At 60.9% G+C, this 54,469-nt stretch carries 55 protein-coding genes and 1 pseudogene (2 of these 56 cut by a window edge); 33 read left to right on the top strand and 23 right to left on the bottom strand.

Annotated features, from left to right (window positions below; genetic code table 11):
* The 5 genes in view from xerC to C8K58_RS06795 are tightly spaced (at most 13 nt apart) and all read right to left on the bottom strand, a layout consistent with a single transcriptional unit that may run on beyond the window.
* Positions 1–408 carry the 5' end (the start) of a tyrosine recombinase XerC gene (gene xerC / locus C8K58_RS06815; RefSeq protein ID WP_027608317.1) on the bottom strand. 492 nt of this gene lie to the left of the window's left edge, so the window shows 408 of its 900 coding nt (coding positions 1–408); it begins with the start codon at positions 406–408; its stop codon lies off the left edge, out of view.
* A gap of 2 nt (positions 409–410) precedes the next feature.
* Positions 411–1,130, bottom strand: a complete 720-nt coding sequence (locus C8K58_RS06810) for a DUF484 family protein (RefSeq protein WP_027608318.1) — start codon at positions 1,128–1,130, stop codon at positions 411–413.
* 13 nt (positions 1,131–1,143) lie between these two features.
* On the bottom strand, positions 1,144–1,974 hold the full coding sequence (gene dapF / locus C8K58_RS06805; RefSeq protein ID WP_027608319.1) for a diaminopimelate epimerase: 831 nt from the start codon (positions 1,972–1,974) through the stop codon (positions 1,144–1,146).
* A gap of 3 nt (positions 1,975–1,977) precedes the next feature.
* Entirely contained in the window at positions 1,978–3,225 is a 1,248-nt protein-coding gene (gene lysA, locus C8K58_RS06800; protein WP_092355839.1) for a diaminopimelate decarboxylase, read from the bottom strand.
* A 9-nt stretch (positions 3,226–3,234) separates the two neighbouring features.
* Positions 3,235–3,405 (bottom strand): lipoprotein, encoded by a 171-nt coding sequence (locus C8K58_RS06795; protein ID WP_010207449.1) that lies wholly within the window; start codon positions 3,403–3,405, stop codon positions 3,235–3,237.
* A 238-nt stretch (positions 3,406–3,643) separates the two neighbouring features.
* Here C8K58_RS06795 and cyaY point away from each other — a divergent pair, with 238 nt between their 5' ends.
* The 3 genes from cyaY (at position 3,644) to rnk (ending at position 4,739) form a co-directional block, all read left to right on the top strand.
* Positions 3,644–3,976: an iron donor protein CyaY gene (cyaY, locus tag C8K58_RS06790; RefSeq protein WP_027608321.1), complete on the top strand. Its 333-nt coding sequence runs from the start codon at positions 3,644–3,646 to the stop codon at positions 3,974–3,976.
* Between the two features lie 2 nt (positions 3,977–3,978).
* The gene (locus C8K58_RS06785; RefSeq protein ID WP_090409849.1) at positions 3,979–4,197 is read left to right on the top strand and encodes a DUF1289 domain-containing protein; all 219 of its coding nucleotides are present in this window, start codon (positions 3,979–3,981) and stop codon (positions 4,195–4,197) included.
* 131 nt (positions 4,198–4,328) lie between these two features.
* Positions 4,329–4,739 carry a nucleoside diphosphate kinase regulator gene (gene rnk, locus C8K58_RS06780; protein WP_043293860.1) on the top strand — a complete coding sequence of 137 codons (411 nt, stop codon included), beginning with the start codon at positions 4,329–4,331 and terminating at the stop codon, positions 4,737–4,739.
* Here rnk and C8K58_RS06775 read toward each other — a convergent pair.
* From C8K58_RS06775 to C8K58_RS06765, 3 genes are all read right to left on the bottom strand, one after another.
* On the bottom strand, positions 4,736–7,576 hold the full coding sequence (locus C8K58_RS06775) for a class I adenylate cyclase (RefSeq protein ID WP_108573445.1): 2,841 nt from the start codon (positions 7,574–7,576) through the stop codon (positions 4,736–4,738). The genes rnk and C8K58_RS06775 overlap by 4 nt on opposite strands.
* 168 nt (positions 7,577–7,744) lie before the next feature.
* Complete coding sequence (locus tag C8K58_RS06770) at positions 7,745–7,999, bottom strand: TIGR02647 family protein (protein ID WP_027608325.1); 255 nt, start codon at positions 7,997–7,999, stop codon at positions 7,745–7,747.
* Positions 8,000–8,094: 95 nt separating this feature from the next.
* Complete coding sequence (locus C8K58_RS06765; RefSeq protein ID WP_027608326.1) at positions 8,095–8,379, bottom strand: hypothetical protein; 285 nt, start codon at positions 8,377–8,379, stop codon at positions 8,095–8,097.
* A 125-nt stretch (positions 8,380–8,504) separates the two neighbouring features.
* On the opposite strand from C8K58_RS06765, the gene C8K58_RS06760 reads away from it, so the two are divergent.
* Complete coding sequence (locus C8K58_RS06760; protein WP_027608327.1) at positions 8,505–9,164, top strand: glutathione S-transferase family protein; 660 nt, start codon at positions 8,505–8,507, stop codon at positions 9,162–9,164.
* A gap of 36 nt (positions 9,165–9,200) precedes the next feature.
* Here the strand turns inward: C8K58_RS06760 and argH are convergent, their stop codons facing one another.
* Complete coding sequence (gene argH, locus C8K58_RS06755; protein WP_065926679.1) at positions 9,201–10,595, bottom strand: argininosuccinate lyase; 1,395 nt, start codon at positions 10,593–10,595, stop codon at positions 9,201–9,203.
* A 389-nt stretch (positions 10,596–10,984) separates the two neighbouring features.
* Between argH and C8K58_RS33035 the strand changes: the two are divergent.
* The 8 genes and pseudogenes from C8K58_RS33035 to C8K58_RS06725 form a co-directional block, all read left to right on the top strand.
* Positions 10,985–11,101, top strand: a pseudogene (locus C8K58_RS33035) (sensor histidine kinase); the annotation flags it as partial.
* Positions 11,098–11,844 carry a LytTR family DNA-binding domain-containing protein gene (locus tag C8K58_RS06750; RefSeq protein WP_108573443.1) on the top strand — a complete coding sequence of 249 codons (747 nt, stop codon included), beginning with the start codon at positions 11,098–11,100 and terminating at the stop codon, positions 11,842–11,844. The pseudogene C8K58_RS33035 and the gene C8K58_RS06750, both read left to right, overlap by 4 nt.
* A gap of 137 nt (positions 11,845–11,981) precedes the next feature.
* Positions 11,982–12,923, top strand: coding sequence for a hydroxymethylbilane synthase (hemC, locus tag C8K58_RS06745; RefSeq protein ID WP_027608330.1), 942 nt, complete (start codon positions 11,982–11,984; stop codon positions 12,921–12,923).
* Positions 12,920–13,678: a uroporphyrinogen-III synthase gene (locus tag C8K58_RS32660; protein ID WP_115485500.1), complete on the top strand. Its 759-nt coding sequence runs from the start codon at positions 12,920–12,922 to the stop codon at positions 13,676–13,678. Before hemC ends, C8K58_RS32660 begins: the two co-directional genes overlap by 4 nt.
* Before the next feature lie 18 nt (positions 13,679–13,696).
* On the top strand, positions 13,697–14,821 hold the full coding sequence (locus C8K58_RS32655) for a uroporphyrinogen-III C-methyltransferase (protein WP_027608332.1): 1,125 nt from the start codon (positions 13,697–13,699) through the stop codon (positions 14,819–14,821).
* Positions 14,822–14,826: 5 nt separating this feature from the next.
* Positions 14,827–16,068 carry a heme biosynthesis protein HemY gene (locus C8K58_RS06735; protein WP_027608333.1) on the top strand — a complete coding sequence of 414 codons (1,242 nt, stop codon included), beginning with the start codon at positions 14,827–14,829 and terminating at the stop codon, positions 16,066–16,068.
* 236 nt (positions 16,069–16,304) lie between these two features.
* Positions 16,305–16,826, top strand: a complete 522-nt coding sequence (locus C8K58_RS06730) for a disulfide bond formation protein B (protein ID WP_027608334.1) — start codon at positions 16,305–16,307, stop codon at positions 16,824–16,826.
* 209 nt (positions 16,827–17,035) lie between these two features.
* Entirely contained in the window at positions 17,036–17,494 is a 459-nt protein-coding gene (locus C8K58_RS06725; protein WP_027608335.1) for an Rsd/AlgQ family anti-sigma factor, read from the top strand.
* Between the two features lie 52 nt (positions 17,495–17,546).
* On the opposite strand, the gene C8K58_RS06720 is transcribed toward C8K58_RS06725, so the two are convergent.
* Positions 17,547–18,224, bottom strand: a complete 678-nt coding sequence (locus tag C8K58_RS06720; RefSeq protein WP_027608336.1) for an FKBP-type peptidyl-prolyl cis-trans isomerase — start codon at positions 18,222–18,224, stop codon at positions 17,547–17,549.
* Between the two features lie 192 nt (positions 18,225–18,416).
* Between C8K58_RS06720 and C8K58_RS06715 the strand changes: the two genes are divergently transcribed.
* A complete protein-coding gene (locus C8K58_RS06715) occupies positions 18,417–19,496 on the top strand; it encodes an AlgP family protein (protein ID WP_108573441.1) in 1,080 nt (359 codons plus the stop codon).
* Here C8K58_RS06715 and C8K58_RS06710 read toward each other — a convergent pair.
* Complete coding sequence (locus C8K58_RS06710; RefSeq protein WP_027608337.1) at positions 19,493–19,957, bottom strand: TIGR02444 family protein; 465 nt, start codon at positions 19,955–19,957, stop codon at positions 19,493–19,495. The genes C8K58_RS06715 and C8K58_RS06710 overlap by 4 nt on opposite strands.
* A 50-nt stretch (positions 19,958–20,007) precedes the next feature.
* Here C8K58_RS06710 and C8K58_RS06705 point away from each other — a divergent pair, with 50 nt between their 5' ends.
* The 3 genes from C8K58_RS06705 (at position 20,008) to C8K58_RS06695 (ending at position 23,214) form a co-directional block, all read left to right on the top strand.
* On the top strand, positions 20,008–21,918 hold the full coding sequence (locus tag C8K58_RS06705; RefSeq protein ID WP_027608338.1) for an ATP-binding cassette domain-containing protein: 1,911 nt from the start codon (positions 20,008–20,010) through the stop codon (positions 21,916–21,918).
* Positions 21,918–22,490, top strand: a complete 573-nt coding sequence (locus C8K58_RS06700; RefSeq protein ID WP_027608339.1) for a mechanosensitive ion channel family protein — start codon at positions 21,918–21,920, stop codon at positions 22,488–22,490. The genes C8K58_RS06705 and C8K58_RS06700 overlap by 1 nt, the downstream gene beginning before the upstream one ends.
* Before the next feature lie 91 nt (positions 22,491–22,581).
* Positions 22,582–23,214 (top strand): LysE family transporter, encoded by a 633-nt coding sequence (locus C8K58_RS06695; RefSeq protein WP_027608340.1) that lies wholly within the window; start codon positions 22,582–22,584, stop codon positions 23,212–23,214.
* Between the two features lie 136 nt (positions 23,215–23,350).
* Here C8K58_RS06695 and C8K58_RS06690 read toward each other — a convergent pair whose 3' ends face one another.
* The 4 genes from C8K58_RS06690 to C8K58_RS06675 are packed head-to-tail and all read right to left on the bottom strand — an operon-like array spanning position 23,351 to position 26,494.
* Positions 23,351–24,091, bottom strand: coding sequence for a hypothetical protein (locus tag C8K58_RS06690; protein WP_027608341.1), 741 nt, complete (start codon positions 24,089–24,091; stop codon positions 23,351–23,353).
* 3 nt (positions 24,092–24,094) lie between these two features.
* Positions 24,095–24,682 (bottom strand): penicillin-binding protein activator LpoB, encoded by a 588-nt coding sequence (gene lpoB / locus C8K58_RS06685; RefSeq protein ID WP_027608342.1) that lies wholly within the window; start codon positions 24,680–24,682, stop codon positions 24,095–24,097.
* 35 nt (positions 24,683–24,717) lie between these two features.
* Positions 24,718–25,089 carry a YcfL family protein gene (locus C8K58_RS06680; RefSeq protein ID WP_027608343.1) on the bottom strand — a complete coding sequence of 124 codons (372 nt, stop codon included), beginning with the start codon at positions 25,087–25,089 and terminating at the stop codon, positions 24,718–24,720.
* Between the two features lie 10 nt (positions 25,090–25,099).
* Positions 25,100–26,494: a COG3014 family protein gene (locus tag C8K58_RS06675; protein ID WP_027608344.1), complete on the bottom strand. Its 1,395-nt coding sequence runs from the start codon at positions 26,492–26,494 to the stop codon at positions 25,100–25,102.
* 268 nt (positions 26,495–26,762) lie between these two features.
* Between C8K58_RS06675 and C8K58_RS06670 the strand changes: the two genes are divergently transcribed.
* Both C8K58_RS06670 and C8K58_RS06665 read left to right on the top strand, forming a co-directional pair.
* Positions 26,763–28,658 carry a cytochrome c/FTR1 family iron permease gene (locus C8K58_RS06670; protein WP_027608345.1) on the top strand — a complete coding sequence of 632 codons (1,896 nt, stop codon included), beginning with the start codon at positions 26,763–26,765 and terminating at the stop codon, positions 28,656–28,658.
* 1 nt (position 28,659) lies between these two features.
* Positions 28,660–29,115, top strand: a complete 456-nt coding sequence (locus C8K58_RS06665) for a YaiI/YqxD family protein (protein ID WP_027608346.1) — start codon at positions 28,660–28,662, stop codon at positions 29,113–29,115.
* Between the two features lie 29 nt (positions 29,116–29,144).
* Here the strand turns inward: C8K58_RS06665 and elbB are convergent, their stop codons facing one another.
* On the bottom strand, positions 29,145–29,810 hold the full coding sequence (gene elbB / locus C8K58_RS06660) for an isoprenoid biosynthesis glyoxalase ElbB (protein ID WP_027608347.1): 666 nt from the start codon (positions 29,808–29,810) through the stop codon (positions 29,145–29,147).
* Between the two features lie 116 nt (positions 29,811–29,926).
* Between elbB and C8K58_RS06655 the strand changes: the two genes are divergently transcribed.
* Positions 29,927–31,162, top strand: a complete 1,236-nt coding sequence (locus C8K58_RS06655; protein ID WP_108573439.1) for a sterol desaturase family protein — start codon at positions 29,927–29,929, stop codon at positions 31,160–31,162.
* Here C8K58_RS06655 and C8K58_RS06650 read toward each other — a convergent pair.
* On the bottom strand, positions 31,143–31,781 hold the full coding sequence (locus C8K58_RS06650) for a DedA family protein (protein WP_092355821.1): 639 nt from the start codon (positions 31,779–31,781) through the stop codon (positions 31,143–31,145). The genes C8K58_RS06655 and C8K58_RS06650 overlap by 20 nt on opposite strands.
* Before the next feature lie 208 nt (positions 31,782–31,989).
* On the opposite strand from C8K58_RS06650, the gene hemB reads away from it, so the two are divergent.
* Positions 31,990–33,003: a porphobilinogen synthase gene (gene hemB / locus C8K58_RS06645; RefSeq protein ID WP_108573437.1), complete on the top strand. Its 1,014-nt coding sequence runs from the start codon at positions 31,990–31,992 to the stop codon at positions 33,001–33,003.
* Between the two features lie 18 nt (positions 33,004–33,021).
* Positions 33,022–35,247, top strand: coding sequence for a polyphosphate kinase 1 (ppk1, locus tag C8K58_RS06640; protein WP_108573435.1), 2,226 nt, complete (start codon positions 33,022–33,024; stop codon positions 35,245–35,247).
* 138 nt (positions 35,248–35,385) lie between these two features.
* On the opposite strand, the gene ppx is transcribed toward ppk1, so the two are convergent.
* Complete coding sequence (gene ppx / locus C8K58_RS06635) at positions 35,386–36,888, bottom strand: exopolyphosphatase (protein ID WP_027608352.1); 1,503 nt, start codon at positions 36,886–36,888, stop codon at positions 35,386–35,388.
* A gap of 495 nt (positions 36,889–37,383) precedes the next feature.
* Here ppx and C8K58_RS06630 point away from each other — a divergent pair, with 495 nt between their 5' ends.
* The 5 genes from C8K58_RS06630 to C8K58_RS06610 all read left to right on the top strand — a co-directional run bounded on the left by C8K58_RS06630 (position 37,384) and on the right by C8K58_RS06610 (position 42,659).
* The gene (locus C8K58_RS06630) at positions 37,384–38,043 is read left to right on the top strand and encodes a DUF1120 domain-containing protein (RefSeq protein WP_081744497.1); all 660 of its coding nucleotides are present in this window, start codon (positions 37,384–37,386) and stop codon (positions 38,041–38,043) included.
* 83 nt (positions 38,044–38,126) lie between these two features.
* On the top strand, positions 38,127–38,774 hold the full coding sequence (locus tag C8K58_RS06625; RefSeq protein ID WP_158277070.1) for a DUF1120 domain-containing protein: 648 nt from the start codon (positions 38,127–38,129) through the stop codon (positions 38,772–38,774).
* Positions 38,775–38,866: 92 nt separating this feature from the next.
* Positions 38,867–39,580 carry a fimbria/pilus chaperone family protein gene (locus C8K58_RS06620; RefSeq protein ID WP_074847951.1) on the top strand — a complete coding sequence of 238 codons (714 nt, stop codon included), beginning with the start codon at positions 38,867–38,869 and terminating at the stop codon, positions 39,578–39,580.
* Positions 39,581–39,715: 135 nt separating this feature from the next.
* Entirely contained in the window at positions 39,716–42,094 is a 2,379-nt protein-coding gene (locus C8K58_RS06615) for a fimbria/pilus outer membrane usher protein (protein WP_108573431.1), read from the top strand.
* A 58-nt stretch (positions 42,095–42,152) separates the two neighbouring features.
* Positions 42,153–42,659, top strand: coding sequence for a hypothetical protein (locus C8K58_RS06610; protein WP_092355806.1), 507 nt, complete (start codon positions 42,153–42,155; stop codon positions 42,657–42,659).
* Here the strand turns inward: C8K58_RS06610 and C8K58_RS06605 are convergent.
* From C8K58_RS06605 to C8K58_RS06590, 4 genes are read right to left on the bottom strand one after another with little or no spacing between them, the layout of a single operon-like run.
* On the bottom strand, positions 42,640–43,377 hold the full coding sequence (locus C8K58_RS06605) for an amino acid ABC transporter ATP-binding protein (protein ID WP_027608358.1): 738 nt from the start codon (positions 43,375–43,377) through the stop codon (positions 42,640–42,642). The genes C8K58_RS06610 and C8K58_RS06605 overlap by 20 nt on opposite strands.
* Positions 43,364–44,014 carry an amino acid ABC transporter permease gene (locus C8K58_RS06600; RefSeq protein WP_027608359.1) on the bottom strand — a complete coding sequence of 217 codons (651 nt, stop codon included), beginning with the start codon at positions 44,012–44,014 and terminating at the stop codon, positions 43,364–43,366. The genes C8K58_RS06605 and C8K58_RS06600 overlap by 14 nt, the downstream gene beginning before the upstream one ends.
* Entirely contained in the window at positions 44,011–44,679 is a 669-nt protein-coding gene (locus C8K58_RS06595; protein ID WP_017736949.1) for an amino acid ABC transporter permease, read from the bottom strand. The genes C8K58_RS06600 and C8K58_RS06595 overlap by 4 nt, the downstream gene beginning before the upstream one ends.
* Positions 44,680–44,693: 14 nt before the next feature.
* Positions 44,694–45,479: a transporter substrate-binding domain-containing protein gene (locus tag C8K58_RS06590; protein WP_092355803.1), complete on the bottom strand. Its 786-nt coding sequence runs from the start codon at positions 45,477–45,479 to the stop codon at positions 44,694–44,696.
* A 255-nt stretch (positions 45,480–45,734) separates the two neighbouring features.
* On the opposite strand from C8K58_RS06590, the gene C8K58_RS06585 reads away from it, so the two are divergent.
* The 5 genes from C8K58_RS06585 to C8K58_RS06565 all read left to right on the top strand — a co-directional run bounded on the left by C8K58_RS06585 (position 45,735) and on the right by C8K58_RS06565 (position 50,968).
* The gene (locus C8K58_RS06585) at positions 45,735–46,430 is read left to right on the top strand and encodes a FadR/GntR family transcriptional regulator (RefSeq protein WP_108573429.1); all 696 of its coding nucleotides are present in this window, start codon (positions 45,735–45,737) and stop codon (positions 46,428–46,430) included.
* A gap of 121 nt (positions 46,431–46,551) precedes the next feature.
* Positions 46,552–46,881, top strand: a complete 330-nt coding sequence (trxA, locus tag C8K58_RS06580) for a thioredoxin TrxA (RefSeq protein WP_015886460.1) — start codon at positions 46,552–46,554, stop codon at positions 46,879–46,881.
* Positions 46,882–47,116: 235 nt separating this feature from the next.
* On the top strand, positions 47,117–48,376 hold the full coding sequence (gene rho / locus C8K58_RS06575) for a transcription termination factor Rho (RefSeq protein WP_003176825.1): 1,260 nt from the start codon (positions 47,117–47,119) through the stop codon (positions 48,374–48,376).
* A 157-nt stretch (positions 48,377–48,533) separates the two neighbouring features.
* Positions 48,534–50,000, top strand: a complete 1,467-nt coding sequence (ubiD, locus tag C8K58_RS06570; protein WP_027608362.1) for a 4-hydroxy-3-polyprenylbenzoate decarboxylase — start codon at positions 48,534–48,536, stop codon at positions 49,998–50,000.
* On the top strand, positions 50,000–50,968 hold the full coding sequence (locus C8K58_RS06565) for a CDP-6-deoxy-delta-3,4-glucoseen reductase (protein WP_027608363.1): 969 nt from the start codon (positions 50,000–50,002) through the stop codon (positions 50,966–50,968). Before ubiD ends, C8K58_RS06565 begins: the two co-directional genes overlap by 1 nt.
* A gap of 34 nt (positions 50,969–51,002) precedes the next feature.
* Here C8K58_RS06565 and C8K58_RS06560 read toward each other — a convergent pair whose 3' ends face one another.
* On the bottom strand, positions 51,003–51,485 hold the full coding sequence (locus C8K58_RS06560; RefSeq protein ID WP_027608364.1) for a hypothetical protein: 483 nt from the start codon (positions 51,483–51,485) through the stop codon (positions 51,003–51,005).
* A gap of 330 nt (positions 51,486–51,815) precedes the next feature.
* On the opposite strand from C8K58_RS06560, the gene C8K58_RS06555 reads away from it, so the two are divergent.
* Both C8K58_RS06555 and C8K58_RS06550 read left to right on the top strand, forming a co-directional pair.
* Entirely contained in the window at positions 51,816–54,203 is a 2,388-nt protein-coding gene (locus C8K58_RS06555) for a TonB-dependent siderophore receptor (RefSeq protein ID WP_108573427.1), read from the top strand.
* A 27-nt stretch (positions 54,204–54,230) separates the two neighbouring features.
* On the top strand, positions 54,231–54,469 hold the beginning of the coding sequence (locus tag C8K58_RS06550; protein ID WP_027608366.1) for a gamma-glutamylcyclotransferase. 415 nt of this gene lie beyond the right edge of the window; only the first 239 of its 654 coding nucleotides appear in the window; it begins with the start codon at positions 54,231–54,233; the stop codon falls past the right edge of the window.

The following is a 54,469-nucleotide window of genomic DNA, read 5'->3' as shown; positions in this document are numbered from 1 at the left end:
GATCGCCTGGTCGCGATGGGCGAGGAAATCGTCCTCCACGGCGCCATCGAGCAATTGCAGGGCACGGTCGGTGTCCAGGGTCTTGGGCAGGCGTCGCTCGCCTTTCGGCGGGGCCAGGCCGTTGGCCGGGTCGTGGTCGCAGAGGCCTTCGCGATTGAGGTAGTGATACAGGCCACGCACCGCCGACAGCAGTCGCGACAGGCTGCGCGAGGACTGGCCCGCCTGGTGCAGCCGTGCGATCAGGCTGCGCAGGCCCTGGATATCCAAGGCCTTCCAGCTGGTGACCTGCTGCTTTTCGCAATACGCCAGGACCTTGTTCAAGTCCCGTCGGTAAGCCTCCAGGGTATGGGGTGACACCTGGCGCTCGTTACGCAGGTGAGCGCAGTAAGCGTCCAGTTGCCGTTCCATGGCTAGCGCACCGCGCGCAGGGCGGTGGTGTGGCGCGGTAGGACGCGGCCCAGTACTTCGGCGATATAGGTGAGGAACAAAGTGCCCACCGAGCTCTTGTAGTGCGCGGGATCGCGGCTGGCGATGGCCAGTACGCCGTGCAGGCCTTGATGGCTGAGGGCGACGACGGCGGTAGAGCCGATCTGCTTGCGCTGTTCGGCGCCGAACAGGAAGTCCAGCTCGTGCTCGCGCAGGGTGCCGCTGATGGTCTTGCCTTCGGAAAGCAGGCCGCCGATCGCGGTTTGCGCGTCGCCGCCGCTGACCCAGCGACCCACCGGCATCGGGTTGTCGCTGAACAGGATCAGGCTGACAAACGGCACCTGGAAGTCCTGGCGCAGGCTGTCTTCCACGGCGATGACCGTTTCTTCCAGGCTGGTGGCGTCCATCAGGGTAAGAATCAGGCGGCGGGTTTTCTCGAACAGACGGTCGTTGTCGCGGGCGACGTCCATCAGGTGCGAGAGCTTGTGGCGCATTTCGATATTGCGCTCGCGCAGGATCTTCATCTGTCGCTCCACCAACGACACGGTGTCGCCGCGCTGGTGGGGGATGCGCAGGGCCGGGAGCAGTTCTTCGTGTTCGACGAAGAAGTCCGGATTAGCCTCAAGGTACGCCGCGACGGCAGCGGCCTCCAGACTTTCGCTCGGGGTTGTTGCTTGTGCGGGTACTTGAGGCTTATCGGTCATTGGCTTGGCTCACTCATAGACGGACCTGTCCTTCGTATACGCGCGAGGCCGGCCCGGTCATCATCACCGGGTGGCCAGGGCCTGCCCACTCGATGGACAGGCGTCCACCGGGCAGGTCGATCAACAGGGGCGAATCCATCCACCCCTGGCTGATCGCGGCCACGGCAGCGGCGCAAGCACCGGTACCGCAGGCCTGGGTTTCGCCGGCACCGCGCTCCCACACGCGCAATTGCGCACGGGAACGGTCGATCACCTGCAAAAAGCCCACATTGACCCGCGCCGGAAAACGCGGGTGGTGTTCGATCTTCGGCCCCAGTTCATGCACGGGGGCATTGTTGATGTCGTTGACCCGTAGCACCGCATGGGGGTTGCCCATGGACACGGCAGCGATGTCGACGGTCTGGCCGTCAACGTCCAGCGGGTAGCTGGCGGCCTGCTCGGTCGCCTGGAACGGGATATCCGCCGGCACCAGGCGTGGCGCGCCCATGTTGACGCTGATCTGGCCGTCGCTGCGGATATCCAGCTCGATCACGCCGCTCTTGGTCTCGACGCGAATCTGCCGCTTGGCGGTCAGGCGCTTGTCCAGCACAAAGCGTGCAAAGCAGCGCGCACCGTTGCCGCACTGTTCCACTTCGGAGCCGTCGGAGTTGAAGATCCGATAACGGAAATCCACCTCCGGGTTGCTTGGCGCCTCGACGATCAGCAATTGGTCGAAGCCGATCCCGGTATGCCGGTCGCCCCACTGTTTAGCGTGCTTGGGCAGGATGTGTGCGTGCTGGCTGACCAGGTCGAGGACCATGAAATCATTGCCCAGCCCGTGCATCTTGGTAAAACGCAGCAGCATGGCTTACTCCGGCAGCAGGCTTTCGCCAGCATACAACTCGGCTACCGTCTCGCGGCGACGCACTTCAAACGCTTGATCACCGTCCACCAGCACCTCGGCGGTACGTCCGCGGGTGTTGTAGTTGGAACTCATGACAAACCCGTAGGCACCGGCCGAATGCACGGCCAGCAGGTCGCCTTCTTCCAGGGCCAGTTGACGATCCTTGGCCAGGAAGTCGCCGGTCTCGCAGATCGGGCCGACGATGTCATAGGCGCGTGCTTCGCTGTTGCGAGGCGTCACGGCGGTGACATTCATCCAGGCCTGGTACAGCGCCGGGCGGATCAGGTCGTTCATCGCCGCGTCGACGATGGCGAAATCCTTGTGCTCGGTGTGCTTGAGGTACTCGACCTGGGTCAGCAGCACGCCGGCATTGGCGACGATATAACGGCCCGGCTCGAACATCAGCGTCAGGTCGCGGCCTTCGATGCGCTCGCGCACGGCCTGGATATAGTCGGCGATCGCCGGTGGCTCTTCATCGCGATAACGCACGCCCACGCCACCACCGAGGTCGATGTGGTGCAGGTAGATGCCGCATTCGCCCAGGCGGTCGATCAATGCCAGCAGGCGGTCGAGGGCATCCAGGAACGGCGGCAGTGTGGTCAGTTGCGAGCCGATATGGCAGTCGACACCCAGCACTTCCAGGTTCGGCAGCTGGGCGGCGCGGATGTACACGTCTTCGGCGTCGGCAATGGCGATGCCGAACTTGTTCTCTTTGAGACCGGTGGAAATGTATGGGTGGGTGCCGGCATCGACGTCCGGGTTGACGCGCAGTGAGATCGGCGCACGAACGCCCATCTCGGCCGCGACGACTTGCAGGCGTTCCAGCTCGTCGGTGGACTCTACGTTGAAGCAATGTACGCCGACTTCCAGGGCCCGGCGCATGTCCTCGCGGCTCTTGCCGACGCCGGAGAACACGATCTTGTCGGCCTGGCCGCCGGCGGCCAGGACCCGTTCCAGCTCGCCACGGGAGACGATGTCGAAACCGGCGCCCAGGCGCGCCAGGACATTCAGTACACCCAGGTTGGAGTTGGCCTTGACTGCGTAGCACACCAGGTGCGGTACGCCATCGAGAGGGTCGGTGAACGAGCGGTATTGGGCTTCGATATGCGCACGGGAGTACACGTAGGTCGGGGTCCCAAAGCGCTGGGCAATCGCGGACAACGCCACGCCTTCCGCGAACAGCTCGCCGTCCCGGTAGTTAAAAGCGTCCATGGAGCTCCCTTATTCGTAGGTGTCGTGCTTATGCGCTTTGGAGGGCTTTTGCGACGATTGCGCCTGTTCATTCGGGTCTTTGCTGTCATCGGGCAGGTACAGCGGGCCTTTTTGACCACAGGCACTAACGAGGCAAGCGACCGCGACGAGCGCAGCAAGGGAAGAGATCAGGCGCTTCATGGCGAAATCCTTGAATATGCATTAATTGCGCCCGAGTATACCGACCACCCGCCAGCTTGCCTATGCGCTGAAATACCCGTCCGGCGGGGGTTTGCCGAGATGGCAGGGAAGCGGACTACGCTGGTTGAGGATATTTCACGCCGTCAATCGCGTTGAAATCGGTATCCTTTGCAATCGGCGGGGCTCGCCCGTATCGTGCGGCGCTTGAGCAAAACCAGACACTTTTGAGGTTGCCACAATGAGTTTGACCGAAGCCCGTTTTCACGACCTGGTGGATGCGACCCAGCAGGCGCTGGAAGATATTTTCGACGACAGCGGCCTGGACGTGGATCTGGAAAACTCGGCCGGGGTGTTGACCGTCAAGTTCGAGAGCGGCCAGCAACTGATCTTCAGCCGTCAGGAACCGCTGCGTCAGCTGTGGCTGGCGGCGCGCTCCGGTGGCGTCCACTTCGACTACGACGAAGAAAGCGGCAAATGGCAGTGCGACAAGAGTGAAGAGTTGCTGGGCGAGATGCTCGCGCGCCTGGTCCACGAATATACCGGCGCCGAGCTGGATTTCGACGAGATCTGACCGTGACCCAGCCTGCACCCGCACGCCCACCCAAGCCGCTGTTCAGTAATGTCAGCCCGGCGGTGCCGTCACCTTGTATCAGTTTGTGTCGCCTGGACGAGCAAAAAGTCTGCCTCGGCTGCTTCCGCCATGTGGAAGACATCCGCGAATGGCGCTCCGCCGATGATCAGCGGCGCCGAGTGATCGTGGCCCAGGCCGAGCAACGCAAGGCCGCGCCTTGAGCCCGTCTTGTTTATTTACGGTGCTGTGGTAGTGTCCGGATACGCCTCAACTCATCGAGGCCCGTGAGAACCCCGCCTTTTCCTGGCGGGGTTTTGCTTTTTTGTGCAGAAAAAAGGAGTCTGCCTGAATCATGACCGCACCTTCCATCATCCTCACCCGTCTTGATGTGCAGCGTCTTGAGCAATTGATCGACCGTATGGACGAGACGCAGCCGGGCGTTATTGCACTGCAAGCCGAACTCGACCGCGCCGAAGAAGTGGTTGGCCACGATGAAGTGCCTGCAACGGTCGTGACCATGAACTCCAGCGTGCATTGCCGTGAGCAAGGCAGCGGCAAGGACTACCACCTGACCCTGGTCTACCCGAAAGATGCGAATGCCGATGAAGGCAAGATTTCGGTCCTGGCCCCGGTGGGCAGTGCCTTGCTTGGCCTGCAGGTAGGCCAGCACATCGATTGGCCGGCACCGGGCGGCAAGACCCTCAAGCTTGAGCTGCTCAGTGTTGATGGTCAGCCCGAGGATGGCGGCGCCTTCCCTCTCTAGACCTGGCTCAGCGCCTCATTCAGCGCGAGCTCCAGCTCGGCCTTGTAGCGCAGGTACAAATTGCTTGGGCTTTGCACATCACCGAGCAGCCCCGACAGGTCGAGGTCGGTGATGTAGCAGCGGTAGCGCTCGGTTTCCCGGCGTTGCCCGACGATTTCCTGGGCGACCACCGCAAACAGTTGGTCGCCAAACTCCAGCTCGGAAAACTCCCGCTGATTGCAATACAGGGTAATGCCCACCTTGCCCGGTGCCGCCTTGCCGATAATCGCCTGCACGTCATAAAACGGTTTGTTCGCGGGGTTCTGTGGGGCCGGCCGCGGCTCGACACTGCGCGCGCGCGTGGTGCCCGACGGCAGCAGTTGGTAGTACAAGATTTGCACCTCACCCAACGGTTGTTGCGTGTCCAGGGGCGATAGCGCTTCCCGGCGGTAGATGATCGACTGCAAAAAGCGCTGCAGCGGCGCCAATAGGCTCTGTTCATCATGAAACGGCAAGCGTTGCTGCCAGAGCGCGTTGAATTCATCCAGCACATACAGCTCGGCGAAGCCTTCGTTGACCCGGTAGAACACCTGCACGCAATCGGCCATGCCCATGGGCAGCAACAGCGCCAGGTCGTGGTCTTCCAGGGCCATGGCATCCAGGTGCAGCGGGCTGTAGCTGGCCAATTCTTCGCTGAGGTAGGCGACCAGCGCATCCTGGGTCGCCAGTGATACGTGGATGGCTTGGCCGGGCATCAACTCCATCACGTGATAGTGCTGCTGTACCTGGAGCAAGTAGCGGTGATTGCCCTGACCCAGCAGCAGGTTCTGTGCGGTGTCGAAGATTTCTTCCACTCGCTGGGCAATGAACTGCGCGCGGTTGTGACAGAAGCAGCGCACCCGCAGCCGAGGCAGATGATCCGACGGCAATTGGTTGAGGTAGTCGCGCAGGCAGTCGAGCAGCGCATGGGGGCCGTCGTAGCGGCTGACCATCACCTCGTTCCAGCTGTTGAGCGTGACCTGGTCCAGGGTCAGTACGAGGTTGTCGCGCACACCGGCATAGCTCAGGGAGTCGGTGCGCTCGGTGGTCATCAGGATATTCAGGTCGCGATGATGCTTGAGCGGGTCGACGCCGACGTTGATCAGCAGCAACACTTCCTCGGGTACCGCCGAGCGCAGCAGGCGCGCTTCATCAACGCTGGCCAGGGGCAGGGCGATAGCCTGCTGCAGGCTGCCCAGCAGGTTGAACAGCTCGAATTCGGTCATGTCGCTGGTGCCGGGGTGCAGCGCCAGGCGCGTGCTGCTGTCGATGACGCCGTTGCGGTGGCACCAGGTGAGCATCTCCAACAGGTCGCGACTGCGCTTGATCGGCGCGAAGTGCTCCCATTCCAGGGCCGTGAGGTTACCGTTGTACAGGCCCCAGTGGTGCTGGCCGGGCTCCTTGCGGTTGGGCGATTGCACCAGGGTCAGGGTGTCTTCGGCCAGGTCCGGGGCGATGCCGGGGTTGATGAATTCAACCTTGCCGGCCTTGCGTTCAAAGGCGGCATACAGGCGCCGTCCCAGCACATTGAGGTCGCGCTTGTTGATCAGGCTGACCGTCTGTTCGGTCCGGGCGAACTGGGTCAGGAAGCGATAGCTGTAGTTCAGCTCGCTGACCAGGGCACGGCGCTCGGAGGCCACCTGACGCACTTTCCACTGGCTGCGGCTGTCCAGCAGCGCCAGTTGGCGTTGGTCCCAGCCCCACTCGTGGGCCAGGCGCTCCAGCAACAGCCGCTGCCAACTGGTGCTGCGCTGACCGGCGCTGAGCTTGCGATTGACCTTCAGGTACAGGGCGCGACGCACCAGCTCCAGGCGCTCCGGTTCGTTGCGGGCCTTGAGGTATTCCTCGATACGGCGGTACACCACGATGTACGGATCCAGCTCATCCAGGTCCATCTGGTTGGCGAACACCGCGCGCTTGAAGCGCAGGCTCAGGCAGTGCACGTTCGGGTGCTCGCTGGCGTAGACCTCGGTCAATAGCAGCTTGAGCACCGACTTGTAGGGCGACTCGATGCCCTTGAACAGTTGCCACAGCCCGGCACCGATGAATTCACCGGGAGGGATGCGCGCCAGGTGGCCCAGGTCGAGGGTTTCATCGGCGCGGATAAAACGCTTGGAGATCAGCGTGTGGGTGAATTCCGCATAGCGGGCCTCTTCATACACCGGCACCAGCCACCAGATCGGCGTACGCCCGGCCAGCCAGATGGCTGTGCGGTAAAACTCGTCCAGCAACAGGTAATGCTGGGTCGTGCCGCAGTCGTCGGAGCTGAGTTGGGTGTCGCGCTCGCCGAGTACAAAGCGCGTCGGCTCAATCAGGAAGAAGTGCGCTTCTGCGCCCATGCCCAGGGCCCAGGCTTCCAGCAGTTGGCATTTTTTACGCAGCTCCGCGAGCTCGTTTTCGCCCAGGTCGGGTGCATGGCACACCCACACATCCATGTCACTCTGGTCGGCCTGGGCGAGGGTGCCGAGGCTGCCCATCAGGAACAGGCCGTGGATCGGTTTGGGTTGATTGACCGGACGCGGCTTGTAAGAGAACGAGCGGGTCAGACGCTGGGCTTCCGTGAGTGCCTGGGCGTCGGGCTCGAAATTCGACAGCCCGGCTGGCGTACTGCCCGATACATAACCCGGCAACAGCGGATGATTGACGTGAAAAAACAGCGGCAGCAGGGTCAGCACGCTTTGCTGGCGCGGCGTCAGCCCTTCGACGGCACGAGCCATGCGACCTTCATTCAGGGCCATGAAGCGCGCACGCAATTGGGCCAGCACCTTGCGGTCGATGCCTTCGTCCAGGTCAGGGCGGATTTCATGGGTGCGGGTCATGTCGAACTCGGTGGCTCGCAGGGCCCGACGCGGGCGGCCATGTAGGAGTTTACAGCCAGTCGCGTAGGAGGTTTAGAGGGAAATGGTTTTTGGCGTCAAAAATCGGGCCATTCCACAGCAGCGCCCTCGGAATCCGCGAGAGGCGGACTCCATGGGCGGGATACGGTATCAGGCAGCTTCTTTGGTGTTGGCGGTGCTCAGAATGGTCAGCAGGGTTTGGGCCTGCTCTGCGGCGTCCCGGCCAAGGCTGGTCAGGTAGCCTCCGTCCGGTTGGTCGATAAGCCCTTTCGCATGGAGACGCTTGGCAGCGGCGATGGCAGAGGGAGCGGCGGTCTGATGGACTTTCAGACCTTCCTTGGTGCTGTCCAAGGGGAAGAGTACAAGGATTTCCAGTTCGGCAACCAACTCAGGGGTATACGACATAAGGACTCCAGACTTTCTAAAATTTATTAGAGGCTAGCAGGCCATAAGGTGAACGCACTTTGCCGAACTGTCCAGCGTGTTGCGGTGTGCCGGGATTATTCCTTTTCGGGCGGCAGCTCAGGCAGTGCCCGCAGCGCTGTTTCATACCATTCGGTATTGAAGGCGCGGTCCTCATCCAGCATCGCGTCGATCTCGAAAGCCAACACGTGAGCCATGAGATTCAGGATCTCTTCACGTTCATAGCCCACCAGGGTCAGTTTATTGAACGTGGCCTTGGCGGCAGGCGGGTTGTCGCTTTCGATCTGGTTTTCGATCGCTTCGATCAAGGTGTTTTCGGTGAACGCTTCTTCGTCGCTGTCGATATCGGTCGGCTCGCTCATGGCAGGCTCCTCAAGGAAAGGGCGCCAGTCTACCCCCATTCAGGCAGGTGATGCTGCTGGTCAGGACCGGCCCTGGGATCTATAACTCCTGCAGCCAACCCCGCACACGGCCTGGAGGCTTTGCGATGCTCAAGCTTTACGGATTCTCGGTCAGCAACTACTACAACATGGTGAAACTGGCACTGCTGGAGAAAGGCCTGGCTTTTGAGGAGGTGCCCTTTTATGCCGGGCAAACCCCTGAGGCCCTGGCGGTCAGCCCGCGTGGCAAGGTGCCGGTGCTGGGCGTGAAGCAGGGGTTTATCAACGAAACCAGTGTGATCCTCGAATACATCGAGCACTCCCAGGAAGGCCCGTCGCTGTTGCCGGCCGACCCGTTCCAGCGTGCCCAGGTGCTGGCGTTGTGCAGGGAAATCGAGCTGTATATCGAATTACCCGCCCGTGCGTGTTTTGCCGAGGCGTTTTTCGGTATGCCGGTGCCGGAGGCGATCAAGGCGAAATCCAGGGCTGAGTTGCTGCTGGGGATCGGCTCTTTAGGCCGTCACGGCAGGTTCGCGCCTTATGTGGCGGGGGAGGGCTTTACGATTGCGGATCTGTATTTCATGTACAGCGTGAACCTCGCCTGTGCGGTGGGCGAGAAGCTGTTTGGCCTGGACCTGTTGGCTGAATTGCCGGCGGCCAGAGCGTTGCTGGAGCGACTGCATGCCATGCCTAATGCGCAGAAGGTGGCGGCGGACAGGGAGGCCGCGATGCCGGCGTTCATGGCGATGGTTGCGGCCAAAAAATGAACAAATGTGGGAGGGGGTTGCCCCCTCCCACCTTTTTCAGCGGCTGGCGAGCAGGGCCTGGCCGCGAGCGACCGCAGCCTTCACCTGCGCCGGCGCGGTACCGCCCACGTGGTTACGGGCATTCACCGAACCTTCCAGGGTCAGCACGGCAAACACGTCCTGTTCGATCTGGTCACTGAACTGGCGCAGCTCTTCCAGGCTCATTTCCGCCAGGTCCTTGCCGGTGTCGACGCCGTATTTCACCGCATGGCCAACGATCTCGTGACAGTCGCGGAACGGCAGGCCACGGCGCACCAGGTAGTCCGCCAGGTCAGTCGCCGTGGAGAAACCGCGCAGGGCCGCTTCACGCATGATCGCGTGCTTGGGCTTGATCGCCGGGATCATGTCGGCAAACGCGCGCAGCGAGTCACGCAGGGTGTCGGCGGCGTCGAACAACGGTTCCTTGTCTTCCTGGTTGTCCTTGTTGTAGGCCAAAGGCTGGCCTTTCATCAGGGTCAGCAGGCCCATCAGTGCGCCGAATACACGGCCGCTCTTGCCACGCACCAGTTCGGGCACGTCGGGGTTTTTCTTTTGCGGCATGATCGAGCTGCCGGTGCAGAAACGGTCCGGCAGGTCGATGAACTGGAATTGCGCACTGGTCCACAGCACCAGCTCTTCGGAGAAACGCGACAGGTGCATCATCGCGATGCTGGCGGCGGCGCAGAATTCGATGGCGAAGTCGCGGTCGGACACGCCGTCCAGGGAATTGCCGCCGACGGCGTCGAAACCCAGCAGTTGTGCGGTGTACTCGCGGTCGATCGGGTAGGTGGTGCCGGCCAGGGCTGCGCTGCCGAGCGGCATGCGGTTGGCGCGCTTGCGGCAATCCACCAGGCGCTCGTAGTCGCGGCTGAGCATCTCGAACCAGGCCAGCAGGTGGTGGCCGAAGGTGACGGGTTGTGCGGTTTGCAGGTGGGTGAAGCCGGGCATGATGGTGTCCGCCTCACGCTCGGCCTGCTCCAGCAAGCCTTTCTGCAAGCGGGTGATTTCGGCCAGGATCAGGTCGATTTCATCGCGCAGCCACAGGCGGATGTCGGTGGCCACCTGGTCGTTACGGCTACGACCGGTGTGCAGTTTCTTGCCGGTCACACCGATACGGTCGGTGAGACGGGCCTCGATGTTCATGTGCACGTCTTCCAGGTCGACACGCCAGTCGAACGTACCGGCTTCGATCTCACCGCGGATGGTGGTCAGGCCATCGATGATGCTGTCGCGCTCGGCGTCGGTCAGCACGCCGACCTTGGCCAGCATCGTCGCGTGGGCAATGGAGCCCATGATGTCGTGGCGGTACAGGCGCTGGTCAAAGGTGACGGAGGCGGTGAAACGGGCGACGAAGGCGTCGACGGGTTCACTGAAGCGGCCGCCCCAGGACTGGTTGGTCTTGTCGGTGCTCATGGGTTCGCTCGTGGTCTGCTTATTAAGAGGCATGAAAGTGTGGCGGCGATAATAACAGGGTTGCCCTTGGAGGCGGTGCTGCGGGTCGTCGGCATTTTTATTTGTGCAAAGGATGGCTAAGTGCCTTGCCGCCGACCGCGTCCGGGACGAGACTGGAGGCAGCTGCTTATTGATACGATATTTGACGATTGAGCAATATCGTCTCGGCGAGCGTCTACAGTTGGACTGATAGTGTGTGAATGCACCAAAGTCGGGTAATGCGGTCAGAGCCTGACTATCCATTTAAAAGGGGGGTATTCGGATTGTGTATCAGCAAACCCTACGACGATGCCCGAAGGCAGCAGGTCTTGGGCGCTATTGAACAGGTCCGGGTAAATATGGGTGCCGCTGTCAGGGCACTTTTTGCCGCTCGCGCTAGTCTTAGCGTGGATCGCTGTGACGCAAGTCACCGCACCTGTCTACGCTATCCTTGTGCGAGACTCACGCAGGAATCCAGCGCTATATGAATGTCCTGATCGTTGATGACGAACCCCAAGCCCGCGAGCGACTGAGCCGTTTGGTCAGTGAACTCGAGGGTTATACAGTCCTTGAGCCGAGTGCCACCAGCGGCGAGGAGGCGTTGACGTTGATCGACAGCCTCAAGCCGGACGTGGTGTTGCTCGATATCCGCATGCCGGGCCTCGATGGCCTGCAAGTTGCTGCTCGCCTGAGTGAGCGCGAATCGCCACCCGCCGTGGTGCTGTGCGCCGCTCAAGAAGAGTTTGCCGCGCAGGCACTGGAAGCCAGTGGTGTCAGCTTCGTAGTCAAGCCAGTGACTGCCGAGGCCTTGCTCAGGGCCTTGAAGAAAGCCGAACGTCCCAACCGCGCCCAACTCGCTGCCCTGACCCAGCCGGCCGCCCAGAGCGGCAACGGGCCGCGCAGCCATATCAGCGCCCGCACACGCAAAGGCATCGAGTTGATCCCCTTGGACAAGGTGGTCTACTTCATTGCCGATCACAAGTACGTGACCCTGCGGCATGAGGCTGGCGAAGTGTTGCTCGATGAGCCGCTCAAGGCCCTTGAGGATGAATTCGGTGACCGCTTCGTGCGAATCCACCGGAACGCGCTGGTGGCCCGTGAGCGAATCGAGCGCCTGCAGCGCACGCCCCTCGGGCACTTTCAGTTATTCCTCAAAGGGCTTAATGGGGATGCGTTGATCGTCAGCCGACGCCATGTCGCTGGCGTGCGCAAGATGATGCAGCAGCTTTAGCCCGAGGGTTTTGGCAAGCCTGCATTCATTATCCCGGTGCGACGTGGCCAGGGAGGCCCCGCACTTGCTGATTCAAATCAAAGCGTATTTGCCTGAGCTGTTATTATCTGCCGTATCTATTCAGTACGGATTGATCCATGTCCTCTCGCGAAATCCGCATCGCCACCCGTAAAAGCGCCCTGGCCTTGTGGCAGGCCGAATACGTCAAAGCACGCCTTGAGCAGGCCCATCCCGGCCTCAAGGTGACCCTGGTGCCCATGGTCAGTCGCGGCGACAAGCTGCTCGACTCGCCGCTGTCGAAGATCGGTGGCAAGGGCCTGTTCGTCAAGGAACTGGAAACCGCGCTGCTGGAAAACGAAGCCGACATCGCTGTGCACTCCATGAAAGACGTGCCCATGGATTTCCCCGAAGGCCTGGGCCTGTTTTGCATCTGTGAACGTGAAGACCCGCGTGACGCCTTCGTTTCCAATACCTTCGCGTCTTTGGATGACTTGCCTCTGGGCAGCATTGTCGGCACCTCCAGCCTGCGTCGCCAGGCACAGCTGTTGACCCGTCGTCCGGACCTGCAGATTCGTTTCCTGCGCGGCAACGTCAACACCCGCCTGGCCAAGCTGGATGCCGGTGAGTATGACGCGATCATCCTCGCCGCGGCCGGCCTGATCCGTTTGGGCTTCGAAAACCGCATCACCTCGGCCATCAGCGTCGAAGACAGCCTGCCTGCTGGCGGGCAAGGCGCCGTGGGCATTGAATGCCGTACCGCCGATAGTGAAATCCACGCGCTGCTCAAACCCCTGGATCACCATGAGACCGAAGTGCGTGTCACGGCCGAACGCGCCCTGAACAAGCACCTCAACGGTGGCTGCCAGGTGCCGATCGCCTGCTACGCCGTGCTCGAAGGTGAAAACCTGTGGCTGCGTGGCCTGGTTGGGGATCCGGATGGGGGCACTCTGCTGACTGCCGAAGTCCGTGGCCCGCAACGTGACGCCATCGCCCTGGGTGTCCAGGTGGCTGAAGAGCTGCTGGAAAAGGGCGCAGGCGCTATCCTGCAAAAGGTCTACGGCGAGGCCGGCCCGCAGTGACCGATTGGCGCGTGCTGCTGACACGGCCTGCCGAGGAGTCGGCGGCCCTGGCGGCGGCGTTGTCCGAAACCGGTATCTTCAGCAGCAGCTTGCCTTTGCTGGACATCGAGCCGTTACCCGTTACCCCCGAACAACAGGCCGTCTTCGATGATCTTGGCCGCTACTGTGCGGTGATCGTGGTGAGTAAACCGGCCGCGCGGCTTGCCGTGCAGCAGTTGGATCAAGCCTGGCCGCAACTGCCGTGGTTCAGCGTCGGTGCGGCCACCGCGCAGGTCCTGGCTGATCATGGCCTTCCCGTTCACTATCCCCAAACCGGCGACGACAGCGAGGCCTTGCTTCAATTGCCTGCGTTGCGCGAGGCTATCGCACGGCCCGGTGCGCGGGTGTTGATCCTGCGCGGCGAGGGGGGGCGGGAGCTGCTGGCTGAGCGTTTGCGCGAGCAAGGTGCTAGTGTCGACTACCTGGAGTTGTATCGTCGTTTCCTTCCGGCCTACGACACCGGTGTACTGACCCGGTGCATCCAGTTGGAACGCTTGAACGGCCTGGTGGTCAGCAGTGGGCAGGGTTTTTTGCACCTGCAGGCCCTGGCCGGATCCGATTGGCCACAGGTGGCGCAGCTGCCGTTGTTCGTGCCCAGCCCGCGAGTCGCCGAGATGGCGCGGGCCGCTGGCGCAGAAAAAGTTGTGGATTGTCGCGGCGCGAGTGCCGCGGCTTTGTTAGTGGCGTTACGGAGTCATGCCGTTCCCACTCTCTGATACGCAAAGGACGGATACGTGAGCGAAACAGCCTTGCCTAAAGATGAAACCCAACCCGCACTTGATGCGCCGGTTGAGTCACCGGTCACCGCGCCGCGCCGCGGCAATGGCCTGGCAGTTGTCGCCCTGCTGCTTGGCGCTGCGGGTGTTGCCGCCGGCGGTTGGGGTCTCTGGCAGGTTCGTGCCCTGCAAGCCAGCAGCCAGCACCAACTGGGTCAAGTGCAGACCCTGGATGACCAATCCCAGGCCCTCAAGCAAAGCCAGCAACAACTGGCTGCACGCCTGGCGCAACTGCCGGGTGCGGATGAGCTTGAGGAGCGCCGTCGGCTGGTGGCCCAGTTGCAGGGTGACCAGCAGCGCTTGAGCCAGCGCCTGGAAACCGTGCTGGGTGCCAGCCGCAAGGATTGGCGCCTGGCTGAGGCCGAGCACCTGATTCGCCTGGCGAGTTTGCGCTTGTCTGCCTTGCAGGACATCAACAGCGCCCAGGCCCTGGTCCAGGGCGCCGACGAGATTCTTCGCGAGCAAAGCGATCCAGGCTCCTACGCCGCACGCGAGCAGTTGGCCAAGAGCCTTGCCGCGTTGCGCAGTACTGAGCAGCCGGATCGCACCGGGCTGTATCTGCAATTGGCGGCCTTGCGTGATCAGGTCGTGCAACTGGCGGCCATCGCCCCTGAGTACCAACTGACCGAGCCCGCATCCCAGGGGCGTCCAAGCACCGATACGGACAGCCGCTGGAGCCAGTGGTGGGAGCAGATTTCCCGGTACTTTCGCATCGACTTCAACCCCGACGACAACATTCGTCCACTGCTCGCCGGTCAAGGCCTGAACCAGGTACGCCTGGCCCTCAGCCTGGCTCTGGAGCAAGCCCAATGGGCGGCGCTCAATGGTGAATCGGCGGTGTACAGCCGCTCCCTGGGTGAGGCACGCAGCGTGTTGCAGGACAACTTCAACCAGGACAACCCGCAGAGCAAGGCGATGCTGGCGCGTATCGCCGAGCTTGAGCCCAAGGCGGTCTCGGTGGTGACACCGGACCTGGCGGCGAGCCTGGCTGCGGTACAGGCGTACCTCGAGCGTCGTCATCTGTCTGCCGACGAAGCCAAGGCGGCTGCCACGCCGGCGGCCACGTCGGCGAAGCAGGAGTAGAGCCGATGAAGCGTTTCTATGTGATCCTAGTGCTGGCGATTGCAATCGCCCTGGCACTGGCCGTGGGCATTTCGAAACACACCGGCTATGTGTTGATTACCTATCCTCATGTGCTGCACTACGAGTCGAGCCTATGGGCTACCGTGGTGGCGGTGTTTGTCTTCGGCCTGGCCATCTACTTGATCCGCGTATTGCTGAGCCTGGTCACCACCTCGGGTGGCGTGGTCAACCCGTGGTCGCGACGTAACCGCAGCCGCCGCGTGCAGATCGCCATCGAACAGGGCCAGATGGACCTCGCCGAAGGCCGTTGGGCCAGTGCCGAACGTCACCTGCACCGTGCCGCCGAAGCCGAGCGCCAGCCATTGCTGTACTACCTGGGCGCGGCCCGGGCGGCGAATGAGCAGGGCCGTTATGAAGAGTCGGACGGTTTGCTCGAGCGCGCCCTGGAGCGTCAGCCCCAGGCCGAGCTGGCGGTTGCCTTGAGCCATGCGCAGTTGCAATTGGACCGTGGCGACACTGATGGCGCCCTTACCACCTTGCAGGCCATGCACGAGCGTCATCCCCACAACGGGCAGGTGCTGCGCCAATTACAGCGTCTGCACCAGCAGCGTGGCGACTGGTCGGCGGTGATCCGCCTGTTGCCGGAGCTGCGCAAGGACAAGGTGCTGCCCGCCGGCGAATTGGCAGAATTGGAACGGCGTGCCTGGGGCGAGAACCTGAGCCTGGCGGCCCAGCGCGAAGAGCAGGGCGAAGCCGGCCTGCAGTCTCTTGAGCGGGCCTGGCAACAGCTCACTTCCGCCCAGCGCCAGGAGCCGCAACTGGTCCTGGCCTATGCCGAGCAACTGCGTCAATTGGGCGCCGATGCCAAGGCGGAGGAGGCGTTGCGCGGTGCCATCAAGCGCGGCTACGACAGCCACCTGATTCGTCTCTACGGCCTGCTGCGCGGCAGTGACCCTGCCCGGCAATTGAAGTTTGCCGAAGGCTGGCTAAAGGACCACCCGGGCGATGCCAGCCTGTTGTTGACATTGGGTCGTCTGTGCCTGCAAAACAGCCTGTGGGGCAAGGCGCGTGATTACCTGGAAAGCAGCCTGCAGGTGCAACGTAATCCCGAGGCCTGTGCCGAACTGGCGCGGCTGTTGGCGCAGTTGGGCGACACCGAGCGCAGCAACCAGCTGTTCCAGGAAGGCCTGGGCTTATTGGATAACCGCTTGCTGGCGTCTCCGCTGCCAGTTTCTGCCCGAGTTTGATGCAGGAAGAAGTCTAGGGTTGGCTCAGATATTTCTGATAACCAGCCCTTCAATGCTGCGCATATGCCGGCCCTGAGGGGCTTTGAAGCAAACTCCTACGTTCATGCGTTTCAAGTCTTCCATTCTCTGACGGGATGTCCCTACGTTCTCACGGAATCGTCTGCTCTGGCGCGTATTGAAAGGGGTCAGGCCTTTCCTCTAACGTAACGACCTATCTCTCGCGATGCGGATAAAGCATGTCTTTGGCCCCTTCACGCTCCTTGTTTTTCCTTGCGTTCATGGCGGGTGCGCTGACGTTGGGTGCGTCCTTCTATCTTGAGTTCGGTGCCTCGTTACGTCCTTGTTTCCTGTGCCAGATGCAACGGGCCTTTCTGGCTGCCTTCACGCTGATCAATCTGGTCGCCGCCATCCACAACCCCAGGCGTTCCACTTTTTACTTGTACGGGTTTACGAGCATGGTCTGTTCGTTGCTGGGTGCCATCACCGCCGTACGCCAGGTGCTGCTGCAAAATGCCGCAGCGGATCAGGCCGCCGATTGCTGGCCCAGTCTCAGTCACATGCTCGAGAACCTGTCGCTGTGGCAGGCGTTGCAATTGACGGTCGAAGGCACGGTCGACTGTATGGAAATAAGCTGGACGCTATTTGACCTGAGCCTTCCCGAGTGGAGCCTGTTGTTCTTCCTGGGCATGTTGATCCTCGGTGTCATGCAATTTTCCCGACTGTTCTTGAGCCGTCCGTTGCGCTCAGCGAGGCGCTGATCGGAGGCCGCAGTTTGTAGGACGTGATTAAACACTTGTATGAACTTTCTCTCCTGCGTACCTTGAAGCCATAGTCATGGGGGCATAATCTGGCCCGCACGCGTTATTGAAACCGTTTGTCAGACGCGGCCTTGTCCCGCTGCTGTTTTATCCTTGAAGTGTTGCGCGGGCATCAGGCGGCAGCGCCCCTATAGGGAAGAGAGATCATCATGCTGGAAAGTTGTCAGAATGCTCAGGAACGCTGGGGTGGGGTGCACAAGCTGATCGACAGCTGGTTGAAGGCACGTCACGAACTGGTTCGGGCCTTTGATGCTCTCGGCGCCAAGCCCGAGGCCCTGGCTGAGAATCGCAAGCCGTTGCAGGAGTTCTGTGAAGTGTTGGTGGACTATGTGTCTGCTGGCCATTTCGGTGTCTACGAGCAGCTGACCAAAGAGGCGGAAGCCTTCGATGATAAGCGTGGCCTGGAACTGGCCGAGACCCTTTACCCGCGTATCGATGTCATCACTGAGAAACTGCTGGCGTTCACCGACCTGTGTGATGCCGGCCAGTGCGTTGCTGAGAAATTCAAGGAGTTGGGTGGCCTGCTCCATGAGCGTTTCGAACTGGAAGATTGCCTGATCGAAGTGCTCCACAACGCCCATAAGGAAGAAGCTGTCCCCCAGGCCTGACCCTTGCGGGCGAGATAAGAACGGTGCGCATGGCGCACCGTTTTTTATTGGCTCAATGACGGGTGCCGAGTAATTCGATCTCGAATACCAGTGGCGTATACGGCGGGATCAGCTCGCCGGCACCGTCACCTCCATAAGCTTGGGCCGACGGGATCACCAGGCGCCATTTGGCCCCGACCGGCATCTGCTGCAACGCGCTGCTCCAACCGCTGATCACACTGTCCAGGCGAAACCACTGGGGTTGTGTGCTCTGATCGAAGACCGTGCCATCGGGCAATCGTCCAACGTAGTTCACCTGGACCTGATCATTCGCGCCAGGCTTGTTACCCGTGCCGGGTGTCAGTTCCGTGAGCAGGATGCCATCGGCCAACTCGCGCACCCCTTTCACGGCTTTTTCCTTGGTTAAAAACTGCTGCTCGGCGGCGAGCGCCTTTTCACTTTTAGGCGCTTGGGCGTCGGCTTCGGCCTGCGCTTCGTGCTCGGCAAGAATCTGTTCGATGCGCGTGTTATCCAACGCCAGCGGCTTGCCTTGATAGGCTTGCTTGAGGCCGTCGATCAAGGCCTGGATCTGCAGGTCCGGGACTTCCTGGCGCAGGCGCTCACCGAGGCTGGCGCCCAGGCTGTAGGCGAGGTCGTGCTGGTCTTGGGGCGTGGTTTTTGACGGTGATTGCTCGCTCGCATTGGCCGCGGAAATCGCCAGGCCCAGCACAAGGAAAAGGTAACGCGACATGGGCATTCTCCTGCCGAAAGTGCGACGGATTATGCCAGTGCAAGTGCGTAAAAAGTGCCGCGTGTTTTCGTTATATCGATAAGAATTTTCGCACGTTGCAACGCAACGCAAACGATACTGTCAACATGCCCTAGCGGCGGTAAGAGCAGAGGGCTAGTATGAGCCGCACCCACGTCAGCCAGGAGGTAAACCATGTCGGCCAAACAGAAGCCTGTAAATACCCCGTTGCATTTACTCCAACAATTGTCGGGCAGCTTGCTCGAGCATCTGGAAAGCGCATGTTCCCAAGCGTTGGCCGATGCAGAAAAACTGCTCGCCAAGCTGGAAAAACAACGCGGTAAAGCGCAAGAAAAGCTGCACAAATCCCGCACCAAACTGCAAGACGCCGCCACTGCCGGCAAGGCCAAGGCACAAGCCAAAGCCAAAGACGCGGTAAAAGAACTCGAAGACCTGCTGGATGCTCTCAAGGATCGTCAAGCTGAAACCCGCACCTACATTTCCCAACTGAAAAAAGACGCCCAAGAAAGCCTGAAATTGGCCCAGGGTGTTGGTCGTGTTAAGGAAGCTGTAGCGAAAGTGCTGGGTGCTCGTGCACCTGCTAAAGCACCGGCCAAGCCAGCAGCCAAAACCGCTGCTGTAAAACCAGCCGCCAAGCCAGTTGCTAAAACCGCTGCTGCAAAACCAGCCGCCAAGCCAGTTGCTAAAACCGCTGCTGCAAAACCAGCCGCCAAGCCAGCTGCTAAAACTGCTGCTGCAAAACCAGCCGCGAAGCCAGTTGCTAAAACCGCTGCTGCAAAACCAGCCGCCAAGCCAGCTGCTAAAACTGCTGCTGCAAAACCAGCCGCGAAGCCAGTTGCTAAAACCGCTGCTGCAAAACCAGCCGCCAAGCCAGCTGCCAAAACTGCTGCTGCAAAACCAGCCGCGAAGCCAGTTGCTAAAACCGCTGCTGCAAAACCAGCTGCCAAGCCAACTGCTAAAACTGCTGCTGCAAAACCAGCCGCGAAGCCAGTTGCTAAAACCGCTGCTGCAAAGCCGGCCGCGAAGCCAGTTGCTAAAACCGCTGCTGCAAAACCGGCCGCGAAGCCAGCTGCTAAAACCACTGCCGCCAAACCAGCCGCCAAGCCCGCCGCAAAGCCTGCTGCTGCGAAACCAGCACCGGCCAAGCCAGCAGCACCTGCTGCTACCCCGGCAGCGACCACCGCTCCGACCGCATCGGCCAGCAGCACCCCTGCACCGGTAGCGCCAAGCACCACCCCAACCAGCGCTTCCTAAGTGCCGGTGATCATGACGCGCAGCTGCTGCAGCGCGTCATGGTCAAGGTTGGCGGCATCCTCAGCCGCCAGTCCTTCCAGCCACCGCGGTTGAGTCATCTCCACTTTCGGCCATGCCTGCGTCAACGCTTCCAGGCGCGTCAGCAATTGCCGTTCGGCATCCAGTTCCAGGGCTTTGACCCGTTCGCGCAGCGTCGCCAGTTGCTCATCCTGCTGCGCCTTGGCACGCCATTGCACACGCAGCTGCCGCAAGGGTTCGATCACCTGCGCCTGCCACGGTCGGGCCAGCTGTTGCAGGGTGCGCATACGCTCCGGCTCAAGTGCCACGCCCCGCTGTTCCAGCCACGCGCCGCAGAGCAACAGGCACACGTCCGCCCCTTGCTCCTGCAAGCGCAGGCAGGCGGCTTCGACGCCCGGGCGGGCGTAAGTCGAGAGAGCAAAGCTCCACAGGTCAGCGTTCATATTCACACCCAAGCCAGCGGCCAACGAAGCTGGTAGACTCCGCCGCCATTATGATCCGACTTCAAAGCCTAACATTACAGCGTGGCCCGCAACGTCTTCTCGAAGACGCCGAGCTGACCCTGCACGCCGGTCACAAAGCCGGCCTGATCGGTGCCAACGGCGCCGGCAAATCCACGTTGTTCGCCCTGTTGCTGGGTGAGCTGACCCCGGATTCCGGGGACTGCTTGCTGCCGGCCGACTGGCGTATCGCCCATATGCGCCAGGAGATCGACACCCTGGACCGCATCGCGATCGACTACGTGCTCGATGGCGACCTGCGTCTGCGCCAGGTGCAACACGACCTGGCTGAGGCCGAGAAAGCCCAGGACGGCGCCGCCCAGGCCCGTCTGCACGCGGAACTCGACAGCGCCGACGGCTACACCGCCGACGCCCGCGCCCGCAAGATGCTAGCCGGCCTTGGCTTCACCAACGAACAGATGGATCGTCCGGTCGCCGATTTCTCCGGTGGCTGGCGCATGCGCCTTAATCTGGCACAGGCGCTGATGTGCCCCTCGGACCTGCTGCTGCTCGACGAACCCACCAACCACTTGGACCTCGATGCGATCCTGTGGCTGGAGGACTTCCTCAAGAGCTATCAGGGCACTTTGCTGCTGATTTCCCACGACCGGGACTTCCTCGACGCCGTGGTCGACAACATCGCCCACGTCGAACAGAAGAAGATCACCCTCTACCGTGGCGGCTACACCGCGTTCGAACGGGCGCGTGCCGAGCGCCTGGCCCAACAGCAGCAGGCGTTCGAGAAGCAGCAGGCGCAGCGTGCGCACATGGAAAGCTACATCGCCCGGTTCAAGGCCCAGGCCACCAAGGCCCGCCAGGCCCAGAGCCGGATCAAGGCCCTGGAGCGCATGGAAGAACTGTCGGCGGCCCACGTCGATTCGCCGTTCGACTTTGTGTTCCGCGAATCAGTGAAAATCTCCAGCCCGTTGCTGGACCTCTCGGATGCACGCCTGGGGTATGGAGAGAAAACCATCCTGGAGAAGGTCAAGCTGCAGCTCACCCCGGGTGCGCGCATCGGTTTGCTCGGCCCGAACGGCGCGGGCAAGTCGACGCTGATCAAGAACCTCTCGGGCGAGCTGCAACCCCTGGCCGGTCGTTTGACCCGTGGCGAGAACCTGGTGGTGGGCTACTTCGCCCAGCATCAGTTGGACTCCCTCGACGCCAAGGCCAGCCCGCTGCTGCACCTGCAACGCCTGGCGCCGACCGAGCGCGAGCAAACCCTGCGCGACTTCCTCGGTGGCTTTGACTTCCGTGGCGCGCGCATCGATGAGCCGGTGCTGAATTTCTCTGGCGGCGAAAAAGCCCGCCTGGCCCTGGCGTTGATCGCCTGGGACCGCCCGAACCTGCTGCTGCTCGACGAACCGACCAACCACCTCGACCTGGAGATGCGCCTGGCGCTGACCATGGCCTTGCAGGAGTTCAGCGGTGCAGTATTGGTGGTGTCTCACGATCGCCACTTGCTCAAGAGCACCACCGACAACTTCCTGCTGGTAGCGGATGGCAAGGTCGAAGAGTTCGACGGTGACCTGGACGACTACGCACGCTGGCTCACGGACTACCGCCTGCGCAATGCGCCGGTCAGCAACACCCCGGTCAACCCGGACAAGACCGACAAGAAAGCCCAGCGCCAGGCCGCTGCCGCCCTGCGCCAGCAGTTGGCGCCACACAAGCGCGAAGCCGACAAGCTTGAGGCCGAGTTGGGCAAGGTCCACGAGCGCCTGGCCAAGATCGAAACCAGCCTGGGCGACAGCGGCGTGTACGAGGCTGCGCGCAAGGATGAGCTGCGCGACCTGCTGGCCGAACAGGCCAGGCTCAAGGTGCGCGAAGGGCAATTGGAGGAAACCTGGATGGAGGCCCTCGAACTGCTGGAAACCCTGCAAGCGGAGCTGGAGGCGCTGTCCTGATGGAAGCGTTGCAATTGCCGCTGCCGGCGCAATGGATCGAGCCTGTGTGGATCGGCGTGCAAATCCTGCTGATCCTGTTGGCCGGTTACGTTGCCCAGCGATTCGTCGCCAAAGGCCTGACCCGCCTGGGTGAGCGCTACCCGTTCCCGCCGCAACTGCTGATGCCGCTGCGCGGTGGTCTGCGCTGGTTGATCATGGGCAGTGCGCTGATCTTTGTGCTGGAGCGCCTGGGCGTGTCCGCTACGGTGCTGTGGACGGCGCTGTCGGGGTTTGTCGCAGTGGCGGCAGTGGCGTTCTTCGCCATGTGGTCGGTGTTGTCCAACCTGCTATGCGCGATCCTGATCTTTACCGTCGGACCGTTTCGCCTCGGTGACATCGTCGAGTTGGTGGATACCGTCGACAAGCCCGGCGTGAAGGGCAGGGTAGTGGCAATCAACTTGCTCTACACCACACTGATCGAAGTGGAAGCCGCAGGCACCGACAGCGCCATCGTACAGGTGCCTAACAGCCTGTTCTTCCAACGCTCGGTGCGGCGTTGGCCCGGCACCCATGTGTTCCCGGGCGACCGCTAGCGTTTACCGCGTGTAAAAATCTATAGCCAGCCTCTGCTCGGCGGAGTTAGCTTAAGGCCCGACAATCGCTGACTCTTCCCCGAGGTGTGCTATGGCACTCGACACGTGGCTGGCCTTTTTCCTGGCCAGTTGGATCATCTCCCTTTCCCCTGGCGCCGGCGCCATCGCTTCGATGTCCAGTGGCCTGCAATACGGCTTCCTGCGCGGTTACTGGAACGCCATTGGCCTGCAACTGGGCCTGGCCATGCAGATTGCCGTGGTAGCGGGCGGCTTGGGTGCCATTCTGGCGGCGTCGTCGACCGCGTTCTATGCGATCAAGTGGTTTGGCGTGGCGTACCTGGTGTACCTGGCCGTCAAGCAATGGCGTGCCTTGCCCATGGACATGGCCGATGACGCGGCGATACGCCCGCTCGGCAAGCCGATGGCGATGATGTTCCGTGGTTTCCTGGTCAACGCCAGCAACCCCAAGGCCCTGGTGTTCATGCTGGCGGTGCTGCCGCAGTTCGTGAATCCCCAGGCGCCGTTGCTGGTGCAGTACCTGATCATCGGTGCGACGATGATCAGCGTCGATATGATCGTGATGGCGGGGTATACGGGGTTGGCGTCCAAAGTGCTGCGCCTGTTGCGCACGCCCAAGCAGCAGAAGCGCGTGAACCGGACGTTTGCCGGGTTGTTCGTGGGGGCTGCGGGTTTCCTGGCCAGCTTGCATCGCGCAACGGCGTAAACCTCGGTACTTGAACGTGTGGGAGGGGGCTTGCCCCCGATGGCGGTGTCTCAGCTACAGCTAGGCTGACTGACACCCTGCTATCGGGGGCAAGCCCCCTCCCACATTGGTTTTGTGTTGCCTTGAGGATTACCGTTCAGTGCAAGATCTTCGGCGCTTCATCCCGTGGCAGGTGGTTGCGCGGCACCGGCTGGCCCGGGTCCTGATACCCACCGCCCAACTGTTCCGCCAACTGCCTGGCGACGTCCTCACCCAGCGCCTTCGACACTTCCTTCACCACCCGCGGCCGGTTCAGGCTCACGCGTATGTCGCGGCTGTTCACCAGCTTGGTGTCCTGGCCTTCGCCCATGGCGGTAAACGCCGAGGTGATTTCGTAGGTGCGCGTATTGATCAGGCTGAAATCCGCCACCAGCGTCAGGCCCAGCACCGCCGAGTAGCTGTTGGTGTGGTCCAGGGCGTTGATGTCCTGGGTGAAGTCGATGTCTGACAGCGTACCGAACAGCACATAGTCCGCGCCCTTGAAGTGACCGGCCTTGATGCGCTTGATCACGTCATAGACGTCACCCTTGGCATCGGCGGTGTAGGGCGTGCCCTGCACCAGCTGGAACTGGCGGGACTTGAGAATCTCCCCCTTGATATCACCGCTGAACTTGCGCAGTTCGGTTTGTTCGATGTAGCTGCTACGGCTCTCGTACTCGCTGTAGTTCGATGCACCGCTGGCGTTGTAGCTGCTTGCCTGGAAGTTGTTGCTGGCCGAAACCTGGTGGATGTACTCCTCGACCTGCGCCTGGTAGGCCAGGTCGGTCACCGCGATCTTGGGTGCAGCCGAGGCGCCAAAGGCGCACAACAGGCCGATCAAACCAATCCATGCACGCATTGCCTAGCGCTCCGTGGTCTTGCGGATTTCTTTTTCGTCCATCCATTCGGCCAGGCCGCTCTCGACGTCGATCAGTTGCAGGCTGAACTTGTAGAACACGTCCTTGTAGTCCGAGCTGCGCTTGACGATGGAACTGATGGAGCCTTCCAGGCGGTACTTGGCCGCGACCATGTTGCCGGTCTTGCTGACGCTGGACTTCTTGTACAAGCCGCTCTGGTTCTGCAGCTTGAGCTGGTCGACCTGGCTTTGCATGTCGGTGTTGTCACTGGCGAAGCGTGCGGTGCCGGTCTTCATCAGCTGGGTCTTGATCGACGTGGTGATCTCACGGGTGTCGATGTACTCGCTGGTCTTGTTCTTCACGTCATACACCTGCACCACCGGGCGGCCTTGCAGGATGCCGGACTGGGCGAGGGAGCGGGTCATGCTTTCGGCGATCATCTGCAGGTCGGTGGAGCCGAACTCGTTGGTCACCAGCTCCACGGCCTTGGTGTCGCCGTAGCTGATGTTTTTACCACCCAGTACCGGGGAGGTATTCGCGCAGCCGCTGGCCAGGACGGCAACCACGGCGAGAATCGAGAAGCGTGCAAGCATGGGGAAATCTCTCGGCAGCAAAATGAATGAACGGTTCAAGGGGTTTTGACTTCAAGGCGGAAGTCCGCAGCCTGGGGCACATTGGCAATGGCGGGCAGGAAGGTCGCCTGGTTGGCGTACAGGTTCAGCACTTTCCAGGTCTCTTCATCGCCCACCGGGAAACCATCGGCGCCCAGCCAGGCGAAGCGGTAATACATCATCTGGTTACTGCTGGTGATGTTGCTCAATTGCACCTTGGTGGTGAGGAAGCCGTTCTCGCGGGCCACACGAATGGCGCCGACCGCGATGCCCTTGAACTTGCCCATCACCACGATCTTGCTCGCGGCGCTGCCAGGTTCCGGTGGTGGCGGGGTGGCGCAGCCGGCAAGCAGGACCAGCGCCAGTGCGCCGAGGATAAAGTGACGCATAGGGTGCTCCTTAAGGTTGTTTGAGGGCGATGGCCTGGGTTGTCGTGCCGGGCAGCACATGGGCGGCGAGGCCACCGGCGAACACTTGGTTGCCGACCACGCGCAGGGTGATCACCTGGTAGCGCTGGTCGGCCTTGATCGTTACCAGCGTGCCACCCAGGGCGTTGGGCAGGCTGACCTGGTGTTCACCACGCTTGAGGCGCAGGCGCGTGACTTGGGTCATGTCCGGCAGGGTGCGCCAGGTGCGGGTGTCGGCGCCTTCGGTCACGGCCGAGGCGATACCCAGTACCAGGCCTGCCATGGGGTTGGTCTTGTTCAGGTTGTTCTGCGCCACACCACGGCTTACCGCACGCACGGTAGTGCGCAGGATGATGCCTGGCATGTCATCACGCAGGGCGCGGCGGGACATGGCCGTGGTGCTGTTGAGCGCCGTGAGGTTCTGTTGCTGGCCGTCGACACCGATCTGGGCAACGGTCGCCGTGGAGGTGTCGGCCTTGATCACCGGGAACGACAGCGGGGTGATCACCAGGTTGCCATTGATCGGGATCGGCAGCGGCAGGCGGATCGAGTCGCGGGCGGGTGCGAGGCCGCTCTGCACCACGATCAGCACGTCGGTTTCATCGCTGCCGACCTTGGATTTGTCCAGGTCGAGCAGCGCTTTTTCCAGCAGTGGCGTGTTAGGGCGCAGCTCGATGGCCTTGCGATAACCGGGGGCGGCCAGGTCTTTTTCGCCCAGGGCTTCGTAGACGAAGCCGGCCAGGTAATGGCTGAACGCACTCTGGTAGCTGTTCTTCAGGCCGACCACCTCCGGCGCGTCGAGGGCTTGCACCGGGTAGCCGTGCAGGTCCTTGATCTGGGTGGTCACGCCCTGTTGCTCGGCTTCGTCTTCGCGCTTGAGGTATTCCTTGTCGCGCAGGTCGGCGATCACCGCTTCGCGTTCGTGGGTCTTCTTGATTTCGGTGCGTGCGCCGTCGAAGTCGTTCAAGGCCAGCAGGTTCAGGGCCATCTGCGTGGTCAGCATGACTTTTTCGTAGTCATAGCCTTCGTAGCGACGCACCTTGTCATTGGCCAGGAAGCTGCCGAACTGGGACAGGTATTTTGCGCTGTCGAACTTGACCGACTCTTCCCACTTGTAGACTTGCAGGTCGGCGCTGCGCCAGGCGGTCTGGCTGCCGGTCAGGTCGCCCTTGGCCCGCAGCAACTCGCCCTTTTCGAAGAAATACAGCAGGTCTTTGTCTTCGCCGGTGTTGTTCTTTTCCAGCAGGGTCAGGGCGGCGTCGACATTGCCGGTGGCGAGTTGCTGGTTGGTGGCTTGCAGCTCGGCGTCGTAGCTGCGGAACATTGAACAGCCGCTGAGCAAAGTGACTGCCGCGAGCGCGAGCGGAGGTAAGGCGCGAAAAACCATGTCACTTCTTCCCTGAAAGTAGTCAACCAATATGGTTATTCCTCATAAAACCGAGGAACGAAATTCCCTTTCGCACTAACAGGGCGCGGCATTATAAGCATCGTTACTGGCAAAACAATGGCTTTTTGCCTCGATTGAGCTGACAGCGATGCCAGTAACCCATCTCCAAAATGCCCCGTCCGCCCACACGACAAATCACTAACGCCTTGAGTCAAACCCTTTAACGCTTAACAATGTGTTACTTCGTATTTCCACTTGAGATTCATTCATGATTGCGCCCTTCCGTTTTCTCGCCTGGCTGCTGTTGCCGGCATTGATGTCGTGCAGCTTCAACCTGCTGGCCGCGACTGCCGAGGGCGCTCCACAAGCCCTGCATCTGCTGGACTACATTGGCGCCGACTACCCACCGACGGTAGAGGCGGGCAAGGTGGTGGATGATTCGGAATACCGCGAGCAGGTGGAGTTTCTTGGGGTCTTGCAGGGGTTGGTGGCGGATTTGCCGCAAAAGCCCGAGCGCGCGGAACTGGTAAAGGGGGTCGAGGAACTGCTGGCGGCTGTCACCGCTCATGCAGACGGCGCGACCGTCGCTCGCCAGGCCCGCCAGTTGGGCGCCAAGCTGGCAGTCGCGTATGAAGTCAGCCAAGCCCCGGCCATCACGCCCGACCCGACGCGCGGCGCACCGCTCTACGCCCAGCACTGTTCGGTGTGCCACGGCACTGCCGGTGCCGGAGATGGTCCGGCCGGCGTGGGGATGACGCCGCCTCCGGCCAACTTGACGGATGCTGCGCGCCTGGATCGCCTGAGCCTCTACGCGATCTACAACACCCTGGGCCTGGGTGTCGAAGGCACTGACATGCCGTCCTTCGCCGACCAACTGGACGACCGCCAGCGTTGGGACCTGGCCACCTACATCGCCGGCTTCACCGCCGACCCGGCTGCGGCGAAAAGCGAGCAGCCCTTCAACCTCGCCGACCTGGCCCGCCAGACGCCTAATGAAGTGCTGGCCGCAAACGGCCCAACCGCTGCCGCGACCTTCCGCGCCCAGCGTGCGCAACCGCCGCAGGTCAAGCGTGGCCCGGCGCAGTTGCTCGATTACACCGCGAGCACCCTGGACAAGAGCCTCGCGGCGTTCCGTAGCGGTGACCACGAGCAAGCCTATGACTTGTCGGTGGCGGCGTACCTGGAAGGCTTTGAGCTGGTGGAAAGCTCACTGGATAACGTCGATGCCAACGTGCGTAAGGACACCGAGAAGGCCCTGATGGCTTACCGGCAGTCGTTACAGGACGGTCTGCCGATCGAGCAGGTGCAGCAGCGCCTGGACGTGGCCAAGGGCAAGCTCACGGAGTCCGCAGGCTTGCTGGGCAGCGATGGCTTGAGCTGGTCGTTGAGCTACATTTCCGGTCTGCTGATCCTGCTGCGTGAAGGCCTGGAAGCGATCCTGGTGCTGGCGGCGATCCTGGCATTCCTGCGCAACACCGGCCAGCAATCGGCGGTGCGCAGCGTCAACGTCGGCTGGGGCCTGGCGCTCTTGGCCGGCTTGGCCACCTGGGCGTTGGCGGCGTATGTGATTGACGTCAGCGGCGCCCAGCGCGAATTGCTCGAAGGCTGCACGGCGCTGTTCGCCAGTGTGATGGTGCTGTGGCTTGGCGTATGGATGCACGACCGCCGCCATGCCGCAGCGTGGCAGGACTACATCAAGAGCAGCCTGGTGGGCGGCGGTGGGCGTTTCGGTTTTGCGATATTGGCGTTCTTCTCGGTCTACCGCGAGCTGTTCGAAGTGATCCTGTTCTACGAAACCCTGTGGCTGCAAGCGGGCCCGGCCGGGCACAACGCGGTGCTGGCGGGTGGTGCCACGGCGTTGGTGCTGCTGGTGGGCCTGGCCTGGGTGATCCTGCGCGGTTCGGCGAAACTGCCGCTGGCGCTGTTTTTCGGCATCAATGCGGGGCTGCTGTGCGCGTTGTCGGTGGTGTTCGCCGGGCATGGCGTCAAGGCGTTGCAGGAAGCCGGCATCTTCGGCACGCGGCCGGTGGCGTTCTTTGACTTCGACTGGCTGGGCATCCACGCCGATGCGTACTCGTTGAGCGCACAGGCCGTGGCGATCCTGGCCATTGTGGTGCTCTACGGCCGCAGCCGGCTGGCAGAAAAGCAGCGAGTGGCGGCATAACATGCGCGTATGGATCGATGCAGACGCCTGCCCCCGGGCCGCCAAGGACCAGGTGGTGAAGTTCGCCCTCAAGCGCCAGTTCGAGGTCGTCCTGGTGGCCGGCCAAAGCCAGATCAAGCCGAGCTTCTCGTGCGTGAAGTTGATCGTGGTGCCCAGCGGTCCGGACGCAGCAGATGACTATCTGGTGGAGCACGCAGTGCCCGGCGAACTGGTGATCTGCAGCGATGTGCCCCTGGCCGACCGCCTGGTGAAGAAGGGCGTCACGGCCCTCGACCCTCGGGGCAAGGAGTTCAGCCCGGCGAACATGAGTGAGCGATTGGCGGTGCGCAACCTGTTTGCCGACCTGCGCGAGCAGGGCCAGATGGGCGGTGGACCGCCGCCCCATGGGGAGAAGGACAAGCAGGCGTTTGCCAACTCACTCGACAGGATACTGACGCGGTTAATGCGCCAGTCCTGATCCGTTGGAGAGGGAGCCCGGCATCCCCACTAATCGTTCTCGTGGGTCAGCTCCAGCACCCGGTCCACCAGCTTGTTGATGCCTGAGGCCACTTCACTGATGCTCTTGCCGAGCATATAGGCGGGCGTACTGACCAACTTGCGTGCGGTGTCCTCGACAATGTCTTCCACGCTGCATTCCTGGTGGGTGGCGCCCATCTTGTCCAGGGCTGCGGCAGTGTCGGTGTCATTGCCGATGGTGCAGGTCACGCCCGGGCCGTAGATCTTCGCGGCCAGGGCCGGCGAGATGCAGATCAGCCCCACCGGCTTGCCCGCTTCGGCAAAGGCTTCGGCCAGTTCCAGCACTTGCGGGTTGACGCTGCAACCCGCGCCCTCGACGGCAAAGTTCGACAGGTTCTTCGCCGCACCGAACCCACCGGGTACGATCAGCGCATCGAACTCGTCGGCGTTGGCGTCTCGAATATCCTTGACCTCGCCCCGGGCAATGCGGGCCGACTCCACCAGCACATTGCGCGACTCGGGCATCTCCTCGCCGGTCAGGTGGTTGATCACATGCAACTGGGCGATATCGGGTGCAAAACACTGGACCTGAGCACCGCGCTGATCCAGGCGCAGCAGGGTGATCACGCTTTCGTGGATCTCTGCGCCGTCGTACACGCCGCAGCCGGAAAGGATCACTGCAATCTTTTTGCTCATGGGCATTTCTCCTGGAGTCTTGGCGTTAAATGTCTACTAATTTGTCACCTGTTGCCAATGGGATCTCGCGCCGCTGCACCTAATCTTGATGTAACAAAAATAGACCGGACCAGACCATGGACTTCGTGCCTTACGCGGTACCGTTTTTCATTGCCTTGATTGTGGTGGAGCTGCTCGCCGACCGCTGGCGTGGTCAGCGCAACTACCGGGTGGCGGACGCCATCAACAGCCTCAGCACCGGCGTGCTGTCCACCACCACCGGGCTGTTGACCAAGGGGGTGGGGCTGCTGACCTACGCGTTCGCCCTCAAGCACCTGGCGTTGATCGAACTGCCTGCCCACAGCGCCTGGACCTGGGTGTTCGCCTTTGTGTTCTACGACTTCTGCTACTACTGGCTGCACCGGATGGGGCACGAGCGCAACATCCTGTGGGCCGCGCACTCGGTGCATCACCAGAGCGAGGACTACAACCTCAGCACCGCCCTGCGCCAGACCAGCACCGGCTTCCTGCTGAGCTGGATCTTCTACCTGCCCCTGGCCGTGCTTGGCGTGCCGCTGGTGGTGTTTATCAGCGTGGCGTCCCTCAACCTCCTGTATCAATTCTGGGTGCATACCCGGCACGTGCCCAAGCTTGGCTGGTTCGAGTGGTTTTTCGTCACGCCCTCCAATCATCGGGCCCATCATGCACAGAACGCTCTCTACATGGATCGCAACTATGGCGGTGTGTTCATTCTTTGGGACCGGCTGTTCGGCACCTTCCAGGAAGAAGACGACAACGAGCCGGTGATCTTCGGCGTGACCACACCCTTGGCCAGCTGGAATCCGTTATGGGCCAACCTGCAGTTTTATGCACAGCTTTGGCGTGATGCGCGGCGTACCGAAAGTAAGTGGGACAAGCTGCGCATCTGGTTCATGCGCACCGGTTGGCGCCCGGCGGACGTGAAGGCCAAGTATCCATTGGCCAAGCCCGACTTGAGCCAGTTCCGCAAATTCGACGTGCCGCTGGACACGCGCCAACAGGTCTATATCGCCCTGCAGTTCGCGGCGTATGTGGGGTTTGGCAGCTATTTGATGAATGTCGGCGAGGGCCTGCCCAGTGCAGCGCTGGTTGTCGGCTGGGGGGCGATGGCGATTGGATTGTTTACCCTGGGGGTGGCCCTGGAGAATCGCCCGTGGGCGTTAAAGGCAGAGCTGACACGCCTGGCGCTGAATGTGCCGTTGGTGTGGCTGGCGCCGGTGGTCGGGCTGTGGCCGGCCAGCAACCTGGGCTGGCTGGGCCTGGTGAGCTACAGCCTGCTCAGCGTGATTGGCCTCTACTGTTGCAGGGGCCGGCTTACTCGACTGGTGTCTTAGGCGCTTCTACCGGGACGGGCTCGGCGGCGGCGAGCCGCGCCTTGGCATCGGCACAGGCCTGGCGGGCGATACGGGCATTCTTGAAGCGGCGGCGCAGCCACAGGCCAAAGCCCAGCAGCAGCAAGGCGCCCAGCACCCACAGCTCGTATTTCTTGACGCTGCCCAGCATGCCTTCCAGCACCGCGCCGAAGTGATAGGCCGCCGCGCCCAGGGCCGCCGCCCAGATTGCAGCACCAATACCGTTGAGGATCAGGTAGCGCAGTGGCGGGTAGCCTGACAGGCCGATCGCAACGGGCATTACCGTGCGTAAGCCGTAGACAAAGCGGAAGCTCAGCACCCAGATATCCGGGTGCCTGCGGATATGTTCCAGGGCCTTGTCGCCCATCAATTGCCAGCGCGGCTTGCGCGCCAACAGTTTGCGGCCGTGCTTGCGCCCCATGTAATACCAAAGCTGGTCGCCGGCGTAGCTGCCGAAGAAGGCAACGACCACCACCAGGTTGATATCCATGTACCCACGGAACGCCAGGAAGCCTGCGAGAACCAGGATGGTTTCGCCTTCGAAGAACGTGCCTAGGAAGAGGGCAAAGTAGCCGAAGTCATGCAGAAATTGTTGAAGCATGGTCTGGGTGCTGGCGAAATGAACGCGCAGCCTACGCCTTCGTGAACATTCATGAAAGTATCGAGATGTGTCACGAAGTGAACAATTCCTACATTAACCGACGAATGCGACTACAGGTCGCATCGTTAAGCACAACTGTCATACCTTCGTCATAATGCCCGCTTATAACTGCAACGCTCGCCCGTGAACCCGGGCTCAGGAGTCTGTCGTGAGCTTTACCCCTGCCAATCGCCTGTTCCCTGCTACCCGCCTGCGCCGTAATCGCCGTGATGATTTTTCTCGCCGCCTGGTTCGTGAAAACGTACTGACGACGGATGATCTGATCCTGCCGGTGTTTTTACTCGACGGTGAAAATCGCCGGGAAGCGGTATCGTCGATGCCGGGTGTAGAGCGTCTGACCATTGATCTGCTGCTTGAAGAGGCGGCGGGCTGGGTCGACCTGGGGATTCCGGCGTTGGCGTTGTTTCCGGTCACGCCGTCTGAACTCAAGTCCCTTGATGCTGCCGAAGCCTGGAACCCGGACGGTATCGCCCAGCGCGCCACCCGCGCCCTGCGCGAGCGTTTCCCGGAGCTGGGGGTGATCACCGACGTGGCGTTGGACCCGTTCACTACCCACGGGCAGGATGGCATTCTTGACGAAGACGGCTATGTTCAGAACGACATTACCGTCGATGCGCTGGTCAAGCAGGCGTTGTCCCATGCGGCAGCAGGCGCTCAGGTGGTTGCGCCGTCGGACATGATGGACGGCCGCATCCAGGCGATTCGCGAAGCCCTGGAACTGTCCGGCCACGTCAATGTACGGATCATGGCCTACTCGGCCAAGTACGCCAGCGCCTACTACGGCCCGTTTCGCGATGCGGTGGGCTCGGCGCTGAACCTGGGCAAGGCCAACAAGGCTTCGTACCAGATGGACCCGGCCAACAGCCATGAAGCCTTGCACGAAGTGGCGGCGGATTTGGCCGAAGGCGCCGACATGGTGATGGTCAAGCCGGGGATGCCGTACCTGGACATCCTTTACCGGGTCAAAGAGGAATTCAAAGTGCCGACCTTTGTGTATCAGGTCAGTGGCGAATACGCCATGCACATTGCTGCAATCCAAAATGGCTGGTTGAGTGAAGGGGTAATCCTAGAATCCTTGACGGCCTTTAAACGTGCCGGGGCTGATGGCATCCTGACCTATTTCGCCGCCCGCGCCGCCCAATTGCTTAGAGAGCAACAATAGCCCTCACAGGAACATTCGATGAATACCGAAGGACTTTCCGAAGTTGCCGTAAAAGACGCTCACCCGGTGGTGGAACAAGTCACCGAGACCCCGCCGGAGCACGAGCCGGCCGCGCCTGTGGCGGTAGCCGAAGCGCCAGCCCCGGCCCCGGTGGCCGCCGTGGTGACCAACCTGGATGACAGCAGCCTGTACATCCACCGCGAGCTGTCACAACTGCAATTCAACATCCGCGTGCTTGAACAGGCACTGGATGAGTCCTACCCGTTGCTGGAACGCCTGAAATTCCTGCTGATTTTCTCCAGCAACCTGGATGAGTTCTTCGAGATCCGCGTCGCCGGCCTCAAGAAACAGATCACCTTCGCCCGTGAACAAGCTGGCGCGGACGGCCTGCAGCCGCACCAGGCGCTGGCGCGCATCAGCGAGCTGGTACACGGTCATGTGGATCGCCAGTACGCGATCCTCAATGACATCCTGCTGCCGGAGCTGGAAAAACATCAGGTTCGCTTCATCCGTCGCCGCCACTGGACTACCAAGATCAAGACCTGGGTGCGCCGCTACTTCCGCGACGAAATCGCGCCGATCATCACGCCGATCGGCCTGGACCCGACGCACCCGTTCCCGCTGCTGGTGAACAAGAGCCTGAACTTTATCGTCGAGCTGGAAGGGATCGACGCCTTCGGTCGCGATTCGGGCCTGGCGATCATCCCGGCGCCACGCTTGCTGCCACGGATTATCAAGGTACCCGAAGAGGTGGGGGGCGCTGGCGACAACTATGTATTCCTGTCGTCGATGATCCATGCCCACGCCGATGACCTGTTCCAAGGCATGAAGGTCAAGGGCTGCTACCAGTTCCGTCTGACCCGTAACGCCGACCTGGCGCTGGATTCCGAAGACGTCGAAGACTTGGCCCGTGCCCTGCGCGGTGAGCTGTTCTCGCGGCGCTACGGGGATGCGGTACGCCTGGAAGTGGCCGACACCTGCCCGAAACACCTGTCGGACTACCTGCTCAAGCAGTTCAACCTGGGCGAGACCGAGCTGTACCAGGTCAATGGCCCGGTGAACCTCACGCGCCTGTTCAGCATCACCGGCCTGGACAGCCATCCGGAGCTGCAATACACCCCGTTCACCCCGCAGATCCCGAAACTGCTGCAAAACAGCGAGAACATCTTCAGCGTGGTGAGCAAGCAGGACATCCTGCTGCTGCACCCGTTCGAGTCCTTCACCCCGGTGGTCGATCTGCTGCGCCAGGCCGCCAAGGACCCGCACGTATTGGCCGTGCGCCAGACCCTGTACCGTTCCGGTGCCAACTCGGAAATCGTCGACGCGCTGGTAGACGCTGCGCGCAACGGCAAGGAAGTCACTGCGGTGATCGAGTTGCGCGCACGCTTTGACGAAGAGTCCAACCTGCAACTGGCCAGCCGCCTGCAAGCGGCCGGCGCGGTAGTGATCTACGGCGTGGTTGGCTTCAAGACCCACGCCAAGATGATGCTGATCCTGCGCCGCGAAGCCGGTGAGATCGTGCGTTACGCCCACCTGGGTACCGGCAACTACCACGCCGGCAACGCCAAGCTCTATACCGACTACAGCTTGCTGACTTCCGACGACGCCTTGTGTGAAGACGTCGGCAAGTTGTTCAGCCAATTGATCGGCATGGGCAAGACCTTGCGCATGAAGAAGCTGCTGCACGCGCCGTTCACCCTCAAGAAGGGCATGCTCGACATGATTGCCCGCGAGACCCAGTTCGCCCTCGAGGGCAAACCGGCGCACATCATCGCCAAGTTCAACTCTCTGACCGATCCGAAGATCATCCGCGCGCTGTACAAGGCCAGCCAGTCCGGCGTGCGTATCGACCTGGTGGTGCGCGGCATGTGCTGCCTGCGTCCGGGCATTGTCGGCGTGTCGCATAACATCCATGTGCGCTCGATCATCGGCCGCTTCCTGGAACACACGCGGGTGTTCTACTTCCTTAACGGCGGCGAGGAGCAGATGTTCCTCTCCAGTGCCGACTGGATGGAGCGCAACCTCGACAAGCGTGTGGAGACCTGCTTCCCGGTCGAGGGCAAGAAGCTGATCATGCGGGTCAAGAAGGAGCTGGAAAGCTACCTCACCGATAACACCCACAGCTGGAGCCTGCAGTCGGATGGCCGTTACGTGCGTAACACGCCGACCGGCAACCAGAACCCGCGCAGTGCCCAGGCGACGTTGCTGGAGAAGTTGGGTAGCCCGATTCTGTCGGTGAACTAATAGACAACACGCTCTGAAAATGTGGGAGGGGGCTTGCTCCCGATTGCGGTGGTTCAGTCAAAGTATTCGCGACTGACACACCGTAATCGGGAGCAAGCCCCCTCCCACATTTGTTTTTGCAGTGTTCATGAGATCGGGTTAGCGCAGGTTCAGGCTGAACCCCACCCGCGTCAGCCACTCCGCTTCCTGGGCGAAGTCCGCCTGGGTCAGCTGGTTCTCATCCAGCCAGCCTTTGGGGAACACGACATCCAGGCTGTCGCCATTGGCGCGCAGGGTCACCTGGGGCATCTGCTGGGTGCCACGAATGTGGTGGAACAGGATCGCGAAGCGCAGCAGCACGCACAGGCGGATCAGCTTGATGCCTTCATCGCCGAACTCGGCAAACTTGTCCTTGGGAATATTGCGACGATGGCCGCGCACCAGCAGTGCGAGCATCTGCTGGTCTTCCCGGGAGAAACCCGCCAGGTCGGAGTGCTCGATCAGGTAGGCGCCGTGCTTGTGGTAGTGGTAGTGGGCGATATCCAGGCCCACTTCATGCACCTTGGCCGCCCAGCCGAGCAGTTCGCGCCATACGCCGTCTTCCAGGTCCCAGTCCTCGGCGACCTGATCGAACGCATGCAGTGCTTTACGCTCTACGCGGGCTGCCTGCTCCTGGTCGACGTGATAACGCTCCATCAGCGAGGTGAGCGTGCGTTCACGCACGTCCTCGTGGTGATGGCGGCCCAGCAGGTCATACAGCACACCTTCGCGCAGGGCGCCGTCACAGTGGTCCATGCGTTGCAGTTCGAGGGCGTCGAAGATCGCCTCGAGAATCGCCAGGCCGGCCGGGAAGATGGTGCGACGGTCCGGCTTGATGCCGTCGAAGTCGATCTTCTCGGCATCCCCCAGCTTGAACAGCTTGCGCTTGAGCCACGCCAGGCCTTCGGCGTTGACCTCGCCGGTGCCATGGCCGCCGGCCTTGAGCGCCAGGCCGATGGCACGGATGGTGCCGGACGAGCCGATGGCTTCATCCCAGGTCAGGCGGTGCAAGGCGTGCTCGATGCTCATGATCTCCAAACGCGCTGCCGTATAGGCCTGGGCGTAGCGCGCCGGTGTGATCTTGCCGTCCTTGAAATAGCGTTGGGTATAGCTGACACAGCCCATCTGCAGGCTTTCACGCAGCAGCGGTTCGAAGCGCTGGCCGATGATGAACTCGGTACTGCCACCGCCGATGTCCGCCACCAGGCGCTTGCCGGGGGTATCTGCGAGTGTATGGGACACGCCGAGGTAGATCAGGCGTGCTTCTTCGCGGCCGGAGATGACTTCTACGGGGTGGCCGAGGATTTCCTCGGCGCGACGGATGAATTCGCCCCGGTTACGGGCTTCGCGCAAGGCGTTGGTGCCGACGATTCGCACGGCGCCCAGGGGCATGCCGTTGATCAGCTGTGCAAAACGCTTGAGGCAGTCGAGCCCGCGTTGCATGGATTCTTCATTGAGCTGGCGCTCATCGTCGATCCCGGCAGCCAGTTGCACTTTCTCTCCGAGCCGCTCAAGGATGCGGATTTCGCCGTTCTGGGCCTTGGCCACGACCATGTGAAAGCTGTTGGAGCCCAGGTCGATGGCGGCGATCAGGGACAGATTCTTGGCTTGGGATTGCGGCATGGTTTGGGGGTCTCGGTCGATAACCTTGCCATCGTGCCACGATCGATCGCTGGAGCCAACGCGTAGTAACAGAGGATTTTTCCTCGTATACCTATAAGTGCTTTCTGCGTGGCGCGTAGGACCGGCCCACAAATGATGTATTACAAAGCCAGAAAGCACTGGGTTTTGTACTGGCTATTCTTGGTTTTATTGAGTTTGTCGATAAGTCTTACGCCGTTTTATGTTTGTCCTAACTTGCTGTTTCCCTGTTCGTATACATGGGGTTGTTTTTTAGAGTGGAGATAGGGATCACTCTTACATGAGGTGTCATTTTTTCCGGTTTTATTATTCTCTTGGAATATGAATACTCACGTTCGGCACCTGTCCCGGGTGGTGTTTATAGGTCGGAGCTTCAAGGACGAGATATTCATATGCGCACCAGGCGTGACGCAGGGGAGGTGTTCTGATCATTCAATAACTGGCCAGCCTATGGTCATTACTATGGATGAACGTTAGATGAAGAAGAATTACCCAGTAGTGGCGGGTCTATGCCTCGTCGTTGCGAGCCTGACTGTCCAGGCTGCCGATGTACGTGTAAAAGGCGCGATCGCTCCAGCCAGTTGCAGTTTTACACTCACCCGCTCGGTCATTGACTATGGAACTATTCACCCGAGCAGCCTGAGTCCGACAAGTTATACCAAGCTGGATAAGAAGAGTGTTCCCTATACGGTGAGGTGCAGTGGTCAGTCTAAAATAAAAGTGGGTATCAGGAGCGTTGATAATCGAGCTGGCTCGAGAATACCAGGCATGATGCTGGGGCAGTTTGGCGGGAACTACAAGGATCTCTACAATTTTGGTCTGGGGGCCACTTCCAGGGGGCAAAAAATCGGAGGTTATGTAGTGCACCTTCGAAATTCTGTAGCTGACGGCAAGTCGGTAGGGATTGTTAGCTCGGAAAATAACGGCGTACGATGGGAACCAAACAGTACCCAGGCAGTAGGCCACACTGCCAATATAGCCAGTTGGCGTGCGGGGAATGTGTATGCGCCTATATTGGTTAATGCTGTTTCCGGCAATGTTGAAGTTCAAGCCGTCATCAACAAGACGTCCGAACTTGATATGAGCAACCAGATCAACCTGGACGGCCATTTCACCCTGGAGTTGCGCTACCTCTAGATTTCTCCACATAGGTATCCATGGCGTGCTGACTATGAAGTGTCAATCAGCACGTGTCTCTTTGGCTATTGTCGATGATTGCTATGAAGAAGATTATTTCGTTATCAGGCATGTTTCTCGCTATGTTGGGTTTGAGTGCGCAAGCCGCGGACTTACGAGTGAGAGGCTCCATTGCGCCTGCCAGTTGCAGTTTTACTATTGTTAATTCAACGATAGATTACGGTCGGATCGATCCTAGGTCACTGAGTGCTACTAACTACACCAAACTGGCCAAAAAGGGGACGCCTTACACCGTCAGGTGTGCATCGCCCACGTTTGTTGGTATTAAGACACAGGATAACCGCGCGTCCAGCAAGGTGCGCGGCATGATGGTGAGTCAGTACAATATTACTTATAACGATGATTTCAATTATGGTCTTGGGTTTACCTCGAAGAATGAAAAAATCGGCGGCTACGTGGTTTTCATGGAAAACAACATTGCCGATGGTAAAGCTGTACTGGTTGCGCGGTCTAATAATAATGGCGCGAGTTGGGGGATCACCGATCCTGTCTTGGGGCAGTCAGCCAAGGTTGGAAGTTGGCGTACGAACGCCAGCTATTCGCCGATTAAAATAACCGTCGTCTCGGGGAATTTGAATGTCCAGCCAGTGATCAATAAAACATCTGCGCTGAGCATGAATAACGAAATAAAACTTGATGGCCATACAACCCTGGAATTGGTCTATCTCTAAAAGCTTCCAGGCGATTCAGGTCGGCTTGCAGTCTCTTTGGCGGCAGCCAACCTGATTCGGCGTGTTTCGTTATTGCTGTGAAGGAAGTGTTGATGCTTGTTTCTACAAGAAAAAAATCTATTCTGGCCGGTTGTTTGTGTCTGGGTTTTGTTTTCTGCCGTGCCGCGTATGCAGACGGCATGGAGCCGGAAACAACAGTTGTCATTCTCAATGAGGCGGATGGTGAAGTCAGCATCAATGTCACCAATACGGACCCAAGTCCTGCCTTGCTTCATTCAGTTATCGAAGATATACCGGAAGACCCGGAGCCTTTAGCCGTCATTACTCAGCCCGTTGCGCGTGTCGATAGCGGTGAGCGGCAAATGGTCAGGGTTATGGCAATCAATAAGGAGCCTCTCAAAACCCAACGTTTGAAGCGCATTACGTTTGAAGGTATTCCCCAGGCCCAACCCGGCTCGGGCGCGACAATTGGTATCAGCCTACGGCAAAACCTGCCGCTCATTCTCCACCCCAAAGGTTTACCTCAACATCATGCACCGTGGGAGCTGCTGACCTGGAGCCTTCACGGCAATACCTTGAGCGCACGCAACAACAGCCCCTATGTGGTGCGCCTGGCGGCTGAGGTGGTCTTGAACCCGCAGAAGGTGAATGCGCTTTTGCCGCGTACCTATATCTTGCCGGGCGAAACCCTCAGCGTTGCCGTGGAAAAACGTTCTGCCGCCACGTCGGTCACCCTTATGCCGGCCACGCTCTATGGGTTTTCCGTCGATAGCTACGAGGCTTTGCTCGTAGCGAATCAGCCGTGACCTGCCATGGGAAAAAAAGCCAGCAGGTTTTGTAGCGCCGTACGTGGGCAGCCATCCCGGGCGCCAATAAAACCTGAGGAGGCTTTCAGGCGAAGCGGAATCAGCCTTTCGGTTTGGGCGGCGGTGGTGTCGGGAATGGCCGCTGACGTTTACGCCGCGCCGGCGGCGGTGCTCGGATTTGACCTTGCCACCTTGCAGGCGCGTGGTATCGACCCTTCAGTTGCGCGCTACTTTCAGCAAGCCCCTCGGTTCAGCGAGGGCACGCGCGTCGTCGATTTGACGGTCAACGGTAATCCCATCGGGTTGACTGACGCGCGGTTTAACCATGAAGGCGCGCTGTGTTTCAACCGTGGGCTATTGGATCGGGCGGGACTGCAGATTCCCGCCACGGTGATCGATAAGCAAGTCTCTGCCGCCCAGGCCTGTCATGACTTTATTGCCGAGTATCCGAAAACGGTAGTGACCTTGCGCCCAGGGCGTGAGGAGGTTGTGCTGGTCGTCCCGACCCAGGCGCTGCGCGACATGCAACAAAGCACTGGTCATTACGCCCGGGGAGGTGCAGCGGCGCTGGTCAACTACGATGTCCAAGGCGTCAATGCCCACTCGCGGGGGGATCGAGGGCGCTTTTTATCCGCTTCAACGGAAATGGGTTTCAACGTGGGCAATTGGATCGTCCGCAGTCGTCAGCTCTATCTCTCCAACGATGAGCGTTCGGCGACTGAGCATCTGTATGCATACGCGCAGCGCGATATCGCTCCCTTGGCTTCGACATTTCAGGCAGGCCAGATATCGGCTGATAGCCCCGTGTTCGGTGGTGTTCAACTGATCGGTGCACAGCTGTTTCCTGACGGAATGGAAAACCGCACCAGCAGCAATGGCGTTTTGGTTGAAGGGCGGGCGCGGAGTCAGTCGCGGGTGGAAGTCCGGCAGTCCGGCGCATTGATTTATACCACTCTCGTCCCGGAAGGGCCGTTCACCTTGCGCAATTTGCCACTGCTCAATGGCACCAGCGACCTCGACGTCAGGGTTATCGAAATCAAGGGGGGGCAACACAGTTTTATCGTGCCGGCCGCCTCGTTCCGTGGATCGGTTCCGATTAAATCGGGATATACCGCTGCAATAGGGAAGGTGCGTGATGTGGATCGAAGGGGCGCCGCCGAGCCTCTGTTGGCGATGGCCAGCGGAACGTGGGCGTTAGGGGAGGACGCGGCCCTCAGTTCGGGAGTTCAGGGCACGGACAACTACCACTCGGTGGGCCTGGCGTTGGACAGCAGCTTTGACCAGCGGTTTTCACTGGGATTGCGCAATAACCTTTCCCATGACCGTAAGCAAAAGGTACGCGGTTCGCGTAGCGGCGTTTCGTTTGGCAGTACGCTGCCGGGCAACGTCCAGATGAACTTGAGCGCCACTCGCCAGACCTCGGGTTACCGGGATGTGCTCGAAGCTGTTGGCGGCGAGCCTGGCGAGGTACAGGGGGCGCGCGCCAGGCACCAGTACACGGCAGGCTTCAGTTGGTCAGACCCTCAATTGGGTGGCTTCGCTGTCGGTTATTCCCGTTCGGCTCATTTCGACAATCGTACTTCCCAGCATATCTACGGCGCGTGGAACAAAAACTTCAGGCACGCCAATGTTGCCGTGAGCATTGACTCCCAGGTAGGTGCGTCAGGCGACTCCAGAGACAAAAATGATGGCTTGGGCATGCGCTTGCAGATCACTGTTCCACTGGGCAGTGACCGCTCCGTGACCTCGACGGTTCGACGCCAAGGGCGTCATGCCGGTATCGGTACAGCCTACAGCGAGCGCGTGAATGACACCCTGAACTACGAGTTAAGGGGCGAGCGCGACCTGAGAGGTACCAGCGATCAGTCGGTGGGTGGAACGCTCAACGCGACGTCTCGTTATACCCAGCTCGGCCTGGGGCTCAATCGAGACTCGTCCAGCACGATCTATAGCGGGCAGCTACAAGGCGCCGTGGTTGCTCACGAGCGAGGCCTCACACTGTCTCCCTACCGTGTCGAGGACACTTTCGGTGTGGCGTCGGTGGGGAATATTCCGGGGGCTCGCATCAGTACCCCTCAGGGGCCCGTCTGGACCGACCGCTGGGGAATGGCCGTGATTCCCGGCTTACCCGCTTATCAGGGCAGCCTTGTCGAGGTGGACGGTAAAAGCTTGCCACGCCAGGTTGATCTCAATAATGGCACGAAGATGCTGGAGGTCGGGCGAGGCTCGTTCAGTACGGTCGAGTTTGAAGTCTCGAAGGTTCGCCGGATGCTGGTGCGTGTCCGCGACCCAAGCGGGCAGCCGTTGCCCAAGGGGACGTCGGTGCTTGCCGCCGATAACACGTTCCTGACCACGGTGGTGGGGGACGGAATGATCTTCCTCAACAATATTGAGCATTCCCAGGTACTGACCTTGTCGTCGCCGAATGCGACTCCCTGCAAACTGCAACTCGATCTGGCGGAGCCCAGCTATGACGGCCAACTGTATGAAACCTCCTCAGCGGTCTGTCGTTAAGGCCGCCCTTGTCTCGGGACGCTTTCCAGGCGGGGTTGGATTACTGGCGGGTCTCTTGATGATTGCTGACGTTTCGGCGTCGGAATGCCACCTGTCATTGAGCCGGCCGCAGATCGACTACGGACCGTTGCGCGTCGACACACAGCCCGGACCCCACGGTATTTCCATCGGTAGACGCACGGTGCACCTCAGCGTGGTTTGCCCTGAGGCGGCGGTGATTGCGCTGCGTTTCCGCGGTGCGCCAGCCGATGCGCAGGGTTTCAGTTTTGGCCCTCACGGGCGCTTTGATCTGAGCCTTCGACAGGCATTGCTGGATGGCCAGGCCGTCGAACTGGTGTCGATGCACAACCGCACTGAACGAGACGGGCAGCTGCGCCCCGGCGGTGTGCTGGTGCCACTGAGGGCCGGGCAGCCAATCGCCGGTCGAGTCTTTTCGGCTCAGGTGCAGGTCGATACCTATCTAGCGGGCACCCACCCCGCCGTGCGCGATAAAACCCTGCTGGAGGGGGGAGGCCGTTTCGAAATGGTGCCCGATGGCTGGGCGGTCAGGCGTGCGCTTCGGTAGTGCCGATGAAGTTCGCCAACTCAGCAGTCTGCGGGTTGGCAAACAGCACCTTCGGATCGCCGACTTCATGCACTTTGCCTTGGTGCATGAACACCAGCTTGTCGCCCACTTCCCGGGCGAAGCGCATTTCGTGCGTCACCATGATCAAGGTCATGCCGTCCTTGGCCAGTTGGCGCACCACGCTGAGTACTTCATTGACCAGCTCCGGGTCCAGGGCCGAGGTGATTTCATCGCACAGCAGCACCTTGGGCGACATGGCCAGGGCGCGGGCGATGGCAACGCGTTGCTGCTGGCCGCCGGACAGGCGATCGGGGAAAGCGTCGAATTTCTCGCCCAGGCCCACGCGTTCCAGCATTTGCCTGGCCAGTTGTGCTGCCTTGGCCTTGGGCACTTTCTGCACCACTTGCGGTGCGAGCATGACGTTTTCGCCCACGGTCAGGTGCGGGAACAGGTTGAACTGCTGGAACACCATGCCGACTTTCTGCCGCAGGCTGCGCAGGTCGGCGCGGGCGGCGTCGAGGTATTCGCCATCCACCTCGATCACGCCGTCGTTGATCGATTCCAGGCCATTGAGGGTGCGCAGCAAGGTGGACTTGCCCGAGCCGCTGCGGCCGATGATTGCCACGACCTGGCCTTCTTCAACGGTCAGGTCGATGCCCTTGAGGACGTGGTGATCGCCGTAATACTTATGCAGGGCGGAAATTCTAAGCAGAGGCATGCAGTCTCCTTTCCAGGTAGCGCGCACTGAGGGACAAGGGGTAGCAGAGCAGGAAGTAACCGAGGGCCACCAGGCCGTAGACCATGAAGGGCTCGAAGGTGGCGTTGGCGAGCATGCCGCCGGTCTTGGTCAGTTCGGTAAAGCCGATAATTGAAGTGACGGCGGTGCCTTTGACCACTTGCACCGAGAACCCAACGGTGGGCGCCACGGCAATGCGCAGGGCTTGTGGCAGGATCACGTAGCGCAGTTGTTCAAGCGGGTTCAGCGCCAGGCTGGCCGATGCTTCCCACTGGCCATGGGCGATGGAGTCGACGCAGCCGCGCCAGATTTCGGCGAGGTAGGCGCTGGTAAACAACGTCAAGGCAATCGCCGCTGCCAGCCAGGGTGAAATATCCACCCCCAGCAGGGCGATGCCGAAGAACACCAGGAACAGCTGCATCAGCAGCGGCGTGCCCTGGAACAGCTCGATATAGGTACGCGCAAGATTGCGCGCGAATGCCTTGCGGCTGATGCGCAGGGTCATCACCAGCAAGCCGATCAGGCCGCCGCCGATAAACGCCACGAGCGACAGCAACAGCGTCCACTGCAGGCCCGTAAGCAGGTTGCGCACGATGTCCCAGAAGGAAAAATCACTCATCGGCTGTTCCTCATCACAAAGCGGCGGCCGATCCAGTTGAGCAACTGGCGAATCATCAACGCCATGCACAGGTACACCAGGGTGGTCAGGGCATAGGTTTCGAACGCGCGGAAATTGCGTGACTGGATAAAGTTGGCGGCAAAGCTCAGCTCCTCGGTGGCGATCTGCGAACACACCGCCGAACCGAGCATCACGATGATGATCTGGCTGCTCAAGGCAGGCCACACCTTGCCCAGCGCCGGCAGCAGCACCACATGGCGAAACGCTTCGAAACGCGTCATCGCCAGCGCGGCGGCGGCTTCCAGTTGCCCGCGCGGTATGGCCTGGATGCCGGCGCGGATGATCTCCGTGGAGTAGGCCCCCAGGTTGATCACCATCGCCAATACGGCTGCTTGCCACTCGGTAATTTTCAATCCCAGGGAGGGCAGGCCGAAGAAGATGAAGAACAGCTGCACCAGGAACGGCGTGTTGCGGATCAACTCGACATACACCCCGAAGAACCAGGCAAAGGGCTGGATCTTCCACGCCCGCACCACGGCGCCGACAGTGCCCAGGGCGACGCCCAGGATTGCGCCGATAGCCGTCAGCTCAAGGGTGAACAGCGCGCCGCGCAACAGCAGATCGGTATTGGCCAGCACCGGCACAAAGTCGAATTGATAGGCCATCAATCAGCTCCGCTTCAGAGATCAGCAGGCAATGGCTCTTTGAGCCACTGCATCGCGTTCTTTTCCAGGCTGCCATCGGCCTTGGCCGCGACCAGGATCTGGTTGACCTTCTCCAGAAGCGCCGGCTCGTTCTTGTTCACGCCCACGTACACCGGCGAGTCCTTGAGCTTCACTTTCAGCGCCGGCACGCGTTTCGGGCTGCGCTCGCTGATCGCCACCATGACCACGTTGCCGCTGGCGATCAGGTCGACCTGGCCGGCCAGGTAGGCCGCGATGGTGGAGTTGTTGTCTTCGAAGCGCTTGATGATGGCTTCCTTCGGTGCTACGGCGGTCAGCTCGATGTCTTCGATGGCGCCACGGGTCACGCTGATGGTCTTGCCCTTGAGGTCGTCGGTGCTGCTGATGGCGGCATCAGGCGGGCCGAACACGGCCAGGTAGAACGGTGCGTAGGCCTTGGAGAAGTCGATGACCTTTTCGCGCTCGGGGTTCTTGCCCAGGCTGGAGATCACCAGGTCGACCTTGCCGGTGGTGAGGAACGGGATGCGGTTGGTGCTGTTGACCGGGGTCAGCTCCAGCTTGACCTTGAGTTGGTCGGCCAGCAGTTTGGCGGTGTCGATGTCCAGGCCGCGGGGTTTCATGTCGGGGCCGACCGAGCCGAACGGTGGGAAGTCCTGGGGCACGGCGACCTTGAGGGTGCCACGGGCGACGATATCGTCCAGACCGTTGGCCTGGGCGGGTGCCTGGCTCAGCATCAGGCTGGCAAACAGGGCAGTGAGCAGGGCGCTGTAGCGCTTGGTCATGGCAACTCTCCGAGAAGGGCGAAGGAATTTTCTGGATTTGCTCAGTGCACAGCCCATGCCAGTACTGCGCGGACCGTCTGCGAGGCGCGAGTTTGTTGAGCTTTGGTGGTCTTACTGGTCTGAACAGCTGTGCGGGTTTTCGCACCCTTTTCGAGCGTCGGTAAAACTGCGCGAGCCCCTTTGGGGCGTGGCTTGCCGTGGCTCCTGAATAGCTTTACAACTAGCCGCTCTGTTGACGCAAATCTTGAGTTTTTTATGAATTCCATCGCCCAAGCCGTACCGGAAGCGGCCCTGCAGGCCATCCGCAAACTGATCAAGGAGCAAGGCTTCGGGCCGGGCGATGCACTGCCGTCCCAGCGCGACCTGGCGGTGCAGTTGGGCGTCAGCCGGGCGTCGCTGCGCGAGGCGCTGTCGTCCTTGAGCGCCTTGGGTGTGGTCAGTGTGCAGCCGGGCAAAGGTGTGTTCGTACAGGCGGTTGAGGATGCGCCGGGCTTTGCCTGGCCTTTTGCAGCCCAGGCCACGCCGCTCGATATCTTCCAGTTGCGCTATGCGCTGGAAGGGTTTGCGGCGGGTTTGGCGGCGGTCACGCTGACGATCGATGAGCTGGACAGCCTGGAAGACAACGTCGAAGCGATGCGCAAGGTGCTCAAGGCCGGTGACTTCGAAGCAGCCGCGCGGCTGGACTTCGAGTTCCACCAGCGCATCCTGTTGGCCAGTGGCAACCAGGCAATGGTGAGCATCCTGAGTGCCAGTGCCGAGGTGTTTCTGGAAAGCCAGAAACTACCGTTCATCCGGCCGGAGCGGGCCATGGAAACCTGGCAGGAACATCGCAAGATCCTGCGCGCCCTGGCCCGGCGGGCCAGTGCGTCGGCGCAGAAAACCATGCAGGAGCACGTACGCAACGCGGCGTTGCGCACGGGGATTGCCTTCGTGACTCCTGTTGCGCCCTGAGTTGGGCTATGCGCAAACTCATGCGCCATCATAGGAAGACTCAATCAGAGGCGACTTCCTGAACGAGGGAAGGGCGGCTATGATGGGCAACGTTTTTTTTGCTTACAATCCGGAGACATCCATGAGCAACGATCTTATCAAGCACGTCACCGACGCGACCTTTGAGGCCGAAGTACTCAAGGCTGCTGGCCCGGTGCTGGTTGACTACTGGGCTGAATGGTGTGGCCCTTGCAAAATGATCGCTCCGGTCCTGGACGACATTGCAACCACCTACGAAGGCAAGCTGACCATTGCCAAGCTGAACATCGACGACAACCAGGAAACCCCGGCCAAGCATGGCGTGCGCGGTATTCCTACGCTGATGCTGTTCAAGAACGGCAACGTCGAAGCCACCAAGGTGGGCGCGCTGTCGAAGTCCCAGCTGCAAGCTTTCCTCGACGCCAACATCTAAGCGTCGTCAAAAAGCCCCGCAAATAGCGGGGCTTTTTCGTGAAACAGGGCTAGACGCTCCGAAACTCAGGTGGTACATTCGGCCCCGCACTGGTTTCTCCACTGCCCCCTGCAAGCCGTCGCCGACGCATTCCTTTTCGATTAGTACGCGATCCTGTCGCCTTCTCCGCGGCGCGGCCTCATTAAGCCAAAAGCTTAATTTCCCCCCCCTCCATAAATGATTACGTCATTCCTATATGAATCTGACTGAACTCAAGCAAAAGCCGATTACCGACCTGCTCCAACTGGCCGAAGAAATGGGCATAGAAAATATGGCCCGTTCGCGCAAGCAGGACGTGATTTTCTCCCTGCTGAAAAAGCACGCGAAAAGCGGCGAGGAAATCTCCGGTGATGGCGTGCTGGAGATTCTCCAGGACGGCTTCGGCTTCCTCCGCTCTGCAGACGCCTCCTATCTCGCCGGCCCAGACGACATCTATGTCTCGCCGAGCCAGATCCGTCGCTTCAACTTGCGCACCGGTGACACCATCGTTGGCAAGATCCGCCCACCCAAGGAAGGCGAGCGTTACTTCGCCCTGCTCAAGGTCGATACGATCAACTTCGATCGTCCCGAGAACGCGAAAAACAAGATTCTCTTCGAGAACCTGACGCCGCTGTTCCCGACCGTGCGCATGAAGATGGAAGCCGGTAACGGTTCCACCGAAGACCTGACCGGTCGCGTGATCGACCTGTGTGCCCCGATCGGCAAAGGCCAGCGTGGCCTGATCGTCGCCCCGCCGAAAGCCGGTAAGACCATCATGCTGCAGAACATTGCAGCGAACATCGCACGTAACAATCCTGAAGTTCACCTGATCGTATTGTTGATCGATGAGCGTCCGGAAGAGGTCACCGAAATGCAGCGCACCGTGCGCGGCGAAGTGGTTGCCTCGACGTTCGATGAGCCGCCGACCCGCCACGTGCAGGTTGCCGAAATGGTGATCGAGAAGGCCAAGCGCCTGGTCGAACACAAGAAGGACGTGGTGATCCTGCTCGACTCCATCACCCGTCTGGCCCGTGCCTACAACACCGTGATCCCGAGCTCCGGCAAGGTCCTCACCGGTGGTGTCGATGCCCACGCCCTGGAGAAACCGAAGCGTTTCTTCGGCGCCGCGCGGAACATCGAAGAAGGCGGCTCGCTGACCATTATCGCCACCGCACTGGTTGAAACCGGTTCGAAGATGGACGAAGTGATCTACGAAGAGTTCAAGGGTACCGGCAACATGGAACTGCCCCTGGACCGTCGCATCGCGGAAAAACGCGTGTTCCCGGCGATCAACATCAACCGCTCCGGCACCCGCCGCGAAGAGTTGCTGACCGCCGACGACGAACTGCAGCGCATGTGGATCCTGCGCAAGCTGCTGCACCCGATGGACGAAGTGGCAGCCATCGAGTTCCTGATCGACAAGTTGAAAACCACCAAGACCAACGACGAGTTCTTCCTGTCGATGAAACGTAAGTAATCACGACGTTTCAGGTCCGAAGAAATGGCGCCCCCAGGGGCGCCATTTTTTTTGTGTCGGTTTTTCGGGCCCTGCAACGGCCAAATGCACCTCGATAAGCTGCCAGCAGCCCTCAGAGCAGGTAGGATGTACGCCTATTTTACGGGTGGCATGGTTAATGAAATTCAAGGATCTTCGGGATTTCGTGCAGCAACTTGAGCAGCGCGGAGAGTTGAAACGTATCCAGATGCCGATTTCACCGGTGCTGGAAATGACTGAGATTTGCGACCGCACCTTGCGTAACAAGGGCCCGGCGCTGCTGTTCGAGAACCCGACCGGTTTTGACATACCGGTGCTCGGCAACCTGTTCGGTACCCCCGAGCGTGTGGCCTTTGGCATGGGCGCCGAGGCGGTCAGCGAATTGCGCGAGATCGGCAAGCTGCTGGCGTTCCTCAAGGAACCCGAGCCGCCCAAGGGCTTGAAGGATGCCTGGTCGAAGCTGCCGATCTTCCGCAAGATCATTGCCATGGCACCCAAGGTGGTCAAGGACGCGGTGTGCCAGGAAGTGGTCATCGAAGGCGATGATGTCGATCTGGCCATGCTGCCGGTGCAAACCTGCTGGCCCGGCGATGTCGGCCCGCTGATCACCTGGGGCCTGACCGTCACCAAGGGCCCGAACAAGGACCGCCAGAACCTGGGTATTTACCGTCAGCAAGTGATTGGCCGCAACAAGGTGATCATGCGTTGGCTGAGCCACCGTGGCGGTGCCTTGGACTTCCGTGAATGGTGCGAGAAGCACCCCGGCAAGCCGTTCCCGGTCTCCGTGGCCCTGGGCGCCGACCCTGCGACCATCCTCGGCGCCGTGACCCCGGTGCCCGACAGCCTGTCCGAATACGCCTTCGCCGGCCTGTTGCGTGGCAACCGCACCGAGCTGGTGAAGTGCCGTGGCAACGACCTGCAAGTGCCGGCCACCGCTGAAATCATCCTCGAAGGCGTGATTCATCCAGGCGAGATGGCCGATGAAGGCCCGTACGGCGACCACACCGGCTATTACAACGAAGTCGACAGCTTCCCGGTGTTCACCGTGGAACGCATCACCCATCGGATCAAACCGATCTACCACAGCACCTACACCGGCCGTCCGCCGGATGAGCCGGCGATTCTGGGGGTGGCGCTGAACGAAGTGTTCGTGCCGATCCTGCAGAAGCAATTCCCGGAAATCACCGACTTCTACCTGCCGCCGGAAGGCTGCTCGTATCGCATGGCCATCGTGACCATGAAGAAGTCGTATCCCGGCCATGCCAAGCGGGTCATGCTGGGTGTGTGGTCGTTTTTGCGACAGTTCATGTACACCAAGTTCGTTATCGTCACCGACGACGACATCAATGCCCGGGACTGGAACGATGTGATCTGGGCCATCACCACGCGCATGGACCCCAAGCGCGACACGGTGATGATCGACAACACGCCGATCGACTACCTCGACTTCGCGTCGCCGGTGTCGGGCCTGGGCTCGAAGATGGGCCTGGACGCTACCCACAAATGGCCGGGTGAAACGACCCGCGAGTGGGGCCGGGTGATCGTCAAGGATGAGGCCGTCACGGCACGTGTCGATGCGATTTGGAAAGAATTGGGAATAGATTGATGCGTGTAACCCTGCAACCTTCCGGCGCCGTGCTGGAGCTGGTCCCCGGCGAGCGAATCCTCGAAGGCGCGCGCCGCCTGGGCTACGAATGCCCCCAGGCGTGTCGCAATGGCGTGTGCCACGTGTGCGCCGCACTGCTGGTGGAGGGCCGGGTGCAGCAAGCCGGTGAGGTTCGCGACCATGGCGAGTTCTACACCTGCATCGCCGAGCCGCTGGAAGATTGCATTGTGTTGTGGGATGGCGTGCTGGCGCCGGGAGAGTTGCCGTTGCGCAAGTTGTCGTGCCAATTGAGTGAGTGCGTGGAAGTGGGCGGAGATGTGTGGCGCGTGCGCCTGCGGGCCCCGGCCGGCAAGGCGGTGCGTTACCACGCCGGGCAATACCTGATGATCGAGCGGGAGAATGGCGAGAAGTCGGCATTTTCCCTGGCGTCGGCGCCCCACGCCGGTCGCGAGCTGGAACTGCATGTACTGGCCCGCGAGGACAGCGCGCGCAACTTGCTGGAACAATTGCAGCGCAACCAGATGGCGCGCATCGAGCTGCCCTTTGGCGACACCCACCTGGCCGAGCTGCCGGACGGGCCATTGGTGCTGATCGCCGCCGGGACCGGCATGGCGCAGATGCACAGCCTGATCGAGCATTGCCGCGCGTCCGGCTTCAAGCACCCGGTGCACCTGTACTGGGGCGTGCGGCGCCCGGAAGATTTCTACGAGATCGAGCACTGGGACCAATGGCGGCAACTGCCCAATCTGTTCCTGCACAAGGTGGTCAGCGACCTGTGTGGCTGGGAAGGGCGCTGCGGCCTGCTGCATGAAGCGGTGTGCGAAGACATTGCCGACCTCAAGGTGGTGCATGTCTACGCCAGCGGTTCACCGGCGATGATCTACGGCACGCTGGATGCACTGGTCGATGCCGGCATGGATGCGCACCAGATGCGCGCCGACGTATTCGCCTACGCCCCGCGGCCCTGACGCAACGGAACGGTGGAACGGGGCATGCGCACGCTCAGAAACGTACTCCGGTCGTCACCATCGCCGCATTGAACCCCAGCAGCACCAGTTCCGCCGCCACCGGCCCGTAATGGGTGCCTACCGACGGGATGATCACCGGCGCCACACCGAAACGGTTGAGGGGGATCTTGTCGCGGTATTTGCCGCGATAGCCCTGGATCGCCCCGCCTGTGACCTTCAGGTACACCGCAGAGTCGGCCATGTCATAGCGCTTGCCTGCATAGGCGTAGTAAGAGCGCTGGCTGAACGAGTTGCGAAACGTCGCCCCGCCATACACAAAGCCTGATGCCTCATTGCGCTCCAGGCCGATCAGGTCCTGGTTGTTGTTGTGGTCTTTGTCCGGCGCGAAGTGCCGGGTATAGACGCTGGTCTGCGCGTACCAGAAGCCTTTGTCGTCCTCGGCAGGCGGTGTTTCGCCAGCCAGTGCGGTGGTGGCCTGGGCCAGGAACAGCAGGCCAGGCAGTCGAAATTTCTTCATGGGTGCGACCTCGATAGACGGTTTGATGGGCGGCTAGGTGGGTCGTGGACGTGCGCGCCAGTTTGACGGCTTGGCGTGCTCCCAGGCTGAACCGGGGCTGAAAGTAGCTGGAATGCCCTGTGCAATCCTGACGAAAGGGGCATCGGGCTTATGCATTCGCTTATGCTTTAAAGGTATTTAATTTGTTACATAAATATCCTTAAGCTATATCGCAACGGACTACCGATTTTCTTCCAATAACCATTAACTGACCGCCACCGCCCGCCAGCCGGATCGATCTTGCGAACTCAGAACACTGACGTTCTGATTCTTGATTCAAAGGGGAGCGGTATGGGGAGCTACACGCAACACGCGCTGTACACAGCGATTTTGTCGGCCAATTTGCTGGCCGCTGTGGGTTTCAATCCTGTCCTGGCGGCCGAAGCGCCCGCCACCGATGCACCCAAACTCGACACCGTGATCGTCACCGGCACCCGCGCCCAGGAGCGTACCGCCAGTGCTTCGCTGTCTCCGATCGATGTGATTTCCGGCGATAGCCTGCGCAGCACGGGCTCTGATGAGTTGGGGGCGGTGCTGGCGCGCCTGATTCCGTCGATCAACTTCCCGCGCCCAAGCCTGGTGGATGGTGCCGAACTGGTGCGCCCTGCGCAGTTGCGCGGCCTGTCACCCGATCAGGTGCTGGTGCTGGTCAACGGCAAGCGCCGCCACACCAGTGCCTTCGTCAACCTGGGCGGCGCGGTGGGCCGTGGGTCGGCACCGGCGGACCTGAATGCGATCCCGCTGTCGGCGGTGGACCATATCGAAGTGCTGCGTGACGGTGCTTCCGCCCGCTACGGCTCGGATGCGATTGCCGGGGTGATCAACGTGATCCTCAAGCACGCCGACCATGGCGGTTCGATCTCCACCAAGTTCGGCGAATACAAGAAGGGCGATGGTATCCAGCGCAATGTCAGCGGCAATACCGGCCTGGCACTGGGCGACAACGGTTTTATCAACCTGTCGGCCGAAGGGGCTGACAATGACTACACCAACCGCGCCGGGGATGACTACCGCACGGGCAGCGTGGGCTCTACCACCTATGGCCAGCGCGTGTTCCGCCAGGGTGAGCCGGCCACCAATGAAGGCAAATTCCAGTTCAATTCCGAATATTCCTTCAACGAGGCGGCCGAGCTCTACACCTTCGGCGGCTACAGCAAGCGGCGCGGCGAGACGGCGGCGTTCTACCGGGCGAGCAATGCGTCCAACAACATCCCGGCGCTCAACCCCAACGGTTACCTGCCGCTGATCAAGGGCAACCTTGAAGACACCTCATTGGTGGTGGGCCTGCGCGGTTTGCTGGCCTACGACTGGCATTACGACCTGTCGGCCAACTATGGCAAGAACCAGTACGCACTCAGCACCGAAACCATCAACACCTCCCTGGGCCTGGCCACGCCGCGCAAGTTCGACAACGGCACCCTGAGCAACGACCAGAAGCAAGTCAGCCTGGACCTGTCCCGTGAATTCGACGTGGGCTGGCTGCCTTACCCGGTGTCCGTGGCGTTTGGCGGTGAATACCTGCACCAGGGTTATGAAATCGAGGCGGGCGAGCCGGCCTCCTACTTTCAGACCGGCAGTTCCGGACTGGGTGGTTTCCGTGATGCCGACGCGGGCACCAGCACGCTCCACAACTGGGCCCAGTACCTGGACCTGGAAACCAACTTCACCGAAAAACTCAGTGCCTCGGCGGCGGTGCGCCACGAGGACTACAGTGACTTCGGCTCGAATGTCAGTGGCTCGCTGTCGGCCCGTTATGACTTCACCCCGCAGGTGGCCGTGCGCGGCAGTGTTTCCAACGGTTTCCGCGCGCCGTCCCTGGCCCAGCAGAACTTTGCCTACACCTCATCGCAGCTGATCGGCAGCACCATCCAGGAAGCCGGCACGTTCCCGGCCAACAGCCAGGTGGCGCGTTTGCTCGGCGCCGAAGACCTCAAGGCCGAGAAGTCGCGCAACTACAGCCTTGGGCTGGTGCTGGAGCCGGCCGATGACCTGACGGTGACGGTGGATGTGTACCGCATCGACATCCGTGACCGTATAAGCCTGTCGTCCAACCTCGGCATAAATGCGGCGACGCGCGCCTATTTGCAGGCCAACGGTGTCGGCAATATCGACTACACCACCGCCCGCTACTTCACCAACGCCACCGACACCAGCACCGACGGCGTCGACCTGGTCGCCAACTATCGTTACCAGTTCGACAGCGGCATCCGCTGGAACAGCACCCTGGGCTACAACTACAACCACACCAAGGTGACGGACGTGAAGGCCAACCCGGCCATCCTCGACAGCCTGGGCGCGAACCTGGTGCGTGTGGACCGCCGCGAGCGCATCGGTTTGCTGGGGGATACCACGCCGCAGCACAAGCTGAGCCTGGGTAACGACTTCACTTACGGCCGTTGGGCCCTGCACAGCAACCTGGTGCGCTATGGTGAATTCACCAGCTACCAGGCGGACAAGGTCAACGACCAGACCTTCAAGGCTGCCTGGGTGCTGGACCTGTCGGCGGACTACAGGCTGAAGAATTGGACCTTCACCCTGGGCGGCGACAACGTCACCGATAAATACCCGGAGAAGGTCAACGCCTTCGCCAGCAGTGGGGGCAACCTGGCCTATAGCACTTTTTCGCCGTACGGTTACAGCGGCGCGTTTTATTACGGTAAAGTTGCTTACAACTGGTAACACACAGGAGGCGCACCGCTTTTCGCCATGACCGCCATTGAATCCGATCTTCTGCAATTGGCTTACCCTCCGCGGCTCGATCTGGGGCCGCAACTCACTCACGAACAGTTAATGAGCTCGATGCAGGCCACCATGGGCCGGCACAAGGGTGGCCCGGTCTGGCTATTTGCGTATGGTTCGCTGATCTGGCGCCCGGAATGTTCGTCGACTGAGCGAGTGCGGGCACGGGTCCACGGTTATCACCGGGGTCTGTACCTGTGGTCCCA

The sequence above is a fragment of the Pseudomonas sp. GV047 genome (assembly GCF_003058245.1).
GTDB lineage: Bacteria > Pseudomonadota > Gammaproteobacteria > Pseudomonadales > Pseudomonadaceae > Aquipseudomonas > Aquipseudomonas marginalis.
Note: the sequence above shows the minus strand (reverse complement) of the source record. Positions and strands in the feature narration are given on the sequence as shown.

Excerpts from the sequence above, each read along its gene's own strand:
- C8K58_RS06590 (WP_092355803.1), bottom strand. The coding sequence starts at position 45,479 with ATGACCAAGCGCTACAGCGCCCTGCTCACTGCCCTGTTTGCCAGCCTG.
- rho (WP_003176825.1), top strand. The coding sequence starts at position 47,117 with ATGAATCTGACTGAACTCAAGCAAAAGCCGATTACCGACCTGCTCCAA.
- C8K58_RS06615 (WP_108573431.1), top strand. The coding sequence starts at position 39,716 with ATGGCCGCTGACGTTTACGCCGCGCCGGCGGCGGTGCTCGGATTTGAC.
- C8K58_RS06705 (WP_027608338.1), top strand. The coding sequence starts at position 20,008 with ATGATCCGACTTCAAAGCCTAACATTACAGCGTGGCCCGCAACGTCTT.
- C8K58_RS06560 (WP_027608364.1), bottom strand. The coding sequence starts at position 51,485 with ATGAAGAAATTTCGACTGCCTGGCCTGCTGTTCCTGGCCCAGGCCACC.
- C8K58_RS06760 (WP_027608327.1), top strand. The coding sequence starts at position 8,505 with ATGCTCAAGCTTTACGGATTCTCGGTCAGCAACTACTACAACATGGTG.
- cyaY (WP_027608321.1), top strand. The coding sequence starts at position 3,644 with ATGAGTTTGACCGAAGCCCGTTTTCACGACCTGGTGGATGCGACCCAG.
- C8K58_RS06735 (WP_027608333.1), top strand. The coding sequence starts at position 14,827 with ATGAAGCGTTTCTATGTGATCCTAGTGCTGGCGATTGCAATCGCCCTG.
- dapF (WP_027608319.1), bottom strand. The coding sequence starts at position 1,974 with ATGCTGCTGCGTTTTACCAAGATGCACGGGCTGGGCAATGATTTCATG.
- C8K58_RS06680 (WP_027608343.1), bottom strand. The coding sequence starts at position 25,089 with ATGCGTCACTTTATCCTCGGCGCACTGGCGCTGGTCCTGCTTGCCGGC.
- C8K58_RS06665 (WP_027608346.1), top strand. The coding sequence starts at position 28,660 with ATGCGCGTATGGATCGATGCAGACGCCTGCCCCCGGGCCGCCAAGGAC.
- C8K58_RS06625 (WP_158277070.1), top strand. The coding sequence starts at position 38,127 with ATGAAGAAGATTATTTCGTTATCAGGCATGTTTCTCGCTATGTTGGGT.
- hemC (WP_027608330.1), top strand. The coding sequence starts at position 11,982 with ATGTCCTCTCGCGAAATCCGCATCGCCACCCGTAAAAGCGCCCTGGCC.
- C8K58_RS06675 (WP_027608344.1), bottom strand. The coding sequence starts at position 26,494 with ATGGTTTTTCGCGCCTTACCTCCGCTCGCGCTCGCGGCAGTCACTTTG.
- ppk1 (WP_108573435.1), top strand. The coding sequence starts at position 33,022 with ATGAATACCGAAGGACTTTCCGAAGTTGCCGTAAAAGACGCTCACCCG.
- C8K58_RS06775 (WP_108573445.1), bottom strand. The coding sequence starts at position 7,576 with ATGACCCGCACCCATGAAATCCGCCCTGACCTGGACGAAGGCATCGAC.
- C8K58_RS06670 (WP_027608345.1), top strand. The coding sequence starts at position 26,763 with ATGATTGCGCCCTTCCGTTTTCTCGCCTGGCTGCTGTTGCCGGCATTG.
- C8K58_RS06710 (WP_027608337.1), bottom strand. The coding sequence starts at position 19,957 with ATGAACGCTGACCTGTGGAGCTTTGCTCTCTCGACTTACGCCCGCCCG.
- lpoB (WP_027608342.1), bottom strand. The coding sequence starts at position 24,682 with ATGCTTGCACGCTTCTCGATTCTCGCCGTGGTTGCCGTCCTGGCCAGC.
- C8K58_RS06555 (WP_108573427.1), top strand. The coding sequence starts at position 51,816 with ATGGGGAGCTACACGCAACACGCGCTGTACACAGCGATTTTGTCGGCC.
- C8K58_RS06650 (WP_092355821.1), bottom strand. The coding sequence starts at position 31,781 with ATGCTTCAACAATTTCTGCATGACTTCGGCTACTTTGCCCTCTTCCTA.
- C8K58_RS06730 (WP_027608334.1), top strand. The coding sequence starts at position 16,305 with ATGTCTTTGGCCCCTTCACGCTCCTTGTTTTTCCTTGCGTTCATGGCG.
- C8K58_RS06565 (WP_027608363.1), top strand. The coding sequence starts at position 50,000 with ATGCGTGTAACCCTGCAACCTTCCGGCGCCGTGCTGGAGCTGGTCCCC.
- C8K58_RS06595 (WP_017736949.1), bottom strand. The coding sequence starts at position 44,679 with ATGGCCTATCAATTCGACTTTGTGCCGGTGCTGGCCAATACCGATCTG.
- C8K58_RS06605 (WP_027608358.1), bottom strand. The coding sequence starts at position 43,377 with ATGCCTCTGCTTAGAATTTCCGCCCTGCATAAGTATTACGGCGATCAC.
- ubiD (WP_027608362.1), top strand. The coding sequence starts at position 48,534 with ATGAAATTCAAGGATCTTCGGGATTTCGTGCAGCAACTTGAGCAGCGC.
- C8K58_RS06630 (WP_081744497.1), top strand. The coding sequence starts at position 37,384 with ATGAAGAAGAATTACCCAGTAGTGGCGGGTCTATGCCTCGTCGTTGCG.
- C8K58_RS06610 (WP_092355806.1), top strand. The coding sequence starts at position 42,153 with ATGATTGCTGACGTTTCGGCGTCGGAATGCCACCTGTCATTGAGCCGG.
- trxA (WP_015886460.1), top strand. The coding sequence starts at position 46,552 with ATGAGCAACGATCTTATCAAGCACGTCACCGACGCGACCTTTGAGGCC.
- elbB (WP_027608347.1), bottom strand. The coding sequence starts at position 29,810 with ATGAGCAAAAAGATTGCAGTGATCCTTTCCGGCTGCGGCGTGTACGAC.
- C8K58_RS06600 (WP_027608359.1), bottom strand. The coding sequence starts at position 44,014 with ATGAGTGATTTTTCCTTCTGGGACATCGTGCGCAACCTGCTTACGGGC.
- C8K58_RS06750 (WP_108573443.1), top strand. The coding sequence starts at position 11,098 with ATGAATGTCCTGATCGTTGATGACGAACCCCAAGCCCGCGAGCGACTG.
- C8K58_RS06725 (WP_027608335.1), top strand. The coding sequence starts at position 17,036 with ATGCTGGAAAGTTGTCAGAATGCTCAGGAACGCTGGGGTGGGGTGCAC.
- C8K58_RS06715 (WP_108573441.1), top strand. The coding sequence starts at position 18,417 with ATGTCGGCCAAACAGAAGCCTGTAAATACCCCGTTGCATTTACTCCAA.
- C8K58_RS06655 (WP_108573439.1), top strand. The coding sequence starts at position 29,927 with ATGGACTTCGTGCCTTACGCGGTACCGTTTTTCATTGCCTTGATTGTG.
- C8K58_RS06690 (WP_027608341.1), bottom strand. The coding sequence starts at position 24,091 with ATGCGTGCATGGATTGGTTTGATCGGCCTGTTGTGCGCCTTTGGCGCC.
- lysA (WP_092355839.1), bottom strand. The coding sequence starts at position 3,225 with ATGGACGCTTTTAACTACCGGGACGGCGAGCTGTTCGCGGAAGGCGTG.
- C8K58_RS06765 (WP_027608326.1), bottom strand. The coding sequence starts at position 8,379 with ATGAGCGAGCCGACCGATATCGACAGCGACGAAGAAGCGTTCACCGAA.
- C8K58_RS06585 (WP_108573429.1), top strand. The coding sequence starts at position 45,735 with ATGAATTCCATCGCCCAAGCCGTACCGGAAGCGGCCCTGCAGGCCATC.
- C8K58_RS06770 (WP_027608325.1), bottom strand. The coding sequence starts at position 7,999 with ATGTCGTATACCCCTGAGTTGGTTGCCGAACTGGAAATCCTTGTACTC.
- ppx (WP_027608352.1), bottom strand. The coding sequence starts at position 36,888 with ATGCCGCAATCCCAAGCCAAGAATCTGTCCCTGATCGCCGCCATCGAC.
- C8K58_RS06795 (WP_010207449.1), bottom strand. The coding sequence starts at position 3,405 with ATGAAGCGCCTGATCTCTTCCCTTGCTGCGCTCGTCGCGGTCGCTTGC.
- rnk (WP_043293860.1), top strand. The coding sequence starts at position 4,329 with ATGACCGCACCTTCCATCATCCTCACCCGTCTTGATGTGCAGCGTCTT.
- C8K58_RS06700 (WP_027608339.1), top strand. The coding sequence starts at position 21,918 with ATGGAAGCGTTGCAATTGCCGCTGCCGGCGCAATGGATCGAGCCTGTG.
- argH (WP_065926679.1), bottom strand. The coding sequence starts at position 10,595 with ATGAGCACCGACAAGACCAACCAGTCCTGGGGCGGCCGCTTCAGTGAA.
- C8K58_RS06620 (WP_074847951.1), top strand. The coding sequence starts at position 38,867 with ATGCTTGTTTCTACAAGAAAAAAATCTATTCTGGCCGGTTGTTTGTGT.
- C8K58_RS06695 (WP_027608340.1), top strand. The coding sequence starts at position 22,582 with ATGGCACTCGACACGTGGCTGGCCTTTTTCCTGGCCAGTTGGATCATC.
- C8K58_RS06810 (WP_027608318.1), bottom strand. The coding sequence starts at position 1,130 with ATGACCGATAAGCCTCAAGTACCCGCACAAGCAACAACCCCGAGCGAA.
- C8K58_RS06720 (WP_027608336.1), bottom strand. The coding sequence starts at position 18,224 with ATGTCGCGTTACCTTTTCCTTGTGCTGGGCCTGGCGATTTCCGCGGCC.